At 46.1% G+C, this 57,671-nt stretch carries 45 protein-coding genes (1 of these 45 running past the window's edge); 19 read left to right on the forward strand and 26 right to left on the reverse strand.

The features are described from left to right. Positions 1 to 303: 303 nt before the first annotated feature. On the reverse strand, positions 304 to 924 hold the full coding sequence (locus MKHDV_RS05890; RefSeq protein WP_160713250.1) for a MarC family protein: 621 nt from the start codon (positions 922 to 924) through the stop codon (positions 304 to 306). A gap of 175 nt (positions 925 to 1,099) precedes the next feature. Here MKHDV_RS05890 and MKHDV_RS05895 point away from each other — a divergent pair, with 175 nt between their 5' ends. The 5 genes from MKHDV_RS05895 (at position 1,100) to MKHDV_RS05915 (ending at position 5,604) form a co-directional block, all read left to right on the forward strand. Next, positions 1,100 to 1,852, forward strand: a complete 753-nt coding sequence (locus tag MKHDV_RS05895) for a (Fe-S)-binding protein (RefSeq protein ID WP_160713252.1) — start codon at positions 1,100 to 1,102, stop codon at positions 1,850 to 1,852. Beyond that, positions 1,845 to 3,275 (forward strand): LutB/LldF family L-lactate oxidation iron-sulfur protein, encoded by a 1,431-nt coding sequence (locus MKHDV_RS05900; RefSeq protein WP_160713254.1) that lies wholly within the window; start codon positions 1,845 to 1,847, stop codon positions 3,273 to 3,275. Before MKHDV_RS05895 ends, MKHDV_RS05900 begins: the two co-directional genes overlap by 8 nt. Continuing rightward, positions 3,268 to 3,933: a lactate utilization protein gene (locus MKHDV_RS05905; protein WP_160713256.1), complete on the forward strand. Its 666-nt coding sequence runs from the start codon at positions 3,268 to 3,270 to the stop codon at positions 3,931 to 3,933. The genes MKHDV_RS05900 and MKHDV_RS05905 overlap by 8 nt, the downstream gene beginning before the upstream one ends. Positions 3,934 to 4,374: 441 nt before the next feature. Beyond that, positions 4,375 to 4,638, forward strand: a complete 264-nt coding sequence (locus tag MKHDV_RS05910) for a DUF1653 domain-containing protein (RefSeq protein WP_160713258.1) — start codon at positions 4,375 to 4,377, stop codon at positions 4,636 to 4,638. Positions 4,639 to 4,797: 159 nt separating this feature from the next. Beyond that, positions 4,798 to 5,604 (forward strand): hypothetical protein, encoded by an 807-nt coding sequence (locus tag MKHDV_RS05915; RefSeq protein ID WP_160713260.1) that lies wholly within the window; start codon positions 4,798 to 4,800, stop codon positions 5,602 to 5,604. A 298-nt stretch (positions 5,605 to 5,902) separates the two neighbouring features. Here MKHDV_RS05915 and MKHDV_RS05920 read toward each other — a convergent pair whose 3' ends face one another. Continuing rightward, on the reverse strand, positions 5,903 to 6,298 hold the full coding sequence (locus MKHDV_RS05920; protein WP_160713262.1) for a hypothetical protein: 396 nt from the start codon (positions 6,296 to 6,298) through the stop codon (positions 5,903 to 5,905). Between the two features lie 294 nt (positions 6,299 to 6,592). Between MKHDV_RS05920 and MKHDV_RS05925 the strand changes: the two genes are divergently transcribed. After that, positions 6,593 to 8,158: a catalase gene (locus MKHDV_RS05925; RefSeq protein ID WP_160713264.1), complete on the forward strand. Its 1,566-nt coding sequence runs from the start codon at positions 6,593 to 6,595 to the stop codon at positions 8,156 to 8,158. Between the two features lie 558 nt (positions 8,159 to 8,716). Further along, positions 8,717 to 9,304 (forward strand): GNAT family N-acetyltransferase, encoded by a 588-nt coding sequence (locus MKHDV_RS05930; RefSeq protein ID WP_160713266.1) that lies wholly within the window; start codon positions 8,717 to 8,719, stop codon positions 9,302 to 9,304. 422 nt (positions 9,305 to 9,726) lie between these two features. Here the strand turns inward: MKHDV_RS05930 and MKHDV_RS05935 are convergent, their stop codons facing one another. The 3 genes from MKHDV_RS05935 to MKHDV_RS05945 form a co-directional block, all read right to left on the reverse strand. Continuing rightward, the gene (locus MKHDV_RS05935) at positions 9,727 to 10,488 is read right to left on the reverse strand and encodes a DUF1835 domain-containing protein (RefSeq protein WP_160713268.1); all 762 of its coding nucleotides are present in this window, start codon (positions 10,486 to 10,488) and stop codon (positions 9,727 to 9,729) included. A gap of 180 nt (positions 10,489 to 10,668) precedes the next feature. Beyond that, complete coding sequence (locus MKHDV_RS05940; RefSeq protein ID WP_160713270.1) at positions 10,669 to 12,000, reverse strand: MATE family efflux transporter; 1,332 nt, start codon at positions 11,998 to 12,000, stop codon at positions 10,669 to 10,671. A gap of 358 nt (positions 12,001 to 12,358) precedes the next feature. Continuing rightward, positions 12,359 to 13,633: a radical SAM protein gene (locus MKHDV_RS05945; RefSeq protein WP_160713272.1), complete on the reverse strand. Its 1,275-nt coding sequence runs from the start codon at positions 13,631 to 13,633 to the stop codon at positions 12,359 to 12,361. A 414-nt stretch (positions 13,634 to 14,047) separates the two neighbouring features. Here MKHDV_RS05945 and MKHDV_RS05950 point away from each other — a divergent pair, with 414 nt between their 5' ends. Together MKHDV_RS05950 and thiC are read left to right on the forward strand one after the other, a co-directional pair. Further along, positions 14,048 to 14,518: a hypothetical protein gene (locus MKHDV_RS05950; protein ID WP_160713274.1), complete on the forward strand. Its 471-nt coding sequence runs from the start codon at positions 14,048 to 14,050 to the stop codon at positions 14,516 to 14,518. A gap of 151 nt (positions 14,519 to 14,669) precedes the next feature. Beyond that, positions 14,670 to 15,959 (forward strand): phosphomethylpyrimidine synthase ThiC, encoded by a 1,290-nt coding sequence (thiC, locus tag MKHDV_RS05955; RefSeq protein ID WP_160713276.1) that lies wholly within the window; start codon positions 14,670 to 14,672, stop codon positions 15,957 to 15,959. 490 nt (positions 15,960 to 16,449) lie between these two features. Here thiC and MKHDV_RS05960 read toward each other — a convergent pair whose 3' ends face one another. Next, positions 16,450 to 17,421, reverse strand: coding sequence for a D-2-hydroxyacid dehydrogenase (locus MKHDV_RS05960; protein WP_160713278.1), 972 nt, complete (start codon positions 17,419 to 17,421; stop codon positions 16,450 to 16,452). A 261-nt stretch (positions 17,422 to 17,682) separates the two neighbouring features. Here MKHDV_RS05960 and MKHDV_RS05965 point away from each other — a divergent pair, with 261 nt between their 5' ends. From MKHDV_RS05965 to MKHDV_RS05980, 4 genes are all read left to right on the forward strand, one after another. Further along, entirely contained in the window at positions 17,683 to 20,961 is a 3,279-nt protein-coding gene (locus tag MKHDV_RS05965; RefSeq protein WP_160713280.1) for an AsmA-like C-terminal region-containing protein, read from the forward strand. A 250-nt stretch (positions 20,962 to 21,211) separates the two neighbouring features. Beyond that, complete coding sequence (locus MKHDV_RS05970; RefSeq protein WP_160713282.1) at positions 21,212 to 22,912, forward strand: nitrogen regulation protein NR(II); 1,701 nt, start codon at positions 21,212 to 21,214, stop codon at positions 22,910 to 22,912. After that, positions 22,902 to 24,533: a sigma-54 dependent transcriptional regulator gene (locus MKHDV_RS05975; RefSeq protein WP_160713284.1), complete on the forward strand. Its 1,632-nt coding sequence runs from the start codon at positions 22,902 to 22,904 to the stop codon at positions 24,531 to 24,533. The genes MKHDV_RS05970 and MKHDV_RS05975 overlap by 11 nt, the downstream gene beginning before the upstream one ends. A gap of 294 nt (positions 24,534 to 24,827) precedes the next feature. Next, a complete protein-coding gene (locus tag MKHDV_RS05980) occupies positions 24,828 to 25,481 on the forward strand; it encodes a Vat family streptogramin A O-acetyltransferase (RefSeq protein WP_160713286.1) in 654 nt (217 codons plus the stop codon). A gap of 232 nt (positions 25,482 to 25,713) precedes the next feature. Here MKHDV_RS05980 and MKHDV_RS05985 read toward each other — a convergent pair whose 3' ends face one another. From MKHDV_RS05985 to ychF, 13 genes are all read right to left on the reverse strand, one after another. Beyond that, positions 25,714 to 26,124 (reverse strand): hypothetical protein, encoded by a 411-nt coding sequence (locus MKHDV_RS05985; protein WP_160713288.1) that lies wholly within the window; start codon positions 26,122 to 26,124, stop codon positions 25,714 to 25,716. Between the two features lie 310 nt (positions 26,125 to 26,434). Continuing rightward, positions 26,435 to 27,445, reverse strand: coding sequence for an OmpA family protein (locus MKHDV_RS05990; RefSeq protein ID WP_160713290.1), 1,011 nt, complete (start codon positions 27,443 to 27,445; stop codon positions 26,435 to 26,437). 336 nt (positions 27,446 to 27,781) lie between these two features. Next, positions 27,782 to 29,074: a MerR family transcriptional regulator gene (locus tag MKHDV_RS05995; protein ID WP_160713292.1), complete on the reverse strand. Its 1,293-nt coding sequence runs from the start codon at positions 29,072 to 29,074 to the stop codon at positions 27,782 to 27,784. Positions 29,075 to 29,092: 18 nt separating this feature from the next. Beyond that, positions 29,093 to 29,629: a GNAT family N-acetyltransferase gene (locus tag MKHDV_RS06000; protein ID WP_160713294.1), complete on the reverse strand. Its 537-nt coding sequence runs from the start codon at positions 29,627 to 29,629 to the stop codon at positions 29,093 to 29,095. A 570-nt stretch (positions 29,630 to 30,199) separates the two neighbouring features. After that, the gene (locus MKHDV_RS06005; protein ID WP_160713296.1) at positions 30,200 to 31,561 is read right to left on the reverse strand and encodes an NAD(P)/FAD-dependent oxidoreductase; all 1,362 of its coding nucleotides are present in this window, start codon (positions 31,559 to 31,561) and stop codon (positions 30,200 to 30,202) included. Next, the gene (gene gcvPB, locus MKHDV_RS06010) at positions 31,551 to 32,999 is read right to left on the reverse strand and encodes an aminomethyl-transferring glycine dehydrogenase subunit GcvPB (RefSeq protein WP_160713298.1); all 1,449 of its coding nucleotides are present in this window, start codon (positions 32,997 to 32,999) and stop codon (positions 31,551 to 31,553) included. The genes MKHDV_RS06005 and gcvPB overlap by 11 nt, the downstream gene beginning before the upstream one ends. After that, a complete protein-coding gene (gcvPA, locus tag MKHDV_RS06015; protein WP_160713300.1) occupies positions 32,999 to 34,333 on the reverse strand; it encodes an aminomethyl-transferring glycine dehydrogenase subunit GcvPA in 1,335 nt (444 codons plus the stop codon). Before gcvPA ends, gcvPB begins: the two co-directional genes overlap by 1 nt. A gap of 18 nt (positions 34,334 to 34,351) precedes the next feature. Beyond that, positions 34,352 to 34,735 (reverse strand): glycine cleavage system protein GcvH, encoded by a 384-nt coding sequence (gene gcvH / locus MKHDV_RS06020; RefSeq protein WP_160713302.1) that lies wholly within the window; start codon positions 34,733 to 34,735, stop codon positions 34,352 to 34,354. 187 nt (positions 34,736 to 34,922) lie between these two features. After that, positions 34,923 to 35,327: a response regulator gene (locus MKHDV_RS06025; protein WP_160713304.1), complete on the reverse strand. Its 405-nt coding sequence runs from the start codon at positions 35,325 to 35,327 to the stop codon at positions 34,923 to 34,925. A 148-nt stretch (positions 35,328 to 35,475) separates the two neighbouring features. Further along, the gene (gene pgm, locus MKHDV_RS06030) at positions 35,476 to 37,122 is read right to left on the reverse strand and encodes a phosphoglucomutase (alpha-D-glucose-1,6-bisphosphate-dependent) (RefSeq protein ID WP_160713306.1); all 1,647 of its coding nucleotides are present in this window, start codon (positions 37,120 to 37,122) and stop codon (positions 35,476 to 35,478) included. Positions 37,123 to 37,679: 557 nt separating this feature from the next. Then, positions 37,680 to 41,219, reverse strand: a complete 3,540-nt coding sequence (locus MKHDV_RS06035) for a PAS domain-containing hybrid sensor histidine kinase/response regulator (protein WP_160713308.1) — start codon at positions 41,217 to 41,219, stop codon at positions 37,680 to 37,682. Continuing rightward, positions 41,219 to 42,109: a transporter substrate-binding domain-containing protein gene (locus MKHDV_RS06040; RefSeq protein WP_160713310.1), complete on the reverse strand. Its 891-nt coding sequence runs from the start codon at positions 42,107 to 42,109 to the stop codon at positions 41,219 to 41,221. The genes MKHDV_RS06035 and MKHDV_RS06040 overlap by 1 nt, the downstream gene beginning before the upstream one ends. Positions 42,110 to 42,173: 64 nt before the next feature. Further along, entirely contained in the window at positions 42,174 to 43,274 is a 1,101-nt protein-coding gene (gene ychF, locus MKHDV_RS06045; RefSeq protein ID WP_160713312.1) for a redox-regulated ATPase YchF, read from the reverse strand. A 207-nt stretch (positions 43,275 to 43,481) separates the two neighbouring features. Here ychF and MKHDV_RS06050 point away from each other — a divergent pair, with 207 nt between their 5' ends. The 3 genes from MKHDV_RS06050 to MKHDV_RS06060 all read left to right on the forward strand — a co-directional run bounded on the left by MKHDV_RS06050 (position 43,482) and on the right by MKHDV_RS06060 (position 46,097). Beyond that, positions 43,482 to 44,042: a rhodanese-like domain-containing protein gene (locus MKHDV_RS06050; protein ID WP_160713314.1), complete on the forward strand. Its 561-nt coding sequence runs from the start codon at positions 43,482 to 43,484 to the stop codon at positions 44,040 to 44,042. 526 nt (positions 44,043 to 44,568) lie between these two features. Next, the gene (locus MKHDV_RS06055; RefSeq protein ID WP_160713316.1) at positions 44,569 to 44,898 is read left to right on the forward strand and encodes a hypothetical protein; all 330 of its coding nucleotides are present in this window, start codon (positions 44,569 to 44,571) and stop codon (positions 44,896 to 44,898) included. 596 nt (positions 44,899 to 45,494) lie between these two features. After that, entirely contained in the window at positions 45,495 to 46,097 is a 603-nt protein-coding gene (locus tag MKHDV_RS06060; RefSeq protein WP_160713318.1) for a hypothetical protein, read from the forward strand. 603 nt (positions 46,098 to 46,700) lie between these two features. Here MKHDV_RS06060 and MKHDV_RS06065 read toward each other — a convergent pair. After that, a complete protein-coding gene (locus MKHDV_RS06065; RefSeq protein ID WP_216846864.1) occupies positions 46,701 to 46,976 on the reverse strand; it encodes a hypothetical protein in 276 nt (91 codons plus the stop codon). 245 nt (positions 46,977 to 47,221) lie between these two features. On the opposite strand from MKHDV_RS06065, the gene MKHDV_RS06070 reads away from it, so the two are divergent. Beyond that, complete coding sequence (locus MKHDV_RS06070; RefSeq protein WP_160713322.1) at positions 47,222 to 47,611, forward strand: hypothetical protein; 390 nt, start codon at positions 47,222 to 47,224, stop codon at positions 47,609 to 47,611. Between the two features lie 328 nt (positions 47,612 to 47,939). On the opposite strand, the gene MKHDV_RS06075 is transcribed toward MKHDV_RS06070, so the two are convergent. Beyond that, the gene (locus tag MKHDV_RS06075; protein ID WP_160713324.1) at positions 47,940 to 49,391 is read right to left on the reverse strand and encodes a DUF438 domain-containing protein; all 1,452 of its coding nucleotides are present in this window, start codon (positions 49,389 to 49,391) and stop codon (positions 47,940 to 47,942) included. Between the two features lie 579 nt (positions 49,392 to 49,970). On the opposite strand from MKHDV_RS06075, the gene MKHDV_RS06080 reads away from it, so the two are divergent. Beyond that, positions 49,971 to 50,618 (forward strand): isoprenylcysteine carboxylmethyltransferase family protein, encoded by a 648-nt coding sequence (locus MKHDV_RS06080; RefSeq protein ID WP_216846865.1) that lies wholly within the window; start codon positions 49,971 to 49,973, stop codon positions 50,616 to 50,618. Between the two features lie 600 nt (positions 50,619 to 51,218). On the opposite strand, the gene MKHDV_RS06085 is transcribed toward MKHDV_RS06080, so the two are convergent. The 4 genes from MKHDV_RS06085 to MKHDV_RS06100 are packed head-to-tail and all read right to left on the reverse strand — an operon-like array spanning position 51,219 to position 56,068. After that, complete coding sequence (locus MKHDV_RS06085) at positions 51,219 to 52,496, reverse strand: CsgG/HfaB family protein (RefSeq protein WP_160713326.1); 1,278 nt, start codon at positions 52,494 to 52,496, stop codon at positions 51,219 to 51,221. Continuing rightward, entirely contained in the window at positions 52,480 to 53,916 is a 1,437-nt protein-coding gene (locus MKHDV_RS06090) for a DUF6844 domain-containing protein (protein WP_160713328.1), read from the reverse strand. Before MKHDV_RS06090 ends, MKHDV_RS06085 begins: the two co-directional genes overlap by 17 nt. A gap of 58 nt (positions 53,917 to 53,974) precedes the next feature. Further along, on the reverse strand, positions 53,975 to 54,589 hold the full coding sequence (lpoB, locus tag MKHDV_RS06095) for a penicillin-binding protein activator LpoB (protein WP_160713330.1): 615 nt from the start codon (positions 54,587 to 54,589) through the stop codon (positions 53,975 to 53,977). A gap of 51 nt (positions 54,590 to 54,640) precedes the next feature. Further along, positions 54,641 to 56,068 (reverse strand): COG3014 family protein, encoded by a 1,428-nt coding sequence (locus tag MKHDV_RS06100; RefSeq protein WP_160713332.1) that lies wholly within the window; start codon positions 56,066 to 56,068, stop codon positions 54,641 to 54,643. 327 nt (positions 56,069 to 56,395) lie between these two features. Here MKHDV_RS06100 and msrB point away from each other — a divergent pair, with 327 nt between their 5' ends. Beyond that, positions 56,396 to 56,935 carry a peptide-methionine (R)-S-oxide reductase MsrB gene (msrB, locus tag MKHDV_RS06105; RefSeq protein WP_254060424.1) on the forward strand — a complete coding sequence of 180 codons (540 nt, stop codon included), beginning with the start codon at positions 56,396 to 56,398 and terminating at the stop codon, positions 56,933 to 56,935. Between the two features lie 278 nt (positions 56,936 to 57,213). Here msrB and MKHDV_RS06110 read toward each other — a convergent pair whose 3' ends face one another. Beyond that, positions 57,214 to 57,671 carry the 3' portion of an outer membrane homotrimeric porin gene (locus tag MKHDV_RS06110; RefSeq protein ID WP_160713334.1) on the reverse strand. Its footprint extends 799 nt past the window's final position, so the window shows 458 of its 1,257 coding nt (coding positions 800-1,257); its start codon lies beyond the right edge, outside the window — the gene reads right to left on this strand; its stop codon occupies positions 57,214 to 57,216.

Genomic DNA, 57,671 nt, shown 5'->3' on the forward strand with positions numbered 1-57,671 from the left:
AAAGGTTAGAATGGAAAGCATTTTAACGTAAGAATAATTGGTTACCACATGGAATAACAACGAGTAACCGCGAATTTTGACTACGCAAATATGTCACCATGAATCCTCCCAAAGCACATACCCATAAAAGGGGTTAAGGGGCGAGCCCCTTGCGGGTGCAGGGCAGAGCCCTTGCCCGTCGGAGACCCGCCAGAGGCGTATTCGCCTACCCGTCGGAGATAAAAAAGCGCCGCAGGCCTAAGCAAACAAAAAAAGCCAGAACAAGTGTTCTGGCTTTTTGATTATTTTGTGATATGGAACAGGCTAGAATAAGAAATTTTTAATACCTGTGAACATAATCTGTGCAGAGAGCGCGGAGAGGATGAGCCCGCTGATTTTACTCATGATTGAGAGCCCGATGGTTCCGATAAGACGCTGAATCTGCGGAGCCACATAGAGCAGGCAACCTACGGAAAGGATAGCAGCGAGGAGCCCACAGCTACTTGCAATGCGCGTTGTGGTATCTGTGATCTGTGCACCCATAATGAGCAGGGTACCGATGGTTGCTGGGCCGATAACAACAGGGATAGCGAGCGGAACAACGCTGATGTCGCCGTCTTCGTCGATATCGTCAGGGTTTTTAATAGGCTTTTTGGTGCCTTGAATGAGGTGTACGGCAGAGATGAACAGGAGTGCGCCTGCACCAATTCGGAATGCGTCGAGCGTAATACCGAAGATCGCAAACAGGGTGTTCCCAAAATAGAACAGCGTGAACGCTGCGACGATAACAGCAAAAGTTGTGCGTATTGCTGTGTGGCGTTGTTTTTCTTTTGGCATATCAACAGTGAGTGCCAAGAACATACTGATCACGAAGAACGGGGTCAAAATGAAGAAAAAGCGTATGTAGGTTTCAGTAAAGGTATTGAAGATCATGGAAGTTGACATGGTTTTCCCTGCTATAAAAGACAATATCGTTGCTGGATGGTACGTTAAAAAATGTTTTGAAGTGCAAAGTGTGAGGACGCTTTTATGCCTGTTCGTGCAACTAATCAAGCGTTTTTTTTTAAGTGAAAAAATATAGCGTTTACAGTCAATTAAGCTCGTGAGCAAAGGGTGGAACATGAAGAAAGTTAACGCGGCGAAGACTCCGGTATATTTCTTTGGAACTTGTCTTGCGGATATGATGTACGCAGACTCTGCAATGGCAGCAATCCGGCTTATAGAACGGGAAGGCTATGAGGTTGTGTACCCCATGGAACAGAGTTGCTGTGGGCAGCCTGCATATAACTCGGGATTCCCGGAAGAAGCGAAAGATGTTGCGTGGAAGCAGGTGCAGATTTTTGCGAAACATGACTATCCGATTGTTGTGCCGTCCGGTTCCTGTGCGGGCATGATGAAGGTGCATTACCCGAAACTATTCAAAGATTCGCCCGATCTTTTCATAGTGAAGCGCTTTAGTGAAAGAGTGGTTGAGTTGACCACATTCTTACACCAGCACGCGAATGCACAATATGAGGACAAGGGCGCGCCGATTAAGGCAACGTGGCATTCTTCATGTCATGCAATGCGGGAAGCAAACTGTGTAGCCGATTCCAAGGCATTGCTGATGCAGCTGGGCAATGTTGAGCTGATTGAACTGGAACGCGAACGGGAATGTTGCGGCTTTGGCGGCACGTTCTCGATTAAACAACCGGAGATCTCCGGTGCCATGGTTTCGGACAAGGTTGCGGATGTTGTTGCAACTGGTGCTTCTGTGGTGCTGAGTGGTGACTGTGGATGTTTGCTGAATATTACAGGGCATATGGAAAAAGAAAAAATCGATGTAAAAGGCCAGCATATAGCGGAATTTATCTGGGAGCGTATCAATGGCTAGTAACGAGAAGTTCAATTTTGCGCAAAACGTGGCAGAGGCACTGGCGGACAGCCAGCTACGAGCGAACTTCCGTTTCGCTACGGATACACTTATCCAGCGGCGCGGCACTGTCTTCGCAACGCCGGAAGAGACGGAGTACTTGCGCGACGTAGGTAGCGCTATGAAAAAAGATGTGCTGGCGAACCTGCCGGATCTGCTGGAACGGTTCGAAGCACAGTGTATTAAGAACGGTATAATCGTGCATTGGGCAGAGACTGCTAAAGACGCCAACGAGCTTATTCTTTCTATTCTTGATGACCATTCGGCACAGAAGATCGTTAAGGGTAAATCCATGGCGTCGGAAGAAATTCACCTCAACTCTTATCTGGAAAAGCACGATAAGGAAGTTGTTGAAACAGATTTTGGTGAATTTATTATCCAGCTGTGCAACGAGCCTCCGTCACATATTATTGTGCCTGCTGTGCATAAGAACAGAAAGCAGATTGCAGAGGTGCTGGCTGAGCACGTGGAAGGCATGGAGTACACGGAAGACGTGGACGTGATGCTGGAAAATGTGCGCAGTACGTTGCGTGAGCATTTTAAAACAGCGGACGCTGGTATTTCCGGCGTTAACTTTGGCATTGTAGAGACAGGAACCCTGTGCCTTGTAGAAAACGAAGGCAACGGGCGTATGTGTACAACCGTACCGCCCCTGCATATTGCATTAATGGGTATTGAAAAGCTTATTGAGAACGTGGAAGATATTCCTGCAATCTACAGGCTGCTGTGTGGCTCCGCTACAGGGCAGCGCGTTACTACCTATTTTAATATGATCTCAGGTCCCCGTATGGAAGGTGAACGTGATGGTCCGAAGGAAGTGCATCTTGTATTGCTAGATAACGGTCGCTCAAGGATTATGAACGATCCGCAGCTTGGCGATGTGCTTAAATGCATCCGTTGCGGAACCTGTTTGAATCACTGTCCTGTGTTTACCCGTATTGGCGGCCATGCCTATGGTTCTACATATCCGGGGCCTATTGGTGAGATTCTTGTGCCGCAGCTTGAAGGATTGAATCCTAAAGGCGCTATTGCAACGGCATCCTCTCTTTGTGACGCTTGTTCCGAGGCGTGTCCGGTACGTATTCCGATTCCTGAAATTATCCGCCGTATGCGTGACGAAAGTTACGGTAACGGCGAACATGCAAGTGTTGCAGGGAACGGCTACAAAAAGAGTTGTATCGAAAGTATGGTTTGGCGCAGTTGGCGTATGTCGCAGACCTGCCCGACAATGAATAAAGTTATGCTGAAAGGGCTTGCGCTGTTCGGCAAGTGGATTCCGGCTGTTGGGCCGTTGAAGTCATGGATGAGTGTGCGCAGTAAGCCTACGTTCGGGAAGAATAGTCTGAAAGACTTAGTGAAGAAAGAGGGGGTGCGTCATGAGTAGTAGTACAGAAAGCAGAGAACGCATCTTGGGTCGCTTATACAACGCGCAGCAGTATGGACGCGATGCCTATATTCCGCAAAAAAAAGTGTGGAACATTAAGAATCGTTCCAAAGAAGAAAATATTGCAGAATTCACAGAACGCATGAGCGCTGTCCGGACAGAAGTTTTTCGCGCCAAAGGAGCAGCTTGGGTGGCTGAGCTGCAAAAGCTGGTGGAAGAACGCGGGCAAAAGACTTTGCTATATGCTCCGGCTACTCCTACAGGGAAGGCTTTGGCAGAGAACTGGAAAAAGAAGAGTTCTTGCAAGCTGGTAACGTGGGAAGGCTCTATTGAAGAGTACAAGGATGAGCTGTTTGCCTGTGATGGAGCTGTCACCGGATGCCTTGGCGGCATTGCGGAATCCGCAGCTGTTATCCTGTGGCCTACAATCGACGAACCGCGTCTTATGTCTATTGTTCCTCCGCTGCATGTTGTGGTGGTGGAAGCAAGCAAGATATATACGTCGTTTCAGGATGCCATTAAAAAATTAAAATGGAATGCGGCAATTCCTACGAACGCCTTACTTATTTCAGGTCCTTCCAAGACCGCAGATATTGAGTTGATTCTCCAGTTCGGTGTGCACGGGCCTACCGACTTGATGGTATTCATCACAGAATAGCAATACAGGTAATGGTTGCACTGAACAGTGCTACCTAATCTGGTAGAAAAACTTTGTAAGCAATCGTAAGTAATCAACACATTCCAGAATGAACCAAAAGCCAAACCCTCACAGCAAGTTACATTGCACAGGGTTTGGCTTTTTTTGTGTCATATTGGAGCAACCACACATGGAATTCTCGATAAAGGTACTGATCATCGTGTGTTGCAGGCGTCAGGAGGGTGTAAAGGGTATGTCAGTTAAGTTTCACTTGCAGGCTTTACAAGAAGTAGACTGCAAGGGTATTCTAACTCCACGGTTTGGTGTGATAGGGAAAAATTAACCGTCCCTGAACATCAACCGTGTTCTTTTTTTTCTCGTCAAAATTATGACAGTCTTATTAGATACTCAGTAATATCATTTTGTTAGAACTTTTTCGATATCGAACAGAGAGGGGAACCAGTGTACTACCGGCATTTCAAAGGAAAGTTCTATCAGACTGTTTCAGAAGCGCTCGATACCACAACAGAGGAAGTAGTTGTTATCTATCGAACGCTCTACGCAAGTGATTATGCATGGTTTACGCGACCAGCAGCGGAATTTTTTGGGGAAAAAGAGTTGGCAGACGGAACACGTGTGAAGCGGTTTGCACCAATAGAGAAAGATCAGTTGCCGAACGATGTGCAGGAATATTTGATGACACACCCTGTACAGAGCTTTCAATAACGCGTTGTAATCTTTGTTTCACCTATAAAAATCAGGGCATTGAACTGCGCAGAAAGTTTTTTTTTCTTTTTACATGCTTGAAAAAAACAGTTCAGTCCTGTAGCAAGTCCTAGACTGTATAGAAATCAGCACTTGTTGCTGCAGGAGGAAGATAGGATAATGAGCGAAACCGAAAACGATACCCAAAAAAAGAGCACGCCTTCTTTTGCGGCCGGCAGTTTGGGAGCCGTCCTCAATGAGAAAGAAAAAAAGTCTCTTCTTACATACATTGCACTCGGTATCATTATTGTTGAATGCGTAGTGACAGTAGTTGCTATTCTTCATGGTGTTACTAATCTGCACCCGACAGCTGAAGGGAATATGGAGTACCTTTTCCCTTGGAAAGCGTACCTTGTAGCTGTATTGCTCGCTCCAATTGCAGTTATGTTCATCATCCAGATTATCGGAATGGGATTCAACCGCTTTATCAACGGTGATCCTGTTATGAACGAAATCGACAATGAACATATTCCTGAAAAAATGCGAAACTGGATCCATCTTGTCAATGGCATGCCCACAACAATCCTCCTCGCAGGGTTCTTGTTCGTGGGTATGATCCTGTTTAATATGGATATTATTATCGATTTTGTTTTAAAGCTTGGACAAGCTGCGGCGGAACTCGCCATATGGATCAGTGTAGGGCTAGTCGTTGCATGGATCACAAGCTATGTCTGTAAAATGTACTTTATGTACCGCACCCGCCGAGTCGCTGAAGAATACGCGTTTAGACGCGAAGTTCTTGAACGTACCGGCATCGCAATCATTGATCAAAAAACTGCAATCACATCCGATGGCAGAATGCTGATCGCTGATGCAACTCTTGATGGTAAACGTCCTATCGATATCAGCCCCGAAAATGCTATCGAAGGTGGAACTGTCGTTGAGCCAAAATCTCTCCCGCCATCTCAGGCGGACAAGTTGTTATAGCAACACGAATGCAAAAAAAAGCCCCCGCATGCAGCGGGGGCTTTTTTTTTTGCTTTTTATTTTTTTGTTTTGCCTCCGGCGGCTTAAGAACCCTGTTACACTGTCGCTTTCTGTAATCTCTCGTACCTCGAGAACAGCTACCGCTTTGGAAAAGGGCTTCTTAAGAATCTCCTAAAACTTTTAGTTGCGAGGTAAGCACGTTTTTAATGTTGTTTTGCGGCTGAGGCTTTGGTTGTTGGAAAGATATATATTGTAATAAGAGCCTATTACAAATTGCTATGGACGAATGTAATGCCAACTAGCGCTTCCGATACTTTCTATACGCTTGCAGCGCTGCGGCGAGAGAGCCTACAAGCGCGCTGGAGCCTTGAATCAGGTCATTTCCTGTAAGTCCGCCTTGGCTTGGTGAGATTTCGATAACAGAGAGAAGGCCAAGCCCCACGAGCGGTATCCAAAAGCAACAAAGAACGAAAGCTGTAATGAGCTTTGCTCTGGGTATGAGCCGTGTAGCCACATATACGAGCACAAAGCCCCCGACGAGCGGGGCGAAGATTCTGTCATAGTAGAATGTTCCGGCTAGATGCACACTCATCATTCGGAAAATGAAGCCGAATGAGATCATGATTGCGAAGAAAAGGGGTACAAGTAGCAGCCAGCGAACCCATTCTGGAATTTTTTGATACGATTCAAACATATTTCTCTCGGCATTGCAGATGACTACAACGAAAGTTATAATAATAAAATCGAAATGTTGTGGCTGGTGTGAAGTGTATATGTTTTAAAAAAGTCCAGAGGCAGTGCGGAGAAAATACGCCACTCTAGGTAGAGAATATGCCTGTGGCAGCAGTTTCAGCAATTCTTATTTCCTTGCTCTTGTCGGTTTATCAATGGTGTCACAAAGTAGATGTAGTAGATTTATCTCAATCCGTGCGTAGGGCTTTTATGTAATCAAATAAAATAGCACAATAAGATAGAGAGGAATCTTGGTATGGCCAAAAAAGATACAATGAAAACAGCCTTTGGACGTCCTGTCGGGAACGATTTGAATTCATTGACTGCTGGCGAACGCGGGCCTGTATTGATGCAGGATGTGCATCTTTTGGAAAAACTTGGACATTTTGACCGTGAACGCATTCCAGAAAGGGTTGTGCACGCTAAAGGCGCTGGCGCGTATGGCTATTTTGAAGTGACAGCAGACGTTACCAAGTACACAAAGGCAGCTTTTTTGTCCTCTGTGGGTAAAAAGACAGATGTCTTTGCCCGTTTCTCCACCGTTGGTGGCGAGAAGGGTAGTGCTGATGCAGAACGCGATCCACGCGGTTTTGCGTTAAAATTCTACACGGAAGAAGGCAACTACGACATGACAGGCAACAACACGCCTGTGTTTTTTATCCGTGATCCACTAAAATTTCCTGACTTCATTCATACCCAAAAGCGCGATCCTGCAACAAACCTGAAAAGCGCAACCATGGCGTGGGATTTCTGGTCACTTACGCCGGAATCTATCCATCAGGTAACGATTCTGTTCTCAGACAGGGGAACACCAGCCACCTTCCGTAACATGAACGGTTACTCCAGCCACACATTCAAGTGGTACAACGATAAGGATGAATATTTCTGGGTGCAATACCATTTCAAAACTGACCAAGGCATTAAAAACTTTACCGGTGCCGAGGCTAAGGAAATGTGCGGGAAAGACCCCGACCATGCAACCCGTGATCTTTATGAATCTATCGCAAATGGCGATTTCCCGTCATGGACGCTAGAAATGCAGATTCTTACTCCTGAGCAAGCAGAGGTGTTTGAGTGGGATATTTTTGATATCACAAAAATTTGGCCGCACAGCCAAGTGCCGCCGATTACCGTCGGCAAGCTTGTGCTTAATCGCAATCCTGAGAACTATTTTGCAGAAGTTGAGCAGGCAGCCTTCAACCCAAGCAGTCTTGTGCCCGGAATCGGCGTATCTCCGGACAAAATGCTTCAAGGGCGTCTCTTCTCCTACCACGACACGCATCTGCATCGTCTAGGCACAAACTATCATCTTATCCCTGTGAACCAGCCTAAGCATTCACCGCAGTTGAATCAGCAGCGTGACGGTGCCATGCGGGTAGACGATAACGGACTGGGCAGACCGAATTATTGGCCGAATAGTTTTAGCCCAATCGCACCTGAAGGAAAAAATGAAGAGCCGGATATTCCATTGGAAGGTGCCGGTTCCCGATACGAATTTGCACACAAGAATGATGACTTCGTACAAGCCGGAAATCTCTATCGTGAAGTTATGACAGATGCAGACCGCAACAGTCTCATAACCAACCTAGTAGGGCATATGGCAGACGTACCGCTTCGCATTAAGCTACGCCAGTGTGCCATCTTCTATCTGGCAGACAAGGATTACGGCGAACGTGTCGCGAAAGGGCTTAAGCTTGATCTAGAGCATGTTCGCAAGCTCGCAGGCATGACGCAAGAACAGCGCGTGGCTGAGACTGCAACTTGTAGCAAACTTGTTTTTTGCCTCCGGCGGCTTAAGAACCCTTTAAAAAGGGCTTCTTAAGAATCTCCTAAACTTTTCATTTGCGAGGTCTTTCTTTATTTAAGCTTGCCTCGCGGCTTTCCACCCCATTACCTTTCCATTAAAAGGGCTGTCCTGACTATAGGGGCAGCCTTTTTTGATATCCTGACTCTACGGAGTAACATTTCTTTATTGTTCTTTAGAGTTAGTGATCGCATGACGGGGTTTTCTATCTGTTTGGTATAGTTGACATAGATTTAGTCGAGGTGTAGCACCTTTAATCTTACCAATAATAAGAGAGGTTTTTTTGAATAGAAGAATGGATCTTGTGAAACTGGTTGTTAGCGCGAGCCGCAATCAGTAATGTTTTTTAGGATGTGGTTCACATGATGTGAATTACGCGTCCTGTTTTTGATAGCGATTTGTTTCGCTCATTACTGACACTGTCCTTGTTTGGACAGTTTTGTCGTTCTCGTCTGGCAACCACTATTTTGCGTATAATATCGGGATAATATAGCAACCATGTTGCGCGTATTGTCTATTCATATTTGTAAGTCGTCGTACCGGCTATACAATGTTATTGCACACAGGAGTGGACCAATGCTGATTAGAAACGAACATAAAAACGACGTTGATCGTATTTCCGAGATACAATTTGCCGCATTCGACGGGCATCCTATTCATGCCGGAGCTGCGCCCACAGAGCATCTTATAGTTGAGCGGTTACGTGCCGCAGACGCGTTAACGCTTTCGCTTCTGGCGGAAGAAAACGGAGAAGTTCTTGGGCATATTGCCATATCGCTCGCAATCGTAGGTGAATGCAATCAGGGCTGGTATCTTCTTGGTCCTGTTGGGATTGTACCCAATAAACAGCGCCAAGGAATAGGGTCTGCATTGATCCGTGAAGTTTTAATGCAGCTACAGGGAAGCCGTGCAGAAGGTATTGTTCTGGTAGGTGATCCAGAATACTACAACCGTTTTGGTTTCAAGAGCTTTTCAGGGCTTTCATACTCAGGAGTCCCCGAACAGTTTATTCTGGGTTTTTCTTTTTCAAACAAAGATCCGGAAGGCGAAATCATAGCGCATGAGGCTTTTCGTACTCCCAAATTAGAGGTGAAAAGTCCCCCGAAGGAGAGTGAAACTCCACGTCGTTCACGTCATTACCTTTCCGTATCTCACCGTAAATAGCGCATTTGCCACGGGGCTAGGTATTTACCAACTCTTGTAGCAAGCACGTGTTGTTTCAATAAAGAAATACGAGTTGTGAGAAGCAATTTGTGTTCTCACCAAAGTCTAAAAATGCTGTGTAATCTGCATTTGCAGAGCTTGCCCATTGTTGATTGCAGTTACCGTGATTGCAGTTGTCAGGAAGTGTAGGCACACAGTGCATCGAAACATCAAAATAGTGTTTCAACATAAAATAAAAAGGCTGTCCTTCATTTGGAAGGACAGCCTTTTTTTGTAATTATCGGCAAGGAAACGTTGTTTTGAAACAAGAATTGTAGAGCTACTACGAGTTTTTTAACGCAGTCTGGCTGTTTCCGTTACTTGAAGACGTAATGGAGCGAGGTACTGCGGTAAAGAGGACAAAACAATGTGTCTCGTATTGCTTATTGAATTAAGCTGACCTCAAAACTTCTCAGCTGTTTCAAATTTCCTCTGGCTTGGATCTTCTGCATTTCTACCAACTGTAGAAGGCGGTAGTTTAGCCATGTGTCTGAAAGTAATTGATCGGTAATGCCAAGAGTTTCACCAACAATTCGGGCGGCATTTACGAATTCGTTTTTGCAGTTATGAAGGAGCAGAGCGTCGTAATATCTTTCATCAACGGTCACAACTGCTTCATTTTTCCAAATACGCAATGTGCCGTTTTGCTGAACAGTTTGATTCCAGTTTCTAATAAGCTCATGTTTTCTTTCGGGTGAAATCTTTGTTTCAGTTCCAATGAATGAGCCTAATTTTTCTGGAGTATACTCGCCTGTTCCTCTGGCTAATGAAATTTTATTATCTAAAGCAACTTCATAGAGTTCTTCAAAATCCTGAAGTTGCTTCACGACCATTTGAAGCATGAGTTGTTCTGGCGCATTTTCACAATGCCAAAGAATAACTTTGCAATCTGTAAAATTTTCAGGAGAAGGCCACGATTTTATTGCCAGCTCAACGTATTTTGCAAATTCTTCATCATCTGGATCAATGCTGTTAATCAGCTTTTTTCCGAATTCGATTCTGTCTTCTATAGTCTGCAAAGGGCCATTTGAAAGATCGTCATTGATTGAGATTACGTCTTGATTCAAGCGATACTCGTTTATGATGTATCGCAGGCTCCCCGCAGCTGACGGGCCAAAAATTATATGCTTTGTTTGCTTCATCATAATTCACCATAAGTAAGTTACAGCAGGAAACAATGTATAACATTGGGAACAGACCTTTCTTCATGAGGTCTCATAATTTCATATGATCCATATTGCACTCGTCTAACCTTCCTTTTTACGAAAGATTCAGTTGGCAAGAGAAGCACTGTGAAGCCGCTAGAGCTTTTTAATCCCTTTTCGTTACGCTTTGGTCAACTGCCAGCAACGGTAGCAGCCGAGGGCGGAGCGGATAAGCGTCATGGCGCCGGTTGCGAGCCAAATCCACATAACTGGCTGTGGTGGCTGAAACATTGTGATGAGCATAATGAATCCGATACCGATGATGCAGGAGATGCACATGGCGTTTCGGGTAAATGCAAAATCACCGATACCCCATAGAATACCGTCTGTTGCGTAGGATAGCGAGTTTGTTGGCTGAAAAAGAGCTACAATCGTCCATGCGGAATAGAACACAGCATATGATGCTGGCGGGATAAGCAATTCTGCAAAAAGGTCGGCTCCTGCGATCATAAGACCGCCGATTATGATGCCGGTTATGAAGCTGTATCCGAATGTTTGACGGATAACTTGCTTGATCATGAGGGTGTCGTTTTTGCCTTTGAAAAATCCTGTGAGACTTTGTCCTGTGATGGCGAATGTATCGAGCAGCATGGTGCTGAACATAACAAATTGGCGAATACCTTGATGCGCTGCACCTTCGATTGCGCCAGCTTGTGTGGCGGTGCGTGTGCAGTAGAGCAGGAAGGCAATGACAAGCCCTGTACGGACAGTCATGTCCCAGCCGATGGAGAGTAGACGTCTGCAACGTGGAGCATCAAATATTGGTTTGATGCCGAGCTTTTTGTGTAATGCGTAGAGCGTGATTGCCATGCCGACATACTGACTGAAGGTTGTAGCCAGTGCTGCGCCTGTGACGCCAAGCTCTGGAAACGGGCCGATACCGAAAATGAGTACCCAGTCGAGCACTACGTTGAGTGCGTTCACAACGGTGGTGACGATGAGCGGCGTACGCATGTCTTGTAATCCACGAAAAATACCGAAGGAAGCCATGGTAAAGAGCACGGCGGGGCCACCTGCGAGTCTGCATGTCATGTAGTCGATGGATAGATTTTGCATGACGCCTTCAGCGCCCATGAATTTTGAAATTTGTGGCAGGAAGAATATGGGTAACAGGGCTGCTATAAAACCGATGGCGAGCGAAAGAATGAGTGCTGTGCTGGCGGTGGTTGCAGTTTCTTTTTTGTTTTGTGCTCCGACACAGTGCGCGATTTCTGTCTGTGTTCCGATACCGAGGAAGTTGAAAATCCAGAACGCGGAAGAAAGCACCATGGTGCCGATACCGAGAGCTGCTAACGGCTCTGTACCAAGCTTGGCAACGAATGCGGTGTCTACCAGACCGGTAAGCGGCTCCGCGATGAGGGATAAGAGCACTGGAACAGACATGCTTGCAAAGGTTTTTGCAGGCGATTTTCTGTATGCATGTTCGTTCAAGGACTCTGTAGAGGTACTCATTAATCGTTACTCCAAAAAAAATTGATCAACACAGAAAGATAATTCCTTGCGGCTTCCAACGACGTAATTAACGGATGGCTCTCGCATAATAAAAGTTTTAGGAGAGTCCAGAGAAGCCCTTTTCCAAAAGGGTTCTCTGGCCGCCGGAGGCTCGTCGAAGACCCGCCAGAGGCAAAGATCTCGTCGAAGACCTACCAGAGGCACAAGTATTATCGAAGATCCACCAGAGGCAAAAAAGCCATCAGAGACACAGGCTCGCTAACCACATAGCCGCCTCACGGATACCCGCAACCAGAGGCAAAAAAAATCTGCACCCAATAACTTGGATGCAGATTTGTTGATAGCTGTCGTAGCGATGCTACTCTTCGTCAACAAACGGGTTGAAGTACCCGAAGTTAATCCAAGGACATGCCTTTTTGAGTCTTTTTCTAAAGAAGGTAAAGCCCATACTTGCACCAAAGTCGATACCGTCCAGTAACTCCAAGTACATTTCCGGATCAATATTAAGGTTACGAAGCTGAACGAAATCGAGCTTTGTATCCGTAATAAGGTTCACTAACGCTTCAAATTCCGGTTCGGAATCTGTTACGCCAGGGAAGTAGAGCAAGTTGAGTGAAACCCACTTGTTGCGTGCTTTTGCTTCCAAGATGGACTGTTTTACATCCGCAAAACAGTAGCCGTTTGGACGATAGTAGCGGGTGTAGACTTCTTCTCGGGCAGAGTTAAGGCTTACACGGATGGATGACAAGCCTGCGTCTGCAAGTTCTGCCACTTTGTCCGGTAAGGAAGCGTTTGTGTTCATGTTGATGGTACCGCGTCCGCCTTCTGCACGGAACATGGTAATCGCTTCGGTGATCATTTTTGCTTCAGTCAGCGGTTCGCCTTCGCAGCCCTGACCGAATGAGAAAATTGGTTTTTCTTTTTCGTTCGTTGCATGGTGACGCATTACGCCGCAAACTTCTTCCGCTGTCGGGGTAAAGTCCAGACGATCCTGCGGGGAGGCACAAATTTGGGAAGTGTTTTCCTGAAAAGAAATACAGCCGATACAGCGGGCGTTGCAGGTACGGGACGTAGGCAGTGGTGCCTCGTAACGACCGATTGCAAGGTTTTTTGCTGCCGGACAGGAGTACTTGAGCACACATTTGTTCATAATGTGCTGCATGAGACGGTTTTCTTTGTATTTCTCTAAAATTACGTTGGCAAAACGGTTAATTTTTTTACCGGAGAAGCCTTTGAAAACCTGACGTACGTCCTGATCTACTCTTTTTGCTGCTACATAAAATTTGCCGTTGGCAAAGCCTACAGCGCCGTATGCAAACAGCGGCAGGGTAGGTGCGTCATCATCGCTTTTGTAGGCGGCGTGGGCAGTAAGAGTATGTGCAGGCGCAACAAATGCTGCCACTGCAAATTCTTCCATCTGCTCAACTTCGCCGTCTTCTCCGTCCAGACCAAGTGCACGGCGACCCGGCAGCATGAAAATGTCACTGCCTTCAGGAAGCGGCATGAGCTCATCCGGACGCGGCTGAGCGAGGTCGTTACCACGGCGGCACAGCATAAGCAGTTCTGGATGATCGTAAATGTTACCGTCTTTGTCTGCCACAAGAAGCTTTGGGCGAATATTTGAAGAAGCCATTATCTCTCTCTATAAAATAACAGGCGTAGCCGCCTGTGTAGTGAATTTGTTTGAGTTGGTTGTGTCATACATAAAAGTGTACATGCTGGCAAAAAGTACTTTTCTGGTCGGGTTCCATTTTTCGCAGAGAAAATAAAAAATATATATGGCCTTAAGATAGTTGAAAAAGATCCGATAGGTGTTTCAGGTAGATTTTGTCTGTTACAAATGATGCACATAAAAACATTAATATCTATTGATGGTTACAGTTCTTTTTTTACCGGAAAACCCCTGAAGGTCATTGCCGGAGAACATAAGCCAACATATAAATCGGTTCGCTGCATCTTCGTACACATTTGCGGAAGTTCATGGCTCTATTCGAGTCGTGTTGCGTTAAGCATATAAGATTTGTTTTTTTGAATGGAGCCACTTGGTATGGAATCTATGTTTTTTATTGTTCTCGCGTGCGGTGTCACCCTGATTCTTATTCTTTTGTCATTGCTGAAGAAGTATAATGATCTGCGCGATACGCTTGCAACGCTTGAGACAGAAAACAATAGTATGGAAATGAAAAAGGACGCTTACGAAGCTGAAATTGGCTCGTTAAGTGAGCGTATAGCAGAATATACAAAAGAATACATGCTGCTGGAACGGTCTCTTGCGGAGTCCCGACAGGCAGAAAATGAGCGTGTTTTAGAAAAAGAACGCTACAAATATATGTCGTTTGTTGAATACCTGCTGTCTAAAGGACATATCGATAATGAAGATGTCGCAAAGGCTGAAGCGTATAAAAAGAGAAATATCAGTTCGATGGGAGTGGCAGAAGTGCTTGTGCTCTTTAACCGCATCTCCGGCGAGAGTATGAAGCAATATCGCGAAGAATTTCGCACTGCTACCGGACAGTAGTACTATCATTCCATAGAATATTCTGCGGCGCAGACGATTTTTTACATAAAAATTGTCTGCGCCGCTTGCATATTATACAACATTCGTTTGTAATGCCGCCGTTGTTGTTTGTTCCATAGCTCTTTCTACGCACACAATAGGAAGTGATAACATGTCTATTTTGACAAAAAACGCGGCACTTGCCGGTTTGTTAGAAACACATATTGATGAGTTAGTAAAAAAAGAGCGTTTGGAAGCTGATGTTATCAGACAGGCTATCGAAAAAGGTACCATGGTACTGCTCGGTAACCCTGAACACCCCGATGTAATTCCGACGCTGGTTGGTCAACCGGCGTCTGTTAAAGTTAACGCCAACATCGGTACCTCACCGTTGAAAAACGATGTACGCTGTGAAATGGTTAAGCTGCAAACTGCCATTAACGCAGGTGCTGATACCGTGATGGATTTATCCATCGGTGGTGATCTCGATAAAATCAGAAGGGAAATGGTTTCTTCAACCAAGCTTCCATTGGGCACCGTTCCAATGTACGCAGTTGCTCAGGTTTACCTTGATAGCGACCGCGATCCTGCTGATATTCAGCCGGATGAGCTTTTTGCAGAAATCGAAAAGCAAGCAAAGCAGGGCGTAGACTACATGACCGTTCATTGCGGTCTTACTATGCGCGGTGCTAAGTTTGCTACAGACGGTAGCCGTACCATGGGTATTGTTTCCCGTGGCGGTTCCATCCTCGCTCGTTGGATGTTGAAAAACGACAAGGAAAACCCGCTTCTCACCGGATACGATCGTATTCTTGAGATTGCACGCAAGTACAACGTTACTCTTTCCCTCGGCGATGGTCTTCGCCCTGGTGCTGGCACCGATGCCGGTGACGCAGCACAGTGGGAAGAAGTTATGGTACTCGGTCAGCTGGCTAAACGTGGCCTCGAAGCTGGCGTTCAGTGCATGATCGAAGGACCGGGACACGTTCCTTTGAGTGAAGTAGAAGCTCAGATTATCAGCATTAAAAAGCTTACCAACGGCGCACCTCTGTACGTACTCGGACCGCTCGTTATCGACAGCAGCCCGGGCTACGACCACATTGCAGGCGCAATCGGTGGAGCAATCGCTGTTAAAGCTGGCGTTGACTTCCTCTGCTACCTGACTCCGGCGGAACACCTTACACTGCCAAGCATCGAAGATGTTCACGCAGGCGTAATCGCGTCCCGTATTGCTGCGCAAGCCGCTGAAGCCTGCATGGGCAGACCAGCAGCTGTAGAACGCGAAATCGGCATCTCCCGTGCGCGTAAAGCTCTCGATTGGGAAGGCATGAAAACCCTCGCTCTCGATCCGGAAATGGTTGATAAGCGTAGAGAAGAACACAAAGACCATCGCGAATGCGCCATGTGTGGCAAATTCTGCGCTTACAAGATGATCGAAGAAGATCCTCAGTGTTCTAACTAATCTCGCACTCTAAAAGACCTGATACATTTTATGTATCAGGTCTTTTTTTGCGTCTTCTATTCTATTTTTTTTATGTTGTTGCCTCTGGCGGGTCTTCGACGAGCCATCGGCAACGCTTGCCAGCGGGGCTTTAAGAACCTTTCTAAGGAGAAAGGTTCTTAAAAATCTCCAAAGACTTTTATTATGCGAGGGCAGCACGTTTTTTGCCTACTCTCGCGGCTTAACTCTCACTACCTTTCCAAAAAGAAAAAGGCTGCCCCTATTATCTTGGGACAGCCTTTTTTATTAATTCAGTCAGTGGGATTAAGCCGCGTGAAATATCAAGTGACGGGCTTTTTTCGCATAATAAAAGTCTTTGGAAAGGGGTCTGGGGAAGAACCTTTCTACAGAAAGGTTTTCCCCAGCCGTCGGAGACAAAAAAAGCGTCGCAGACTCACCGGAGGCTCGTCGAAGACCCCCCAGAGGCAAACGTTAGGCAAAAATAAAATTGTTATTTGGCTGTTACCCCGTTCACAACGTTTTGAGGTGTACCGTTGATGAACGCTGCTATGTTGTCGGCAGCGATTTGCATAAGCGCCATGCGTGCTTCGATGGTTGCCCATGCGAGGTGTGGGGTAACGAAGGTGTTGGGCGTAGAAAGGAACGGATGATTCTTTGCGATTGGCTCTTCGCTTACAACGTCTACGGCTAGTCCGCCGAGGGTGCCTGCGTTGAGCGCGTTTGCCACTGCTGGCTCGTCAATAAGTGGCCCACGGGCTGTGTTGATGAGGATGGCATCGTTTTTCATGAGCTTGAGAGACTGCTCGTTAATTATGTGCTTTGTGTCTGGAGTAAGCGGGCAGTGCAGAGTTATTATGTCTGATTTTGTGAGCACTTCGTTCAGTTCTGCGTAGGCAAAATTGTCGTAATTTGGCAGCGGCTTGGGGCGCGGTGCGTAGGCAAGGATGTTCATACCGAAACCGTTGGCGATGCGCGCTACGTTGTTGCCGGTGTTGCCAAATCCAATAATACCGAGAGTTTTACCACCAATTTCGCGTTGAGGCGTGTTCCAGAAACAGAACTGACCGTTTTGTCCCCATTCTCCTTGCTTTACTTGCTGGGAATGTAAGCTTATTTGTCTGTAACATTCGAAGATAAGCGCAAAGACGTGTTCTGGTACTGCGTTGTTAGCATAGCCGGGGGTATTGGTTACCGGAATCCCGAGATCGGCAGCGGCTTTGATGTCTACGACATCGTAGCCTGTGGCTAGCACCCCAATATATTTAAGATTCGGCAGCTGCTGGAGCGTTTCTTTTGTGAGCGGTGTTTTGTTGGTAAGCAAAATTTCTGCATCTTTACTGCGCTGAATAATGTCTTCTTCTTGAGTTTTTTCGTAAAGGGTAACGGGATGGATGTTTTCTATAGGAGTCCACGGGTTATCGCCGGGATTAAGCGTTTGGCCATCAAGAATTACCGTCTTCATTGTTCGTTACTCCAGTATTGTTAGTATCCCTTGCTTTTGCAGAGATATTTGTATTTTAGGCAGTTTGTTAAGAAGTGTTTTTCTGCGTTCAATTTTGTTAATGCAACAGCAAAGTTAGCCGTTTTACTGTATGCAAGCCTTAGAGTTCGGTAAAGTGTATTTCTTTTACCATTCGTTCGGCACTTATTTGCTTTATGCCCTGTGTATAGTACAGTGTCACAGTCAAAAGCGTTAAAACATATTTTTTGTATGAGGTTAGTAGTGCGTGTAGCAATACGTATAGTTTTTTATTTCTTCCTTACGGTAGCCGTTTGTCTCGGTGGTCTTTTGGCGTATGCGGGATGGTATATCCAATCTTCCAATTTTCCAGAACTGATTGAACGTAACCTCACAGAGGCGACGGGGTATCAGTGGAATATTAATGGTGAGTTGGATCTTTCTATTGTCCCGTTGGCCATTGAAGCCTCGGACGTGAAGGTTGTTGATCCTGACACAGGCACAGCTATTGTGAGCGTAGGCGGCGTACAATCCAGCGTAGACATTCCAACACTCCTTGAGGGCAAGATCTTCATTGATCATTTGAGCTTGCAGGACTTGGAAGTTGTTCTTTCTGATGAACTGCTGACGAGAGATAAAGACGACATGGCCGATGTTGATGTGAAGTTCTCCATGGGTGATATCGCCGGTGGTTTTGACTTGCAGGGCATCGATATTCAACGTGGCCGTGTGGTATGGGAACGCAAAACTGACAACGGAAAAGATTTTGTTGCTGCAACAGATATGAACTTGCAGGTTAATTTTAGTACAAAAACATTATTCGATATATCGTGCGCCATTGAAAGCAATATTGTGCCTACACAGGGGCAGTTGCAGCTGGTTGGCGAGACTGACTTTACGTCCAAAACCCTTACTATCGAAAACGTTATCGGTACGCTGGACTGGACTGGCAGTGTAGAACTGGAAGGGCGTGTTGTTCCTACAGCTATTAACGTCGTGTATGATGTAAACTGGCCTTCGGGTGAAGTTAAACTTACTGATGTTAAGGCAGAAGTTGCCAAGGGCAGACTGGCCTTTAATGGTAAGCTTACAGATAGTACCAACGAGAACTGGAAGCTTGCCGGTGATGCTGTTGTGCAGGACTTGAGCTTGTCATATTGGTTTGGTTTTACTGAGAACTTGCCGACTAGCTTGAATCACGCACTTGATAGCATTGACGGTACACTTACTGTTGTGATGACAAAGGATCGCGTGTGGTCTGACAACTTGAAAGCTGATGTGCTGGGCATGAAGCTTACTGGTGTCGGCGGCGTTAAAGATTTTTCTGCCCCGGTGATCTATATTGATGCTAAGGGCAATGACATTGATGTAAACAAAATTTTTCCAGAAATAGGCCTGAACCCGCCGAAGGTGTTACCTAAGCCGACGGATGATTCTCCGCCAATTTTCCGCTACACGCCTGATGAGCCAGCAGATGCTAAACCGGCTGCAAAGAAAGTTGCTAAATCTGCATCAAAGACTGATCCGAAAGCAGTATCAAAGGCGTCGCCTAAAAAGGGTACTGAAAAAGCGGCTGCGGATAAGAAGTCAAAAGCCAAAGCTAAAACCAATGCCAAGGCTAAAGCTAAAGACGACCCGCTTGACGATTTTTCTGTGGGCTACGATATCCGCGTAGGTGCAAAACGCGCCACGGCGTATGGCTTTGTTGTGAACGATCTTGCGTTCCGTTGCTGGCCAGCGCCGAACAATGACACGCTCACTTCCTATAAGATTGGTAACGCATACGGCGGCAGTCTGGATTCCGTGCTGACTATTACCGATGATCTTCATTTGAAAGCCACATTCAAAAAAGTGAAAACAGCAGAAATTGCCCGTATCCTTACAGGCGATGCACTTATTGCAGGTGTTGCGGGCGGCACAATCGATGTGCGTGCAAAAGCACGTACCGTGTTTGGTCTGGTCGCAGGGCTTGGCGGCAAGATTAATGCTGTTTTTAGAGATGGGTATGTGAAGTCTCTGGGTAAACAGCGGGCTGACGGTAAAATCGCATCCAGCAAAAACTTTTTTAAAGAACTGAAAATTGATTTGTCCGGTAAAAGCCTGACAAAAGTGCCTGATAAAGCTGGTAATGACCTTCCATATTTTTGGGATCTGTCTGTGTTTTTCGACAGAAAAGATTCCGCTGTTTCGTACCTTACCAAAGTTAAAGGTCCGATCACTATGAGCGCAAAACGGGTGTTGCCTGTGCGCGGTGATAATGTCGATCTGGATATGACCTGGAACGGAACTATGGCTGTAAACGAAACACGGGTTCCGCTCACAGCACGTCTGGTAAGCAAGTGCACATACAATATGGAGACAGAAGATCTGTCTATCCGTGACGGTATGTTTACCTTTGACAACCAGAGCTTCAGAGTTGAGGGCAACGGTAAGCAGTTTATTACTGCGCCTGAAATTAAGGGTACTTTTGCGGGACAGGAATTTGATCTGCGACCGCTTTTAACTACGCTTGACCTGTTGCGCTGGCAGCCGCGTGATGCAGCTGCATTCAGACGTGCAAGTCTGCGTGGTGAATTTGATATACGTAAAGGACGCTACGCTCTCTATAATGTAGTAGGTTACGTGGATGATTCCGCATTGAAAGGTTCTGTGCTGGTTAACCTTAACGGTACAATTCCAACCATACGTGCAGACGCAGCTCTTGGTGATATTATGCTGACGCGCTATTTCCCACCGGAAGATGTGGATGTGCGTGCTGAAGTTTTCAATGAAAAACCGTGGGATCTGGATTGGTTGAACAAAATTGATATGAAGGGCAGTTTGAAAGTAAGTTCCCTGCGCTTTGATCCTATTGATGCACAAGATTTGGTAACGCCTATTAGCATAGGTGATGGCAAGGTGCAGATAGGGCCGTTGGAAGCAACCATGTATAATGGTACGTTCTCCGGTGAATTCGGGGGTGTTCTCAACGGCAAGCTGGATAGTAAAATTGTGGCTAATGCCAACAGCGTAGACTTGGCGCTGGCATCAAAGGGTGCTGCGGGCGAAGATTACCTTGGTGGAATGGGCACAGGCTATGTGGAAGCCCATGGGCAACTAGGTTCCAGCTACGACATACTTGCAAACCTTGATGGCATCTGGGGTATTTCAGTAAAAGACGGCTTCTTCGGATTCAGCAAAGATAAAAAAGGCAAGATCCAAAAAACAACATTCACCTCCGCGGTGAGTGATGGTGATATTAAACAGGGCGTTTTGAGTAGTAACAATACAGCTGTTGTTTCACCTTTTGTTGATATGCGCGGTGGCGGTAAAATCGACCTGCCGAAGAGGCATATTGATTACAAGGTAAACGTAACATACGCCCGTATCCCAACGGTTCCTGTAACCATTGTGGGCGACTGGAATGATCCTAAAGTTACGGTGGACGGCTTAAGCGTTGTTCCGCGTACTGTCGGTAAAATTGGCGGTGGTGTTTTCTCCATTCTTAAGGATGCCGTACTCATTCCATTTAGAGCCTTGGATTTACTCCCGTCCAGTAAATAAGTGCAACTTGTGCAGTGCAATTTGTTGCACAAACGACTTGTGCAAATGTGAAAAAAAATGCACCTTGGTCTTCAATCCTTGTGATTGGAGACCTTTTTTTATGCGCAGTATGTGTAACAACTTGCAGTAATGACTACGGTTGTGCAGAAAAGTTCACTTTGGCACGACTTTTTCATATATCGGCATAGAAAACGTCTACATATAAATAGATTACACTACGTCCCATCAATTTGATGAGATTAGGATATACATGGAAATTGCAGATTTAAGTAAAGAGCGAAGTACGATCATCATCGCAATTGTAACACTGATTACAATTGGGCTTTCGCTTATTGTTTCGACAGGACAAACCTTACGTCAGCAGGAAGAAGCGCGCTTGCAGCATCTCAAATTAACTGCACGCTCTGTACTTCAGTCTGTTGATATTTCTTTGCGCACCGGTATTCTTACTCAGAATGATAAGGTGGCGGGACTACCGAGTACCGCAAAATTTTTCCGCGAGCTACAGCGAAGCGGCGAAGTAATGTTTGTTGGTCTGCTTGATGAAAAGGGCGGCCAAATTCTTTCTTCCCTCGAGGGTGGCGCTTCTAATACCATTCTGTTCCCGCAGCAGGCTATTCCTACAATGGTGCAGACTGGCACATGGGACGGCATCGCCAAGTTCGGTGACCGTCGTGTATACGTGTATGCCAAGCATAGTCAGGGGCTGGAGACACAGTCGCTGGAACCGGATGCACCGAAGAGAAACACCTTCCTTGTTGTTGGTCTGGACATGACCAAGCACTTTGCCATCTACAAAGGGTTCAAACAGAACGCACTGTTTCAGGCTGCATATATTCTCATAGCCGCAATTTTTACATGGGCGCTTGCTATGGCGTTACTCAAACGACGAGAGCTTGCAGGCAAAGCCTTACAGCTTGAACGTTTTCAGGCGCGTTTGCTTGATAACCTGCCGGATGGGCTTCTTATTGTAAGTCCGGATAATGTGATCCGAGCCGCAAACCCCGCCGCGCATGATGTCTTTCAAGCAAAGGGCAGTGGGCTTGCCGGACTCTCGGTATCAGATCTTCCTGAAGATCTAGCAAATTGCCTTAAAAATTTACCGCTGGATTCCAACGCAAACTGGGAACAGGTAACGGTTCAGGGTTCGCATCTGGAAATTCTTTCCGTGCCGCTTAAAGAGCACAAAGAAGCCGGTTCCCGACTCGTTTTGATTCGTGACAGAACGCGTTTCCGTGAGCTGGAAAAAAGTTTGCAGGATGCTGAAAAGATGGCTGCCCTCGGCACAATTGCCGCAGGTATGGCGCACGAAATCAGAAACCCGCTCAGCGCATTACGTGGTTTTGCACAATATTTCGCCAAAAAATTTAAAGGCAAAGAACCGGACGAAACATACGCTCAAACTATGATTACCGAAGCCGACAGGCTGAACCGCGTAATTACAGACTTGCTGTATCTTTCCCGTCCGCGTGCTGTTCAAAAAGAAAAAGTAGATCTTCTGGAGCTTTCAGAGGGCATCAGCAACTTGCTGCGTCTTGATCTGGAAGGAAAAGATGTTCAGTTGGAAGTCAGCCTCGAGTCATCATACGTGCAGGCAGATGCTGATTTATTGAAGCAGACAGTTATTAACCTGATGCTCAACAGCCTTGATGCGATGGAAGCAGCCGGAACCGAGAAAAAGCAGATTCATATTGCGTCTGCTCACGGTGAAGATGGTGTTTGGATTTTTGTTCGGGATAACGGCCCCGGCATGGACAAGCAGCAGATAGATCAAGCATTCGAACCATTTTATACTACAAAATCAAAAGGCACTGGCCTCGGGCTTGCCTTAATCAACAAAACCATGATGGAACACGAAGGAAAGGCATTGATTGAATCCAGTGCCGGACGCGGATGCACCATCGCACTCTTTTTCCCCGACGTGGAAGATGAGGAAAATTATGTCTTATAATAAACAGCTGTTAGTTATAGATGATGAACCGGCACTGCGCATGATGGTGCGTGCGGTTGTAGAAGATGCAGGCTGGAGTGTTGCCGAGGCAAGTTCTGGTGAAGCCGGTATCGACCATCTTGCATCGCACAATGTGAACGTAGTTCTCCTTGATATGCGGATGACAGGCATAGACGGCAGTGAAACGCTTGCCATTATTCAGGAAAAATATCCAAACTTACCTGTAATTATGCTTACAGCGTTCGGTACAGTCGGCTCAGCCGTTGAAGCAATGAAACGCGGTGCCTTTGATTATCTAAGCAAGCCCGCAGACAACGATGAGCTTATAGCCGTGCTTGAAAAAGCGTACACCCACGGCAGGCTGCTGGCGGAAAACGATAATCTGCGCAAAAAATTTATTGGCAACGATCCGTCCGAAAAAATCATCGGTGGATGTGCAGCCATGCAGGATATGCTTGAGCTTATCCGCCAAGTCGGGCCAACCGAGGCAACCGTACTTGTCATGGGTGAATCCGGTACCGGTAAAGAGCTTATTGCAGAAGCACTGCATGAGCGCAGCAACCGTGCCGCTTTTCCGATGGTTAAAATTAACTGCGCAGCCTTACCGGGTAACTTGCTCGAAAGTGAGCTGTTCGGTTACGTCCGCGGTGCCTTTACCGGTGCAGTTAAAGACAAGCCCGGTCGGTTCCAGCTCGCAAAGGGTGGAACAATCTTTCTTGATGAGATCGGTGAAATGCCGATTGAGCTGCAAGCCAAACTTCTCCGTGCCCTGCAAGAGCGCGTGGTAGAGCCGCTTGGGGCAGTCAAACCAGTTGAGATTGACGTGCGAATTATCGCGGCAACAAACCGTAACCTCCGAGAAGCCGTTGCAAAAGGCGAGTTCCGCGAAGACCTCTATTTCCGACTCAACGTATTGGAGCTTATTTCTCCGCCGCTTCGTGATCGTCTTGATGACTTGCCGTTGCTCGTCAGCCGTCTACTCGACAAGCTCGGGCGCAAAAACCGTAAAAGTGTACGTGGTGTCAGTCCTGATTTTATGCAGAAGCTTACCACCCACGCATGGCCCGGTAACGTCCGTGAGCTTGAGAATGTGCTCGAACGAGCGCTCATTCTTTCGCGTTCAGAGCTTCTCAACGTTGAGTCTTTGCCGCCAGTGTTTATCGATCCGCCAAAGGTTGCACCGACTATGCAGACACAGTTTGTACAGCAGGATGGTATGGCTTCAGGGCAGCAGAATTATGGTCAGCCGAATCTCAATGCGCCATCCGGTGCAGAGTTTTCCGGTCAAGGAGCGGCACAAAACGGGTTCGGGCAGCCAGAGTTTACCCCTACAGATTTCCATCGTACCGACTTCAGCAGTCAAGGTGGCTACAATAATCAAGCAGCTTATAACGGGCAGCAGGGGTACAACGGGCAAGCAGAGCAAATGCCGCCTCAAAATGGCAACGGTTCACGGACTATTTCTAGACCCAAGACACTTGATGATGCAGAGCGGCAAGCGCTCATAGAGGCGCTCAACGCTAACGGTGGGCACCGTGAACGCACTGCAGATGCGCTTGGCATTAGCAGGCGTACGCTCCAGTACAAGTTACGCAAATATGGTTTGACCAAGAGAAGTTAGGTTGGCTTTAGGGGCTTGCCTCTAGTGCGCTTGCCAGCTGGCCTTTTGCCTCCGGCGGCTGGGCTGAAACTTTTTAGGAAAAGTTTCCCCCAGACCCCCATCAAAAACTTTTTATTTGCGATGGCAGCTTGTTTCTTGAGTTGGGCTGCGGCTTATGCGCCACTACCTTGTGTGTTGAGACATATTTGATGGTGTTATTTATGGGTACTGTGCTGTTTAGCCTTGCTGCATTTAGTTACTGAGGTTTTGTTTGTAACTGATTGGTATTTTTATTTATCGTTTCTTCACATCAACATGTTATCAAAGAGAAATACCTTGTTTGGTCCAAATCCCAATGACAAAGAGCCTATGAAAGGATTTCCGCAAGTCGGATATCTTAAAAATTTCATCACATCTGAAAATATTATCGTTGGTGACTACACCTATTATGATGATCCAGATGGTGTAGAGAACTTTGAAAAGAATGTTCTCTATCACTTTCCCTTCATCGGGGACAAATTAATCATCGGTAAATTTTGCGCAATTGCCCGCGCGACAACATTTATCATGAATGGGGCAAACCATAAGGTCTCTGGATTCTCGACATATCCTTTTCAGATTTTTGGTAACGGCTGGGAAAAAGTAATGCCCGAAAGCGGTGATCTGCCATTTAAGGGAGACACTGTCATAGGCAATGATGTGTGGATAGGATACGACGCAACCATCATGCCCGGTGTTACCATCGGAAACGGTGCTATTATTGCCAGCAAGGCTGTTGTAACAAAAGATGTTCCGCCATACGCAGTTGTGGGCGGGAATCCAGCAACAGTGCTTAAATATCGTTTTGATGAAACCACCATTAGTGAGCTTACCAAAATTGCATGGTGGGATTGGTCAAAAGAAAAAATCACCCGAAATCTTGAAGCTGTTGTAGGAAATAACATAGAAGCACTACGTAGCGCTCAATAAATTTCTGGAATAGACTGTAAATAGAAAAGACCTGTGTTCACGACATCAGGTCTTTTTTTGTGTCATATGAGGGACTAGGTAAAATAAAAGAAGAGACCTGACGTGTAATGCGTCAGGTCTCTTTTAAATCTTATCGTGGTGTTTAGTTAAGTGCATCAACAGGCGGTGGTGCTGGTTACGGATGAGCGGAGGGCTAGTTCTGTGTAGATTGCGCCTGGATGCGTGTTTCAAACTATTGCCAGTGGCCGTTTTTATATTGGCGGATTTTAGTAACGCGGTTCTTTTCAGCAACACGGAATTGCTGCTGCATAACCTCTTGCTTTGAGCGTCCCATCGCTTCGTACGTTACTTTTACATATTTGATGGTGCCAACATAAGCTCCTGAGTTTTTAACCTCATGGACGGCTACTTTAATACTGTCTTTCTTTAACTCGCAATAGGAACGAGTCCATGTACCGTCTGGGCGTTTTTCAGTTTTCACTTTTCCGCCGCAATCAGGCATCTGTCTGCACATCAAGTCAAGATGTTCTGTTGCATGTAGGCGCAGAGAATTTTGTAGTTCCTGTTGAGTAATAGCACTAGAAGGTGTGGTGAGCAGGCAAGTCGCGCAAGCCATAATGAACAGAACCAAAACCTTTTTCATGAGAATCTCCTGAAGATTGGATGACAATACCAGAGGTCGCTGCTGCGAAAATACCTGCAGGGGCTAACTGCTAAGGGTGTTGCCATGGTCAGTTGTAATTTCTCTTGTTAGGATAATGTGGTGCAGTGCCATTGATTGTGAGCAGAAAGTATGGCTGAATAAGAATAGGAGTGCGAGATTTCAAGAAGAGGGCAAGATGAGAAGTATGAGCTTAGTATGTGTCGTATGTTCGTTTTAGTAAGGCACAATGCGAATTTTAACAATCAGAAATGCCCGACAGGGGCTTCCTGCCGGGCACTTGTTGTATGGACTATTGAAGCACGATGTTTACTCGACGGTTAAGTCGACGACCATCAGCTGTTTCGTTTGTGAACTCAGGTTCGAATTCACCTTTGCCAACTACTTCGATTGAGTCGCCCGGTACGCCTTTTTTCATAAGGTAGTTACGGACAGACATTGCACGACGAAGTGACAGTCCCATGTTGTATTTGGCTGTACCGATGGAATCGGTGTGACCAATAACAGTTGTGCAATTTCCGCTAGCTAAGATCATAGCTGCTGCTTCATCTAAGATGCAACGAACTTCAGGGCGGAGTGCAGATGAATCAAACTTGAAGAGTACGTTATCAATTACGATAACTTCGTCAGCAACTTCGATTGGTGTGTAGAATACGTCAACCATAAACTCGTTGAATGCAATCGGATCATTAAGCAAAGTTTTTCCGTCTGCCATTACTGAACAAGAATTAAGGTTAAACATTTCCATCAAGGTTTCGCTGCCTTCTGCTGTGTCTGCAAAAGAGATGAAGTGTACACAAGTCTGTGGGTTAGCATTGTAGAAGCCCATAAGGGAATCTACTGGGTCTGGACCCATATTGCTTACGCCATCAGTAACAAGGATCACTGCATTACTACATGCCATTTTGGTTGCCATTGGTGTAAGCAGATCAAATGCTTCACCAATTTTGGTCCAACGTGCACGGATTTCTTTGTCTGTAGTGATGGAGTTAACAGCTCTTGCCATTACACCAACATCATGCGGTCCGTAGCCAACGATAGGTTGGAAAGGTGTGAAGGTCTGAGCTGCTGCCATGTAAGGTAGCGGCGGCATCGCTTCGTTGATCATCAGAACAATGTTCTTTGCAAGGACGATCTTTTTCTTTCCTGTTTGCGCTTCGTGCATCATCATGGAGCCAGAGTCATCAATAAGGAAGTTGAAACTGGCAACTTTAGGTTGAAGGATGTACTCTTGCGCCTGGACTACGGATGTAGCAAACAACACAAGAGAAAGCGCGATAAGCAATGTTCTCTTAATCGTCATACTGGTCCCCTCCGGCTAGTATTGTTTTTCTGGTTTAGGTCAAATTATGCGTGGTCAAGATGTAATATATGGCAACCAGAGGAGTGCGACAAGGATGTTTATGAAACTATGTGCTTATTTTCAAAAGAATAATTAGAGTAATGAAATTAAAGCCTTACGAAAAACGATGATTCCGTGCAGATTTTTTCCTGTAGGCACAGTATAAGGCTACAAATATTACTAGGTTGGAGGATGTTAGATTTACGTAAGTTTTTTTTCTGTTTTTCAGCTCCGTTAGAATGGGTAGTAGAGGTAGCCTTGTGGGCGCGAATGCGGCGCATTGAACTACGTGTGCTATTAGGTCGTTTGTATCACATAGAATTCGTACCCATAGTGTCCTCTGAACCGCCTGTAGAGCCGGATTTCTCGGTTTATGAGCGCCAAAATGTCCTCTGCGTATGGCTCGTTGGACAATGCAAGGGGTAAATTTTGTATATGCAACTCAAGTGCATCGTAGAAGATGTCCCAGTCTGACTCGGGTATGACGAAATTACCCACTACCGTGTAACCCTCTTCTTTTATTGCGTTAATGTTCTTTTCAGAATTACGCATTGCAGGGTACGCTTCTTTCCAAAAACTCTGCAATTCTTCAGGGTTATCGTCACGCAACCATACTGCTTCACTTATTACAAGGTATCCCTGCGGGTTGATAAATTGCTTCCAATATGCAAGTGCAGCGTCAAACCCCATTATGTATGAAGCACCTTCCGACCAGATAATATCGAACTCTCCAGCTTTGAATGGCAGTTTTGCCATATCTTCTTTCTGCGTGACAATTCGGTCGCCCACACCGGCAGCACGCGCGTTATCCCGTGCTTCTTTCAAAAATGGCTCATAAATGTCTATTGCCGTAATGGTGCCAGCGGACATTTTTGCAAGGTCAACAGCATTGTTTCCGCTGCCGCAACCAATATCTAAAATATTTGGTTCTTTTGGACTATCGGTACAAAGTTGCAGCGCTCGGTACGTTTCCGCGTAGTTGCCCGGCCCTTTTCTATCAAGCCCTTCATAGAAACGAAAAAAAGTTGTCATAAATTCTTCTGACTCTTGCTGTAACTTTAAGATGGACTGTGGTGCGCCCGCCCATGAGCGGATCATAGAAATTTCTTTTTCCGGCATATGCAGTCCTTTCAAAAATTGAACATGCTCGTCAGGGCTCATACGTTCAAAGTCTGCATGCCAGCGGCGCATGTCTTCTGTGCTTAAGCCTGCATCTTTAAACATGGTTGTCCATGTGTCTGTGTTTATAGAGGCAGCCGGCAGGGCAGATTTTTGGAGTAAATCTGCCACAATCCTTTGCTGATTCTGTAGCATTGCCATTTCTTTACTCAGCGCTTGCAACCGCTCTTCGAGTACAGCGGCTGTTTCAGATGTTGTTTCTGAAGCGAGAATCTGAGTAATGTTTTTGAGGCTTACACCTGTCTCCCGATACATACAGATACGACGTAATCTTTCTGCATCATCTTCTGAGTACTGGCGATAAGCGCCTTTTGTATGATGAATAGGGGAAAGCAATCCTATGGAATCGTAATAGAGGAGAGTGCTTCTGGATAAGCCAAACTTTTTGGCAAGCCTGCCGACTGTATACATGAACTTCACCTTGTCTAATTATTCTCGCCAGTGCTCCGGCTTGCCCAGCTGGTCAGAAACAACAACTGTTCCGCTAATGGTCTCCGGCGCGGTATCATCCAGAATCTGCATCATCCAGGCATCGCGACACTCTTCTGGAATTGGGTATGGAGCATTAATAGCATGAGGATGAACAGGAGCAAAACCGTACTTAGGATAATATGTAGGGTGCCCAAGCACGAACACGATGCTGACTCCTGCCTCGCGCAATAAATCCAATCCTGCATTAATAAGCTTGCCGCCTACGCCCTTTTTTTGAGATTTAGGAACAACCGCAAGGGGTGCTAAAATAGAGGCCACAATATCATTACCCCCAATTTTGACAGCCGTGAACATAATATGCCCAATGGCTTCATCGCCATCAAAAGCCAGTAACGATAATCCCGGTTCCGCAGTCTGATCATTTAGTAGAGCGCGTACCAGATTCGCCTCTTTTGGGTATCCGAATGCCTCTTCTTCAACACGCATGATTTCCGAAAGGTCGCTGGCGCTTGTTTTTCTAATACTGATATTCATCGTTGTATCCTCTTTACATATTATATGAATGTTTCAGCCCAATGGGATGGATTCAGCACACATATACAGTATGAAGCTATAGACAGGTCAACGGCTGAATTTTTTAGGTGGCTATGGTGTGCCTTCGGCGACGCTTGCCAGCGGAAAGTGTGCCACGCTTTTTTTGTCTCCGACGGCTGGGGGAAACCTTTCTGTAGAAAGGTTCTCCCCCAGACCCCCTTCCAAAGACTTTTTATTTGCAAGGTAAGCCCGTAAGAAACCTTCTCACGCGGCTTATGCCCCACCGACTTAAATAGCGAAAAGGCTGTTCCAGATACATGGGGACAGCCCTTTTTATTTCACGAAAGGCAGTGATGATAAGCCGCGAGACTACGCAAAAAACGTGATAACCTCGCAAATAAAAGTTTTAGGAGAGTCCAGAGAAGCCCTTTTACAAAAGGGTTCTCTGGCCGCCGGAGGCTCGTCGAAGACAACAAAAAAGAAAAACAAAAAAGAAGAAAAGAAAAGAAAAATGAATAGGCATAAAAAAAAGACCGCCTCAACGAGACGGTCTTTTTTGTATGTAGTAGCTTATGCAGGCTTACGCGGAGCGAGCAGCGCCATTTCCAGCGCTTCATCGAGCGTTGGGTGTGCCCAGATGATGGAGTGTACATCTTCTGGAGCCCATTGTTGTTTAACAATGATGGTTGCTGCGGCGACGAGGTGAGATACCCCGTGGCCTACTGCTACGATGCCGTGCACTTTGTTATCTACCCAGAGAGCTTTTACGAACCCTTGCGTTGACCCGTAGGACTGCGCGATTGGGTTTGCTACGAGCATTGAGGTAGATGTTTCCACGGTGTGGCCTGCCTTCTGCAGTTCAGCAGTGTTAGGGCCGACGCGCATAACTTCAGTATGCCCGTAGATACATGCTGGCATTGGGCCGGAGTCGTACGCTGCGGTAGTGCTACCGGCGGCGTGGGCTACGGCGTAGCAAGCCTGATGATCAGCTGCGTGTGCAAGCAGGGTGCGACCATTTACGTCACCAATGGCGTAAATGTTCTCTGCTGCAAGCAAGTGGTCGTCTGTGACAATCCATCCTGCGCCGATACAATCAATTCCTGCCGCGGCAGGGGTGAGTGATTCGGATGCAGGTTTTCTGCCGGCGGCCATGAGTGCTTTGTCCGCAGTGAGTGTTTCGCCGGATTCGAATGTGAGAACCGCTTTACCGTCAACGGTTTTGAGGCTCTGCACTTTTTCACCGGTACGAATTCCCCATTTCTCACGCTTGAGGATCTTACGGAAGGTTTCCCCAACGTCTGGATCTTCTGTAGGAGCAAGCCCTGGCAGAGCTTCGACGATGGTGATCTTTGTGCCGAGTCGGCTAAAGAAGTCACCCATTTCGAGCCCGATAGCGCCAGCACCTACGATGATGAGAGACTCTGGAGTCTCTGTAAGCGTAAGTACATGGGAAGAGTTGAGGACACAATCCCCGTCTGGTTCCAGCCCCGGAAATGCGGTTGGCATGGAACCTGTGGCAATGATCAACTTATCGAATGCAACGTCGCTTGAACCTTCATCGTTAGTAACGGTGAGGGTAGTCGGGTTGCTGAAAGAAGCAGTGCCTTTGAGTATGTCTACACCGAGGCTTGCCAGTTGCTTTTCTGTTGCATTGCGAGTGCCTTTAATGAAGCGGTCTTTTTTCTGCACGAGAGTCGGCAGATCAAAACCAAGGCTTCCTGTGGCAGTTTTCGCTTTTGCTTGTGTATGCAGGAGCGGGCTGGCAGCCGTTGCACCAAGGAACATCTTGGTAGGAATACAACCCCAGTTGAGGCAGGTTCCACCAATGTCGGCTTTTTCAACAAGCGCGGTTTTCAGTCCAGAGGACGCAGCACGTGTGGCTGCTTTAAGTCCGCCGGGACCGGAACCCACTACAACAATATTATACTTCATCGACTAACACCATTTCACGTGCTGCCTTAGTTTCGTCGAGACGGCGAACAGGAGTATTGTGAGGTGCAGAGAAAAGAGCTTCAGGATCTTTTTTAGCTGTCTCGATGAGGTCAATAAGGTCGTCGAGGAAACCGTCGAGGGTTTCTTTGCTTTCTGTTTCAGTAGGCTCAAACATGAGGCATTCTTTTACGATGAGCGGGAAGTAGATAGTTGGAGCATGGTGCCCTTTTTCTAACAGACCCTTCGCAAGATCGAGTGCACGCACGCCACATTCATCCTGCAACTTGCTGGCTGATGCAACGAATTCGTGCATGCAGATGCGGTTGTAAGGAATGTGGAGATGGTTTTCTAAACGCTTACGCATGTAGTTAGCGTTAAGAACTGCACGTTCTGTTGCCTGAGTAAGACCTTCACCACCGAGGCGAACCATGTAGGCAAACGCTTTGAGCATTACTGCAAAGCTGCCGTAGAATGGAGAGATGTGCCCGATGGATTCAGGAATATCGGTATCAAGGTAGTAGGTGCCATCGGCAGCTTTCGCAGGACGATGTGTCGGGAGGAACGGCACAAGGCGTTCACTTACACCAACCGGACCGGCACCAGGGCCACCGCCGCCGTGCGGGGTAGCAAGAGTTTTGTGCACGTTCAGGTGAACTACATCAAAACCAACGTCGCCGATACGCATTTTACCCATAATAGCGTTAAAGTTAGCACCATCGTAGTAGAGGAGTGCATCAACTTTACGCAGTTTTTCTACAATAACAGGGAGGTGACTTTCAAAAAGACCAAGAGTGTTCGGGCAAGTCATCATAACTGCTGCAACACTGTCATCGAGAACGGCTTCGAGAGCTTCAGGGTCTACGATGCCGTCTTTGGATTCGATGTTAACAACTTCGTATCCTGCAAGTACAGCAGAGGCAGGGTTGGTGCCGTGTGCTGCATCCGGACAAATGATCTTGGTTTTTTTGTTACCCTTGTGCTTGTGGTACGCAGCAATAAGCAGCGCGCCGGTAAGTTCGCCGTTAGCACCTGCCATAGGCTGGGAGGTGAAAGCTTCCATACCGGTAAGTTCGCACAGCATCTCTTCTGCTTCGTACATTGTCTGCAAAGAGCCCTGAGTATACTGGGCGCCTTTAGGCAACTGTGCGAGAGCTGGATGCGGGGTAGTGTAACCTGGTAATGCAGCAATGAATTCCGTAAATTTCGGATTGTATTTCATTGTGCAAGAGCCAAGCGGGTAGAAGTTGGAATCTACACCGTAGTTGAAAGTGCTTAATTTGGTGAAGTGACGTACAACATCAAGTTCGCTAACTTCTGGCAGTGCAGGACGTTTTGCACGCATGAGCTCTTTAGGAAGAAAACGCTCTGCGCGTTCTTCCGGCATTGGAGGCAGGCAAGCGGTACGACCCGGAACGGATTGGGAAAAAATGGTTTTCATTAGAGAATACCTCCCAACAGTTCGGTGAATACACCAATCTGTTCAAATGATTGCAGCTCAGTACAAGCAACGAGGAGAACATCGTCCATGCCCTCGTAGAAACGGCCAACAGGGAAGCCGGTAACAAAACCTTTGTCCATAAGTGCTTCAATAGCTTCTTCAGCATTGATAGGCAGGCGGATGGCAAATTCGTTACCGAACGGTGCGTCGTTAATAAGCTCAACGCCTTCGATCATAGAGAGGCGGTCTGCAAGGTAGTGAGCGCGTTCCATGCTTAATTCAGCGGTGCGGATAAGACCTTCAGGTCCGAGCAGGGACATGTGGATAAGAGCGCGCAGCGCACACAATGCCTGGTTGGAACAAATGTTGGAGGTAGCTTTTGCACGGCGAATATGCTGTTCACGAGCCTGCAAGGTAAGTACGTACCCTGTTTTGCCGTCAATATCTTCTGTACGGCCAACGATACGACCAGGAATCTGGCGGATCATTTTTTTAGTACAGGACATAACGCCAAGGTATGGTCCACCGAATGAGAGAGGCTGACCAAGGCTCTGAGCTTCAGCAACTGCGATGTCTGCTCCCATTTCACCAGGAGTTTTCATAACAGCCTGCATAACAGGATATACGGAGATAATACCCGCAGCTTTGTTAGCGTGAGCGTGTTCGAACAGTTCGGTAAAGTCTTGAACGTTACCGAAGAAGTTAGGGTTCTGAACCACAACGGCGGCGCAATCTGAATCAATAGCAGCTTTAAGAGCTTCTAAATTAGATAAGCCTTCGGTGTGCGGCACTACAACGATATCGATATCAATATTATCGGTGTAGGTGTCGACCATTTCGCGGTAGAACGGGTTAACGCTTTCATCGATAACGATTTTTTTGCGTTTGCGTCCTGCGCGTACTGCCATCATGATCGCTTCAAAGATAGCGGTTCCACCATCGTAAACAGAAGCGTTTGCAGCGTCCATTTCGAGGAGGTTACAGACAGCAGTCTGGAATTCAAAAATAGCCTGAAGAGTACCCTGAGAGGATTCAGGCTGGTACGGAGTGTACGCAGTGTAAAATTCACCACGGCCAACGAGGTTGTCGATGGCTTTAGGAATATAGTGGTTATAGAAACCAGCACCAAGGAAGCTTACGAGGTCGGTATTGTTTTTACCGGCAAGCTTTTCAAAGTAGGCACAGGATTCCATTTCGCTAAGACCCTGAGGCAGGTCAAAGCTTTTAGGACGCATCTCTGCAGGGATATCTGCAAAGAGGTCGTCAATGGTTCTAACACCGATAACATCAAGCATTGCTTGAGTTTCTTCAGCAGTATGCGGAGTAAACGGCATAACGTCTCCTTTTTTGGACTAGTGTGCTTCGTTAGCTACCAGTTCTGCATATTCAGTGGCAGAAAGGAGACCTTTAGGCTCTTCAGTAAGCTTAATCTTAACAAGCCAGCCACCTTCAAAAGGAGCTTCGTTTACTTTTTCCGGGGTATCTTCGAGCTCTTCGTTAATAGCAATTACTTCGCCGCCTGCTGGCATGTAAAGTTCGCTTGCAGCTTTAACGGATTCGATGGAACCCAACTCGTCACCGATGGCGAGGTTATCGCCAACTTCAGGGAGTTCAACAAAAGTGATGTCGCCAAGCTGCTCCTGAGCAAAGCTTGTAATACCGATGGTAGCTTCGTCACCTTCAATTTTTGTCCACTCGTGGCTTTTGCTGTAGAGAAGATTATCTGGGTAGGCCATGGAGTCCTCCTGAAAAGGTTTGTGTTGTTGTGTAGATATGGTTTGTTTTATCGTTATGACATAAATATATTTCGTCTAACAGATACTTGGGTCATAAGTCTAATTTGAAGGAAAAACAATGGCCAGATCACATAAAATGTAGGATCTGGCCATTTTTTTATCAAAAATTGATGGATTGTGCGCTCTATCAGGACTCCAAACATACCCCGAGGTTTTGGATTTCTTCGAGTAGCGCTCGTTTTCTGATTGGTTTAACTATGAAACTCGTTGCATTGCCTAAGAAAAATGCGTCGTGCACTTCCTGGCTGTCATCGAGTCCGGATATCATGATCACTTTTGCACCTTGCTCCGGAAGAATCCCATGTTCCTTCTCTAGATCACGGATTTCGCGCAGGGCTTCTTGCCCGTCGACGTTCGGCATCATAATATCGAGTGTAACAACATCATATGGTTCACCTGCTTTCAGTGCTTGCTGGAACGCTTCAACGCCCTCTTCGCCGTCTGCAGCTAGGTCGGAATAACCATATGGATGAAGGATTTTTTGCACGAGTCGACGACTGTCGAAATCGTCATCAACAATTAGAAACTTCATTTGGGAGACCTCCATATAGGACTATCGCTATACCATCACACCCTCTTTTTGCATAGAGCCAGCGGGTTATAACCTGAGGCAAACGACATAGTTACAGTTCAGGCTCGATAACGCAAGACGCCCAAAAGGGGGTAATGGAGTGAAGTGACTATACACCAGCTGCCTTAAATGCTTCAGAAACCATGTTCTGCGCTTCTTTTTGTAGGAGTGCTAAGTGATCCTTGCCCTTAAAACTTTCTGTATAAATTTTATAAATATCTTCAGTTCCAGAAGGGCGGGCGGCAAACCAGCCTGATTTTGTCACGACTTTCAAGCCTTCGATGGACGCGCCATTCGCCGGTGCCTGTGTCAGCTTTATAAGGATAGGCTCACCCGCAAGTGTGTCAGATTTTACCATATCAGGGGAAAGCTTTTTGAGTGCGGCTTTCTGCTCCGGTGAAGCTGGAGCCTGCAAGCGTTCGTAAATTGGAGTACCGAATTTTTCAGTCATGGCATCGTAATGCTGCTGCGGATCTTTGCCGGTTACAGCCAGAATTTCCGCTGCAAGCAGGTTCATGATGATCCCGTCTTTGTCCGTAGTCCACACGGAACCGTCTTTACGCAGGAAGCTCGCGCCAGCGCTTTCTTCGCCGCCAAAGCCGTAGCTGCCGTCAATAAGACCCGGCACAAACCACTTAAAGCCCACAGGTACTTCTGCAACCTTTCTGCCCAGCGATTCAACCACCAGATCAATCATCTGGCTGGAAACCAGCGTCTTACCCACAACTGCATCTTTTTTCCACTGAGGGCGGTGTGTAAACAAGTATTCAATGGAAGCAGCAAGGTAGTGGTTCGGGTTCATAAGTCCCTTACTGCATACAATGCCGTGCCTGTCAGTATCGGGATCGTTTCCGCACGCAATATCAAAATGCGGCTGTAATTTGATCATATCCGTCATTGCCCACGGTGAAGAACAGTCCATGCGAATTACGCCGTCTCTGTCCATAGGCATGAAGCTGAATGTAGGATCAATTGTCTTGTTCACCACTTCAATATTCAGCCCGTACCGTTTTGCAATCGGTTCCCAATACGCTTCACCAGCGCCGCCAAGAGGGTCTACGCCAATATGAACGCCAGCCTTCTTGATTGCTTCTACGTCGATAATATTTTCAAGATCGTTAACATACGGAGTAAGGTAATCGTAGCGTTGTGTGGTCGGGGCAGCTAAAGCATCAGCCCGCAGCACACGCTTAACATCAACGTTGCCCTGACGGATAAGTTCATTAGCGCGGTCTTCAACCCACTTGGTAGTGCCCGTATCAGCAGGCCCTCCGTTAGGTGGGTTGTATTTAAAGCCGCCATCCTGCGGTGGGTTATGCGAAGGGGTGACAACGATGCCGTCAGCAATATCATCATGGTCACGGTTGTACGTAAGGATAGCATGGGAGATAACAGGCGTCGGAACATACGCGTCGTCTTTTTCAATCTTCACAGTCACGCCATTCGCTGCAAGCACCTCAAGTGCTGTCTGGTGCGCCGGTTCTGAAAGTGCATGGGTGTCTTTACCCATAAACAACGGGCCGGTGTAGCCTTGCATTTTACGGTATTCGCAAATTGCCTGCGTAACCGCAGCGATGTGCGGCTCGTTGAAACTGCCGCCAAAAGCTGAACCACGATGACCGGATGTGCCGAAAGCAACACGCTGCTGTGGGTCATCAATATTTGGGATAACAGTGTAGTACGCTGTTATCAGCTTCTGTATATTTACCAAGTCGGATGGAAGTGCCTTTTTACCGGCCTTTGGACTGATCGCCATTATATGCTTCCTTATGTTTTGTTCTTTGTATTCAAAAATCTGCTAGGTGAGGTTCTCTTTGGGCGGAATTCTACCACGGCTAGTGCCGCACCTGAAGGATAACTGATGTGCTGGTAGCTTCTTTTAGCTGGTAGTGCTCTTGTGTCTTCGACGAGCCTCCGGCGGCTTAAGAACCCTGTTACACTGTCGCTATCTGTAATCTCTCGTGCCTCGAGAACAGCTACCGCTTTGGAGAAAGGGCTTCTTAAGAATCTCCTAAAACTTTTATTAGCGTGTGATATCCGTTTATTATTTTGTTGGAGAGCTTAACGGTAACTACCAGTTTGAAACGGGTGAAAAAGATGATGCTGTTAGTTTTCTTGAACTACAGAAAGGTAGTCCCCTCGCGGCTACCAACGTCATAACTTACGGGCGTAACTCGCCCCTAAAAGTTTCTGGAGATTTTTAAGAACCTCTTGCAAGAGGTTCTTAAAGTCCCGCTGACAAGCGCCGTCGGAGACCCTCCCAAAAGCAGAGACCTTTCCCAAAACCTAGCTTATCTCAAAACGATGAAAGCGTTACGACACGCGTTGTTCAGCCTGCTGCTGAGCAAGGTATTCGGTAACTTCTTCAAGCGACTGTTCTGCTTTGGTGACAAACTGTTGTAGCAGCGGTAGCGCGTCGAAGAGCTGCTGATCACGGGCGTGGCGTTCTATTTGTTGCGCTGTTTCCGCAAGTGGCATTGCGCCTACGGAACCCATAGTTGCTTTGAGCGTGTGGGTAAGGCGCGCTACTTCGTTCGCGTCGTTTTCATCAAATGCATTTTTCAGTAGCTCTAGAGACGCTGGCAACGACGTTAAGTAAGTGCTTAGAACCGTCTGAATTATGTTCTGTCTGCCATTCACCATTTCAGAAATAGTCTCAAAATTTATGACCCTTGGAGTAGAGTAATCTGGAATGTTTGGCAATGCACAATTGTTTTTAACGTGTACTTTGCGGGTGCTTGAACCGTTGCTAAATATAGAACGCAGTACTCGTTGCAGCGCATAAAGAGTGATTGGTTTTTGCAGCCATTCGGTGACTTCACCATCGTGGAAGTTGTCTTTTGATGTAATAGAATCGTGAGCGCTGATGGTCACGATCGGGATGGTGATATCGAGGTTGGGCACATTGCCCGCACGGATGCGTCTAATGGTCTCTAAGCCGTCGAGAACAGGCATCTGAACATCCATAAGAATGATATCGACGGTGATGCGTGAGAGCATGTCGAGTACTTGCTCGCCGTTTTCAGCTAGGTATACGGTGTGCCCGTCTTCTTTGAGCATCTGGGTCAGAACTTCCTGACTAAACTCGTTGTCTTCTGCTACGAGCACGTTGAGAGGTGACATTGGCGCAACATCTTGTTGTGATTCAGAAAAGAGCTGGTGCGCTAGTTCGGCATTTATTGCAGAGATGTGACACGGAATCTGCACGGTGAATGTGGAGCCTTCGTTGATATTGCTTTCTACGGTGATGCTGCCGCCCATGCGCACTGCAAGCCGTTGAGAGATGGCAAGTCCGAGTCCAACGCCACCATGTGGTGCGACGTTGAATGCTTGCAACTGTGCGAAGCTTTCAAAAATTTCTTCAAGATTGGCGGAAGGAATGCCAATACCTGTGTCCGACACGGCGCAGGTGAGCATTATCTTTTCTTGCGGTTTGTGGCGGCTTGCTGGCTGACTGTCTTTTGGCAGAGTACTTCCGTTAGTCGGTACCATTGCACCTGGTTTCTGAGGGCTTGAAGCAATACTTGTATCACTATGTATGGGTTGTGCGGTGCAGGTCACACAAACGTTGCCGTTGTTGGTGAATTTGAGTGCGTTCCAGATAAGGTTGACGAGAATTTGTTTAACTCGCTCTTTATCGCCGGTGAGCAGCGGTGGAATCGCTTTATCTGTCGTTACAGTAAAATCGAGTTTTCTTTTTGATGCTTCTCCGCGCATGAGATCGCGGATATTTCGCATCATGTCTATTACGGAAAACGGCGCGAGTTTGAGTGAAAGAGCGTTGGATTCAATGGCGGAAAAATCGAGCAAATCATTCAGCAGTGTGAGCAGCGAACTTGATGCCTTGTAGAGTACTTCCATATTGCGCTTTCGCTCGGGATCATGTTCGGACCGGAGGCTGAGTTCGGAAATGCCGATGATGGCATTCATAGGCGTCCGTAGCTCGTGGCTGATATTAGCGAGGAAGTTGTTTTTTGCTACGTTTGCGGCTTCTGCTGCCTCTTTGGCGGCGATGAGGTTGTGCTCTGCTTCTTTTTGCAGAGTGATGTCTCGCACAAACCCTTCAAAACGAATGGAGCCGTCCGGCGCTGTGCGAAGGCGGGCGCTTTCCATTACCCATAAATGCCGTCCGCGGTTGGTGCGTATTTGTGATTCAAAGTTGGATACAAACCGCTTTTTGAGCATGGTGTTGACGAACTCAGCACGTCGCGTTTTGTTTATATAAAAATGGTTTTCAAAACCGCGGAACGTGCTGCGCATTTCTTCTACAGACGAGAATTCAAAAATATTGAGGAATGCAGGATTGGCGTTGAGGATTTCGCCTGAAAGTGTGCTCTGGAAAATTCCGTCCTGTGCGTTCTGGATAATGTCGCGGTAGTTTGCTTCGGTCTTAGCAAGTGCAGCGAGTGTTTTCTGCTGGTCTGTGATGTCTTCGAAACATTCAATCAGGCCGATAAGCTGCCCGAAACCGTCCAGCATGGGTTCTGTATTTTTGATAATGGTGCGTAGCTCACCGTTTTTCTGGCGTAGAGAGTGCTGATTACCGCATGTGGCGTGCTGCGAGTGCGGATACAGTGCGCATTCGTCTTTACAGGTATCCAGAAAAATAGCGGAGCAGGTTCGGCCTACCATTTCTATCGCGTTGTAGCCTGTAAGTTCTTCCGCGCGCTTATTCCAGCTGTCTATCTTTCTATCCATAGTGATGGTGAATACAGCACTCGGCACCACGTGCGTGAGCTGCTCTGCCTTTTGTCGTGCTGTCAGTGCGCGAATTTCTGCATTACGTCGAACCACAATCTCTGATTGCAGTTTGCTCAAGTGTTTGGCCGTAGCTTTTTTGCTGTCTGCTGCTTCCTTGAGGCTTTTTGCAAGCGAGGTGTTTTTTATGATCACATGCGCAGCAACGGCGATACTGGAAGCAGCCGAGAGAAATACGACGTAGAAAATGAGAAGAATACTATCGGAGAACTGTCCGCGCTTGAGCTTGGCGACTTCAATAAATGAGACCGCCGTAATTTTTCTGTTCAGCACTGGCATAAGCCGGACTTTCATGGGGACAGGGAGATCGTTAAGATAAGCGGCCTCATTTAGTTGAAACGAGGTGTTTGTTGGAACTGACGCGAGTTTCTGTACGTCATACGTAAGGTTTGGTGTTGTGACGATGCGTGTAAACGGAGTGTTATTGTATAGCAGGATGATGTTGAATTTTTCAGAATTTTGAAGCAGGAGCAAATATTTTTTAATGGCAGAGGACGAGATTGTTGCCGTGAGTTCGCCAACATGTTTACCCATGATGAAATAAGGAATGGCAACTTGCAGCTCGCGGCGATCTTCATTCTGTTGCAGATCGAGCGGGGCACTTGGAACAACGGAAAAATCCTCCGTTGTCGTTGTAATGGAAATAGCTTCACCGGGGTTAGGGTTTGCGGTTGCCCGAATACGCATTTTGTATTTGTAATCTGTGAAAGCTACTTCGGAAAAAATATATTCGCCCTGAACTCTATATTCCAATATGGATCGTTGCAGCACCTGCTTGATGTCGGAGATGATGCCAAGCATACCGTAGTCGAGCGATATCCCCAGTGCTTTGTTGTGGAAGTAGCTGGAAAATGCTTGAGCTGAGGCGAGGGTGCGTAAATCTCTATTACGTTCAGCAAAATAACCTTTGAATGCGCTGGAAACTTTTTGCGAGTCATTAATAAATTGTTCTTGTTTAATCTGTTGCAGCGAATATTGGGAACGGTGCAACAGAATGCCCAGCACTAAAAATGCACATACAATGATGGCACAGAGCATCAATATTAAATTGAACGATTTTTTACCCGAAAAAAGTTGTTCAAGCGGCTTGTTCATTATGGTGAACTCTTCGTAAAGAATTTTTTAAAGTACTGGAATGAATTAGGGTAATAGCTATTTACCAGCTTTTGATATTCACCGCTTTTCCATAACGCAGTGAAAAAGCGGTTAAACTCATCTCTTAGCTCCAAGGAATCCGGAGCAAAAGCAACACCCATATTTTTTTGCTTTGCTACTGGGCCGATTATCTTAAAAGAATAAGGCCACATCCCTAATGCCATTAAAGCACTGGGAGATTCCATGAGAAATATGTCATATGATGATTTTAAAAAAGAAACTGGCTGCGGAATCGTCTGGAGCGGGACATTTATAGCCATATGTGCCGTATCAAGTAGCTTTGGAAAAAGTTTTACGTCGATACAAAGGTCTTCGATGCCAAAGACTGTTTTTCCCACAGTCTTTTCAATCGTCATCTCAATATCTTTTTCCACGGTTCCGGTCGGTTGAATAGGTACTATTTCAGCGTCGGGTTTCGCCAGCAACCATACCTGCGCGGTGAACGTAGGCTTGGAAAAGAGTACATACTCTGTGCGTTCCGGAATCATGCTGAGACCGTTCGCGAGTATGTCACCACGGATTGTTGTGACAGGCTGACCAATGCCGGACGGAGTGGGACGCATTCCTATAAGATCAGGAATGGCGTTTCTCCAAGTCGTGGGGATGAATTTGTATCGGACACCAAGATATTCAGCAAAACGACGTACTAGACTGCAATCGAGGCCGGCAGCGTCGTTGTTTGCAAAGCGGGCGTAGGGAACGCCTAGATGGTGTAGCTCTCCGCGGGCGCGGATCTCTGTAAGAGATATGCTGTAGCTTGTTGAGTAGAAAAGAAAAATCGATAAAAAACAGAAAACTGTAGCAATGGTTTTTGCGTATAGTTTGTTCACAAGTTCCTCCCAAACAGGTTACCCTGCTTGCACAGGGTAACCATATCAGCTTGGAAACTTTGTACTATACATTAAAGAGGAAGTGAACAACATCCCCGTCTTTAACAATATATTCTTTACCTTCAGAGCGCAGAGCACCAATGGCGCGACAGGCTGCTTCGGTTTTGTTTGTTACAAAAGCATCATATGCGATAACTTCTGCACGAATGAATCCGCGTTCGAAATCGGTATGAATAACACCCGCTGACTGCGGTGCGGTGAAGCCGTCTTCGATAGTCCATGCGCGAACTTCTTTAACGCCTACGGTGAAGTAACAGATAAGACCAAGAGTGTTAAAGCTGGTCTGAATTACCTGTACAAGTCCGCTTTCGCTGATGCCGTAAGATTCAAGGAGTTCCAGTGCTTCGTCATCTTCCAGACCCTGCAACTCTTCTTCAACCTTGGCGCAGATTTTTACCAACTGGCAGTTACGACTCGTTGCGAATTCACGCAGAGTGTTCACATGCTCATTGTCTTCTGCAAGGCCGTCTTCATCAACGTTTGCGCAGTAAATAATCGTTTTGTCTGTAAGCAGGGAAAGCTCGTTGAGCTGTTCTGCCAAAACATCGCTGTCGCGTTTTGCAAAAGTAGATGCAGGGTTACCTTCGTTAAGGTGATCCAGCAGCTCTTTAATACCGTTTACAACAGGGATCATTGCTTTGTTACCACGAGTGGAACGAACCAATTTGTCGTGACGTTTTTCTACAGACTGTACGTCTGCAAGCAGCAATTCAGTTTCAATGGTCTCAACGTCGCGAATCGGGTTAATAGTACCGTCAACGTGTGTGATGTTTTCGTCTTCAAAACAACGGACAACCTGCAAAATTGCCGCTGCTTCACGAATGTTACCAAGGAACTGGTTACCAAGGCCTTCGCCCTGGCTTGCGCCGCGTACAAGACCGGCAATATCAATAAAATCTACAGTCGCGTGCAGTGTGCGCTGCGGATTTGCAATTTCTGTAAGGATGTCAATGCGCTTGTCCGGCACAGGAACAGTCGCTTTGTTGGGTTCAATTGTGCAGAAAGGATAGTTCGCAGACTCTGCGTTCTGTGCCTTTGTGAGGGCGTTGAAAAGGGTAGACTTACCCACGTTGGGAAGCCCAACGATACCGATGCTCAGTGCCATAACTTTTTTCTCCAGAATAATTTCTAATTCTTTGGCTCCGCGCGGCTATAATTCTTTTTAGCCCGAAACACAAATTCTTTCTCTCTTCAGCCATTATTTTAAACGGCGTTTTTGAGGCAATTCTTCATGGAATGTGAGTTGACAAAAGTAGCTTATTAGGTATTATTCCTAATAATAGAACTTGTTATACGAACAAGGAGTTTTTATATGACCACAGTACAAAAAATGGATGCAACATCAGTAGCGAAGTTGCTCCAAGAAGATAAAGCGGTGTTGCTGGATGTGCGAACCCCTACAGAAATTTTGGAACAGGAGATTCCTGACTCCATTGTGATGCCGTTCGATTTGGTATCTGCGGAGCGCATAAAAGAGACTATCGGTACAGACAAAAAAGTTGTTTTTGTTTGTCGCTCCGGCGGTAGGGCAAAGCAGGCCGCGGAAGCGGTGGCTGGATCTATAGATACTGCCGTTCTGGATGGCGGGATAGTGGCATGGAACAGTATAGGGCTGCCGGTAAAAGATGGTGTAAAGCGCATTCCGCTGGATCGTCAGGTTTTAATCGCGGTTGGTACTTTGTTGCTTATTACATTGTTACTCGTGCTGACTGTTTCCACAAAATTTGTCGCACTTGTCGGATTTTTCGGTGCAGCAATGATCTATGCTGGAGTCAGCGGTAACTGCGGCATGGCGCGTGTTCTTTTATTGATGCCGTGGAATAAATCTCCGCTCTGTAGCAAAGCAGCGTGCGGCGCTGTTTATAAAAAATAGCGAGATAACTTTTTAGGTAGTTCCTTTTTGTTGATCTGGTGAGAAATGCTCATCAAGAGGGCGGATAGTACTAGACCCTACTCGAAATCCTTGCATTGAATCGCCACAAAAGTACTAGGCTCCCCGGCATTACTAACAAATATGCTCTCTTACTCTGTGTTATGTCTGCCCATTGTGTAAGTAACGGGGAAATAGGCAAGTAGTCAGAAAACGTCACAAAAAAGTGTTTTAACTACAACACATTTCTGGGTGCATATTTTGCGTCATCTCTCTGTTACTTTTGCATATCTTTTTATTTAGAAAGGTATAGCCATGAGGTACAGAGTCTACTCTTGCAAATTGTTTTATACATGTGGATAGTCTTTTACCTGTAAAATAAGATAAATTTTCAATACTGTATGCTTTTTGTATAACTCTTTCATGTCTCTACAGTGTCAATATATAAAAACAATAACCCTATATTGTTGAAAATTGTGATATATACATTGCGGAAGACACACGATTCAATGAAAGGGAGTTATTTATTATGAAGAAAGAAATTATCGCACTTACTACAGCAGTGCTTTTGGTACTTACTGGATCTATTGCTTTTGCTACTAATAGTATACAGAAAGGAGATGGCTACACGGTTGCTTCTTCTCATGATCAGATGAAGCAAAAAGGTGATGACATGATGAAAGATCATGACCAGATGAAGCAAAAGGGTGATGATATGAAGAAAGATCATGACCAGATGAAGCAGAAAGGTGATGATATGATGAAAAAGGGTGATGACCAGATGAAGCAGAAAGGTGATGACATGATGAAAAAGGGTGATGATATGATGCATGACCATAGTACCCCAGGTAAGTCATGACAGAGAGGCAAGGTCGAAGGACACTTCGCCCCACCAGATAAGAAGTTGAAATAAAATATAGCCTATTGAGGCACGAACTATATAGGATGGCCGGATTTGCAGTTAAGCAAATCCGGCCTTTTTTTATATGTTGTGGTGCAGACTTGAGTTGAAAGATTTAATTGCTGCAAGTTTGTAGGTGCTTTTGAGTTAAAAAAAAATCGTAACTTCTGAAGGATACGATGAGTGATAAGCGCGATGCAAAATAATTCAAAATTGAGGCGTGAAACGAATCTCTGATCTGTAGTTTTTTCCATTTTTTCTGAACCTGAGGATTAGGTATTTGTCTGGTGTGCGGGCACTTGGTGCAGATTTTCGTGTTTTGTATTCTCGATAGTAACCTCCTGAAAAACCAAAGAAATATCTTTTAAGCATGTGAGCTTTTATCCCTTCATTTATCCCTAAACAGGCTTATGTTATCCGTTCTGACTGTAAAGATCTTTTAGGATAAAATGCTGTTTTATAAGGAGAATGATGTGAAGGTGACAGAGCTCATGTCTACAATTTTTTATTTGTAAAAAGATTCTGTATAAGTTTTACGTAAAGAAATCTTCAGGGTGTTCGATAAATATATAGACAGTATAAAACAAGTTAAATTTCGATGTTACGATATATGGTTAGGAGAATGTATGTCTATATCTGTGAACTCTATGAGGCGTGATGAACTGGAGCCTCTTGCTAAACAACTCCTCACAAAAGAAATTGAAAATAAAATTTCTGAAAATACAGCAAGTGTAAAAGCTGATGTGAAGGGAGATACAGTTACTATTTCTGAAGAAGGCCGTGCGCTTTCTCAGGATAAAGAGAAATCTGGTGCGGGGTTCAAACAGGGTTCTGAAAAAGCAGAAGAATCAAAGACAACCGACCAGACCGACCAGACCGATAAAACTGGCAAAGCAGACAAATCTGAAAAGGGTGGCAAAGCAGAGGGCGGAGCTGGGGCTGAAGAGACAGCAGGCAGCCAAAGTGAAGTTGATAAGCTGATTGAAAAGTTGAAAAAGAAAATCAAAATAGTTGAGCAGAGTATCCAAGAACTTAGCAGCTCAAACATGCCGGATGATGTTAAGCAAGCTTTGCTTGGTGCAAAAAATGAGCAGCTTTCGCTTTTGAACAATCAATTGCAGCAAATGATGGAACAAAAGACAAAAGCAACGAAGTAAAGTCAGTGGCTAATTCTGGGTCAAACTTTTTTGTGAAAGTTAAATTGTATGTAATGTTAGCTTTTTTCAGTCGTTTTTAACTGATTTAATAAATACTTTTTGCCGAAATAATATGACATTACGTACTCACAATATTTTTTCCGAAACGCCCGCAAGTCTCGTAGATCTGGCAACTCCCGCTGGTTTACGAGATTTGTGTGATTTATAAGACTTGTACGATTTGCAAGGGTTGTGTGGTCTTAAGTTTTTTTTGGTATACAAATCCGCGGAGTTTCTAAAAAACTGCTGGTTTTTAGGCGGTACGAATCTGTGGGGACTATCTAGTTTACAGGGATTTGCAGGAACTTGCAGGAAATTCGAGGAAATTACAGAAATCTACAGAGAACTATAAAGATCGAAGAGCAACTAGATCGACGACGTGTACGGCTCGCGACTTCTGTATGGTTTGCCAAATTTACGACGTATACGGCGTCTACGAACATTTTTTATTACTCTGTTGTGTAGTTTTTCATACACCAAAGTAAAAGCCCCTGACGTTTTGCATCAGGGGCTTTTGCGCTCATAACAACACTACACAGCGTAGTGCAGTTAAGAAGAAAATTGTTAAGCTTTGTGGCGTTTCCACAGATCCAATTCAATTGGGATCAGTGCAAGAACCTCGGAATCAACACCGCTGGCGGTCATAATTTCGTTGCCAACGAGTTCTTCTAAACAAGATTCTGCTTTTTTAAATTTAGCATCAGATGTGATGTCGTTAATAGTCATGCGCCATCTTCTTCTTTCGTCAAAAAAGAGTACGCAATCAATGCCTTCGCGAGAGTATGTGTATTTACCAAACGGCGGTTTTTTAGCCGTTTTTTGCTGATGAACTTGTTCCATGCGGGGTATATACGCCATAAAAACATTGGAGTCTACGGTTGGATAGCTCTGATGAAATGTTAACTTATGTTGTTCGAGGAAAAAAACTTTTTTGCTATAAAAAATAGGAGTGTCGATGCTATGCGCAGTTTGGCTCCGTACTCCCGTGAAGAAACGTTAAAATCTAATAAGATAGTTGATGTGCCACTTTGCAACTTGCATATGATGTGATAGGTTGGCGCATCTTTTTTACTGATGGAGGGAGTATGCTTCGAGTTCAATACATACTAATGAGCTTTCTTTGTTGTTTTTTAATTGTAGGATGTGGACCCGCTGCACCGGAAGGTAACTATAGTAAACTTGTTTACTCTGCTTTGTTGCCGACTGAAAAAGATACAATAGACGTATGGTCTGAAGATGTTTTGGCCAACGGTGTACTTGTAAAGGCTGATAAGGCCATTTTTTGGGTTGATACTAGCAGCCGTGTTTTCGCGCTCAATAAGCAAGGGATTGCAATTACAGATTCCCAGAGCGGAGTAACAGGTGCAACTCCACAGCTACTGAAAAACATTAACCGTGCTCTTGCCGCCGCAGGTAAAAGCAGACTTAATGCACAGGGTGGCTGGAAGTTGTTTAAGTGGAATGACAAGAAATAAAGACTGCTTGTTTGCTGGAGATACAGAAGCTTCGGCGTGTTGATTGAAAAAATATTGTGCCTCAAACGCGTTAGCTGCCAAGTTGCCCACGGTTTCGCTATGGTCTTATTGTTGTAGCTTATCTACTGCGTGCATACTTACTGTGCAGACTGGTCATCAGCTTGTTACTGCAATGTGATGATGTTTGTTACTGTCGTTTGAGGATCTCATAATTTAGGGTGGAGTTTTAACTCCACCCTTTTTTTGTCTAAATTTTATTAATCAGAAGATACGTTTTTGAATTTCAATGAACGCATCGTCATTTCTAGTTCATAGTTACGCCGTAAACTTATTCCCAGTTAAGCAGACGTTGTTCGCCCGTGAGAGCACGAATGCCGGTTACATCCTGTGAGGCTTCCAGACAACCGAGGTAGGTACCATCTTTGTCGCGTACTGCGTAGTAGCGGATATGGATGAATACGCCGCTGAGCTCCAACCAGAACTCGGCAACATCGCGTTCTCCTGCCTTGAATGCTTTGAGGATATTTTCCACCATGTAGACACTTTTCGGCGGGTGGCATTTGGATACGTCACGCCCGATGATTCCGGCGCTGCGCGGGAAGACTCGCTCTTCTGTCTGGGAGAAGTATGCGACTTTATTGTTGGCATTTACGAATGACAAATCAACCGGGAGCGATTTGAGAATTGCGTTAATGACGTGCGGCTCCAGCTCGCCTCTGTCCAAAGATATTTCGCCGAGTTGCGGTGTCTGGATGGCGGCACCTTCCACTGGCTTCCAGTCTGTGCCGGGGGTAATCCATGCGTAGCCTATCTCTATTTCCCCTTCATATACCTGAGCCCAATCTTCATCAGAGAATATTTCGAAGACCATCGGGAAGAGAATATTTTCTTCTTTATGAATCATGTCACAAATAGCAACTGCGAGATTGTGCACTGTGTCGAGCGTACTGTTTAAATCATCCTGAGCAAGTTCTGTACGTGCTTTTTTGAATAGGGCGCGTATGTCGTCATGTAGTTCCCACATAACCTGTGGAGGCGCTGTGAGGCCGTGGTTTTCCATGATCGGGAATAGCTGATTTTCCTTGCGTTCGTAATGTCTGATGATTTCTGCAAGGCTTTCAATTTCTGCAATTATGCCGCTTTTGGCTGCAAAAAATTCCAGCGGGTCTTTTGCGCCTTTGATTGCTTCAAGGAGCGCCTTGCCTTTTTCATCTGCAACCTTGTTTTCTTCTTGGAAACTATGCAGTGGGTGTCCTGCTGGAAGCTCCGGCAATGCGCTTTGCGCTACCGAGTTTTCAAATAATTCTACATGCAGATCGCATAATTTTTTGATTTCCGTTTCCGGTATGCCTTCAGCTACGAGCTTTTGTTCCATCTGCCCGATTTCAGCAGGGGAAACATTGTGCAGGAGCGTGAGAAATTCTTTACGAACTTCGTCAATAGAGGCTCCGTTATGCAGACGCATAACGATATTTTTGAGTACCTCCACACGGTCTTCACCGGAAGAGGATGCAACCTGCGGACTTTCGTTGGGGTTGATTATGGTGATGTCGTCGCTTGTGTGGTGATAAATTTGCGTGGCGACTTCTAATAACAGCTCGCCAAGATCAACGTTGCCCATGCCTGATGCTTGTTCCAACGTGGCAATGCTGCCGATGGTTTTACGCATGATCGGATTTTTGAGCTTAGAAAATTTTGGGGATTTATCTACAAAGTAATCTAGTAGGAATGGGTATTCTTTAATCAAACCACCGATTTTAGTCTTTTTCGAAAGTTCCATAACGCTGCTCCATGAATAACAGTTGCAAGGCGAAATCATCGTATCACAGAGCAGTCAGGTTTGGGTGGAAATACTTTGAGTTTTTTGAAAAAGGAGTTGATGAACAAAGAAAATAGCTAGCGTGTCCTTTCGAGATAGTTCGTTGATATGGTAATCAAAAATAATAAGATTGAAAGAGTATTGAGCGTCCTTCTGCAACCATGCATAGCAGCTTGAAAACATGATGTACTCTTGAACTAAACCTACTGATAGTTGCCTGAATGAGGCTCCCAAAATTTCGAAGGGGATGGGTATCCATACTCTTGATCTCGATTTAATAGCTAATAAATAATCAATCTGTCCGCGTATATTACTCATGCTTAATTAATTGTGTTCGCGTGCAGAAGTTGGTTGTTGAGAGTGGAGCAACGCGTTTTGGATTGTAGATATCCTATGAGAGACGGCGTTATGAGGAGTACCCTAAAGTTAGTCTTTATAGGTAGCATGAACGATACGGTGTCACCATATTAACGGGGCGAGCCGTACTATCGAGTCAGCGTTTGTCTGTAGCAGAGAGAAATAGGGAATGGAGGAGAGGTCATGGAGATGAGCAATATGCCTTTGGGAGGACATTGGGTGCTGGTGATCATTATGATCATCTTAGCAACATGGGTTATCTATAGATATCTTGCTCCACAAAACGCTAAGGAGTGGCGAAACGCTGGTTTAATCCAAGGCTTTATTATTGCTTTATATGCAGAGATGTACGGGTTTCCATTAACCATTTATTTGCTAACTGGCTTTTTTGGGTTGGAAATTCCGTGGCTGCATATGCGCGGGCACCTTTGGTCTACTCTTTTAGGGCTGGGTGATGTGGGTGCGATGATTGAAATGATCATTGGCCTCGGGTTGGTAATACTCGGGCTGCTTCTTCTGGCGAGGGGGTGGTCACAAGTCTATAAGGCGCAAAAAGAAAATCGACTTGTAACCGACGGTCTTTATACATACGTACGACATCCGCAATATACTGGTATATTTTTGATCCTTTTCGGTCAGCTGGTCCATTGGCCGACGATTCTGACGTTACTTCTTTTCCCTGTAATCGTTGTTGCTTATATATATCTTGCCCGTCAGGAAGAAAGCGCTATGCGCAAAGCTTTTGGACAGAAATATGTTGAGTATATGAAGCGCACTAGAATGTTTTTTCCTGAGATTAAAAACTGGAAATTGCTATTTAAAAAGGGCTGATATTACCTTTTGATTCTTGTTTAATGTTGTTCTCACGCATCACTTTGTCCACCAACTGGCGAACATCGGAGAGGCATCAGCGACCCTTTTGGGTTTTTAACTGCGCATTGACAGTTACCGTCCTTTTTCTCGTTCATGATACGCATGAAAATAGTGGATTTTTTGTTAGTAAGAATATCCTTTTCTATGTCTTCGGCAGTGTACCCAAAGCAGTAACAAATAAGCTCTGACATTATTTAGCTCCCCAAAAAATATTTACTTTTAAAACCTTATTCTTAAATTGATCTATTGCCTAAATATCCAACCGCTACGTTGCACATAAAGTATCTGCAAATGTCCCACAATGTTTTTCCCTTATATAGAAAAAGGGCGGAGCTAAAAAACTCCACCCTTATATTGTCTGCTTGCCTTGTCTGAACCTTCCAGCAAATAAGCCGTGAACAATTTTTTATAAAAAGGTGTTCTCGCTAATTCGCAGTCAAGAGGGCGTCCCTCTTGCGGGGATGCAAGGGGCTGGCCCCTTGCCTCTCAGGGAGCCGTCGGAGACTCGCCGAAGGCATACCCACAAAAAGCGCCGCAGGCTAAAAGGCAAAAGAAGTGCTAATCAAATGGCAACTTCACACCGCCCCCGTCTATGTATTTGAAGGAGGATTTTTTTTGCGGCGCTGGCTGCTTTTTCTTGCTGCTGTATACGCGCTTTGCAGGACGACAGATGTTGCCCTTGATGATGGCGGCTGATCTTTGCAGCACGGTTGCAACGGCATACTTCGTTTTGACTTCAGTAACCTTGATGGTCGCGATCTTTGATTCCGCACGTCCGAGGGATTCTTTTGTGTAAGGATCAATGAGTCGCTCGCCAAGGTGGTATACATTGTAACGTTGGCCTTCTTTGAGGTTTCCGCCACCCATGTTCAAGTAAATCTGCTTGCCTGTAACCTTGATCACCTTGAGGGGATATATGGCCTGCAACAACTGTGTGCTGATCTTTTGTGAGACCATTTTGGACAGGCGCGCGGAAAGCGTAGCGATGGAGGTTGGAATCTCCCCTTCGTAGGTTTTGTCTACGGTGACAGTGGATGACCATTTAACCTGCATGGTGGCGGGCACGATTACTTTGTAGGAAACTTGCGCCGCGATACGCTCTCTGTAGTAGTTTTCACCAGTGATTGTGATGCCCATGCGGGTGCTTTTTGTGACATAGGAGAGAATTCTGCCTGTCACAATGTAATCAGCACCAAGGCGCATTCCAAGCTTTGCTTTCTCTTCCACTGCAAAATCGTCACTCTTCCACTTTTTCTTTTCACGCTGGTAGAGGGCTTCCTCTTCACGATCAAGAACGGTGAAACGCCTGCTCTGTACAATGCTGTCAGTAAGCTTTTGCTGGAAGATCTGCGGCACGCCGCGTTTGCGGTTTGTCGAGGATGCTTTAAATCCTACGATGGCAAGTTTGCGTCGAGTGGTCGGTGGCAAGCCGGGGGTCTCGTAGACGTTTACTTTCGCCTTTAAGGTTACGTTCCACAGACCGTTTGTCTTATTCTCGTTTATAATTTTGTAGCCTGCGATGACGCCGGAGCTTTTTGTGTCGTTTACGGAGGTGCTTTTTGCCGTGAAGTTGGTGTTCCGCTTGCCATTTACCGTTTTTGTCTTGCTGGAGCGCACAGCGGTTGTGGCTGATTTCAGACTGACGCCTTTGATCTGGCGTACTGCCTGAATCAATGCATCTTCAATGGCTGCTTCGCGTGACGCTGCGGTGCCTGTGGCGGTAGCGCTTACGATGTCTGCATGGCTTTCTACAGAAAAAATGAGAAGCATCATGCAGGCGATGGTAAGAACGCGCAGAATAGTTTTAGGTGGTGTTTTTTTAGAAATCGTCAACATCCATCATCTCCTGACCCATAACCGCGTTGGACGAAGTGTGCTTTTTCGCCTTGCGGGTTGTGGTTTTCTTTGTAGTAATAACAGCCTTCTTCAAGTCTTTTGCAAGCTTGTTTGACTGTGGTGACCATGTGTAAATTACGCCTACAATTTCCTGATTGTACTCAGGGTGCTTGTATATCCATGTGGTGAGCTTGCGCACACCCGGAAGATTATTGATGCGGCCTTTGGCGTTGATGGTCTGGTTGAGCGTGCTGATGAACTGCTTGGAGCGTTCTTTACTGCTGAAGGTGCTGCCATCCGCTTGCTGCTCTATGATTCCGATGGTTTTTTCAATCTCTTTACGTCCGGCTTCCTGACTGAACATGCCGTGGGATTTGAACAGGAACGCAAAGTTTGCGTACGCCTGTGCATCCGCATGACGCAGAGCCATTTCGCGGCCTTCTGCGCGTTCATCGTAGTCGGTGCCGGTGTAGGCATTGCCTGCCTGACCGTAGGATATGAGCACAGGGTAGCCAGCTTCATTGTAGATACGGCGGATGCCGAATTGCTGGAAAAGGGCGGCAGGATTGCTGCCGATGATGTTACGAACGGACTCACCGCCAGCTTTGCGTGGATTAGGACGCAGTTCGCCTTTGTTTGCGATGAGGGCGTTTACCCAGCTTTTGAATTTTGGAGATGCAACAACAGCAACGGCAACTTCGTGTCTGCCCTCGGAATTGTTGGCTTCAAATGTCTGTACGGGAATCATACCGCTGAGCTCTGCACTGGCTGTTGTGATGGTGCGCTTTTCAATGGCACTGCGGAGAAGATCTTTCCTCTTTTCCATCGGTAGTGCTTTGAATTTTTCTGGATCAACACCATTTTCATTCAGCATGGTGTCGAGTTTGCCGCCCATAACGGCTACAGCTTTGTCTAAAATTTCTTCAAACTTGTTAGTGCTGCCAAGTTCCTCGCGGGTGAACTCCGGCATTGTGGGGTCTTGTTTGATGCTTTGCAGGGCTTGTGCTCGTACAGTAACACCAAGGTATTTCATGTACTCGGCCTGCGCCTTTAAGTACGCTTCTTCAAACGCCATGGTGCGGAAGTTTGCCCAGTCCGGATGGTCTGCGGCAACTTTTACGCGCGCTGTGCTGACGGTGTAGAAGAGCTGGCCTTTGTTCTGTCTGCGCAGGAAGAGAGCACCTTTACCAGAGTCGTTGTACATGGAGATGAGGTCATTAAGCTCTACCTTTGGGTCAAGAACCTGCGGTACTGCGGCTTCTGCAACTGCTTCTTCGATGGCAATGGCCTCTTGCAGTGTTGCCGGAGCAGGTGCTTCAAGGGTTGTTACGCCCTGTGCAAAGGATAGAGTCGGCAGAATGAGTAAAGCAACAAGTGCTGCAATGCAGCGCTGTGCGGAGCGTGAAAAAAGTATCTGCATAGTTAGATTCTCCTAATGAAAAGGGGCTGAACGACTTCAGCCCCAAGAAAGCAGTATGTTACCAGGACACTGTGCCGGAATCACCGCGTTTGATGATCGGAGTTTCGCCTTCCCAGAAAGCAAGGCCGGTGTTGATGTCTGTAAGCGTGAGCATGAAGTAGTATTCAATCTGGTCTGTGCCAGAATCAATACGGTGGTTACGCTGGATGATCTTGCCGGATAAGCTTAAGTCCGGAGCAACAATCTGGCCTTTGCGTGCCACATTTGTCTGGTTCACTTCCTGAGATTTTCTCAGCTTGCGAGCTTCTGCAACCATTGGATCTTCAGCGCCGTCGATGCCGATGGCGGTGGTTGTTACAACTTTGCCGCTGCGAAGCAGATCGATGCGGATTTTTTTAATGAGCTGGTCAGTGTCAATGTTCTGCATTGTGTCGTTGATTACACGGGACACAACCATGACGTAACGACCGCCACCCGGTTTGGATACTGCGCCGGAGGAGAGCATTTCGTTAACAGCAGTGGAAGCTGCCTGTTCGAAGTCTCTGTAACCGAGACCCATAATGCGTGCGTTGGTGTCGTTATTTGGATCAATCATGGTAGCAGCGTTGCGTTTACCACAACCGGTGGTAGCTGCCATAAGAGCAACCAGAAGGAGGAGTAAAAGTTTTTTCATTATAAGCTCCGTTGTAAGGAATGAATAAATATATACAGAGTTCTGTATGAGCTAATTTCCAAGAGGAATAGTCTGCACGTACGGTACGCTGCCAGTCTGCGGCATACGGACGTACACAATAGAATATTTAGTGTCCGGCAATGTTGCTGATGCCAGCAAGCTGCCGTTTGGTGCCTGAATGCGTAGTGTTTTGTTTTTCGGTTTCGGTACGCGCATCAGCTGGACATTTTTAGGTAATGAAAGCCACGAGCGGGTGTCCGCCTGTGTCATTATTGATGTAAATATGCCGGTGGCAAGTCCCACAAGCTGTCCGCCTCTGCGTTGTGCCAGATACTGTCCGAAGGTTTTCGTCGCGGTGGAAGCCACAGCTTTTGTGATTGTTGACGTTAGATGCGCTTTATATTCTGCCTGCATTACCCTGTCAAAGTTGCACAGCATCTTCGAAGTGTATTGTGTAGAGCCAGATGTGGTCTGAATAAATGGCAGGGCTGCGTTGCGTGTTTGTAGTTTCGGCATGGCAAAAGAAACCATGGAGACTCCCGCACGTTCGCCAGCAATAAATAGCGGAATATCAACCCGTAACTCGTCTACTTCCGGCGCAAGGCCGTTTTCAAAAATAACCCAGACGGTGGGTTCGCGATATTTGCTGTTTTTTCTTCCGCGCGCAAAGTCGCTGGACATGGCGGTATCCAGCTCTACATACGAGTTATTTGGAACCATGCCCTTTACGCGCTTCAACATAGTATTACACTTGTTGTAGTCGCTTTTTACTTCGCCGTTTACACAAAAGAATAAACCGGAAAGATATGTTGCGTACGGGTTTACAAAATCACCGTAGCCTGTCCAGTGGTTAACTTCCGGCATGGATTGATCCACAGACTCTTTTGCAAAATCTTGAATGCGGAGCAAGTCGAGTACTGGATCATCACCTCTTCTTCGGGATGAAATTTGTCTGTTCTGCTTTGCACGCTGTTCTTTTGCGTCGTTCTGCAGCTCGTTAATTTCTTCCTTATATTCTTCCACAGCTCGGCGCTGTCGATCCAGTGTGCGGTTAAATTCTACACGTGCTTTGCTGCCTTTATTAAGCGCAAGCAAAGAAACACCTTTGTACATGTTGATGAGAACTGTGTCGCTTGTCTTAGGCTCGTAGTCCATGAATTCCCTGTTAAAGAGAATTTCCCCCATAACTTTGGATGCCGCGTAAACATCGCTTTCAGTCTCATCACTTTTTACTTCGGCTTCAGACTCATTCAGGAGTGTGTATGCATCCTCAAAGCGTCCCTGATTGAAGCGAACCATACTTGCGTCGAGCAAGAAAGGCAGCGCCTTGTCGTATTCTGTATCAAGGATTGTGGAAGCAGTTGTGGTGTCGCCTAAATAGTACGGTTGAAGCAAAGCTTTTTGCTCTTCCTGCTGCATTGCAGCACAACCGCCTAATAGTGCTACTGATATCAGTAACACGCACAATAATCGTTTCATTTCCCACCCCGTTACCAGTTATAATAGGCTCTGTGTCTCTACAGGATAGGACGGATGAACTCAAGTTGACGGCATTTCTCTGGTTTATATCAATTTTTATATGCAATAATATCAAGTTATCTATGTTGTTGCGTACCAGTTGATCGCGTGTACCATAAGGAAGGTAAGGTTTGCACAGGGTTAAGGAGTCATCATAGATTGAGAATAAATACTGGAAGAGCGGCTCGAGAATGCGATACAACGAGCAGTAGCCGCGAATACTTGTAACTGAAGTAGTTCGAACATCATTATATATGACAGACGTTATGGATACGTTTTGGAGGAATAATGAAGAAGAATATGGTAATGTTTATTTTGACTATGTGTACTGTTTTTTGTTTCGCAGCCGGTGCCGCCATGGCAGACGCCGCACCGTGGGATTCGTATAAAAAGCCAAGTGACGCAGAAGTTAAAAAGCTTCTTACTCCGTTGCAGTATAAGATTACGCAGGAAGACGGTACGGAACGATCGTTTGAAAATCCGTATTACAAGTTCTACACAAAGCAGGGTATCTATGTGGATCTGTTATCCGGTGCGCCTTTGTTCAGCACAACCACACAGTTTGATTCCGGCTCCGGCTGGCCTGCATTCACCGAGCCTATAGACCCTAAATATATTACGCTGCATAAAAAGTTCTCCTTCTTTGGAGAAGTGTTTGAAGTACGCAGCAAAACTTCTGATTCTCATTTGGGTGACAGATTTAAAGACGGCCCGCCGCCTACCCATTTGCGATACTGCATTAACTCTGCAGCACTTCGCTTTATCCCTAAAGACGATATGGAAAAAGAAGGGTACGGCGAGTTTATGTATCTGTTTAAGGATAAATAACCTTACAAGAAATAGACGCCCGATAGAAATAGGCGGCTGACAAAACCAGATGACTTGTAAGAACCAGATGACTTGTAAGAAACAGATAATTTACAAGAAATAGATGACGGTACGAAACAGACGACTGGTACGAAAAAGGCTCCAAACTTGGAGCCTTTTTTTATGCGCAGTAGAAACAATAAAGCCCCGACCACAGAAGTGACAGGGCGTAAAAAAAGGGAGTTGCTGTAACAGCAACTCCCTTAATTAGGCTTTTCGTTTTTGAGATGGGGGTGATGCTAGAAGCTGTAAACGGCGAGGATACCAGCTTTGAATACGTTGTCTACGTTGCTTGCAGCGTTGTCGCTGTCAAAGTCGGTAGCTACGTATGCGAGGTCAGCAACGAAGTCGAGGTTGTCGTACATGCTGTATGTAGTAACAAAGTCGATTTCGAGAGCGGAGTCGTCTTCGCCCCAGTTTTCGATGTCGAGGTTTGTGTTGGAATCATCGTTAGTGCCACGAATGTATGTAAGACGTGCAATGTGGGAAACTTTTTCGATGAAGGTAATTTCTTCAGCCTGAAGTGCGATACCCCATTTGCCGAGTGCGTTACCGAATACAGCATCAGATGTAGGACCAACAGCGCCTTCACCTACGAGAGTAGTAGCTGTAAAGTCGCCACCGTTATCGAGGGTAGGCATGAGGCCTTCGCCGTCGCTGTCGTCGCCAGAACCGTACCATGCCATGAATGCAGGGA

The sequence above is a fragment of the Halodesulfovibrio sp. MK-HDV genome, assembly GCF_009914765.1.
In the GTDB taxonomy this organism is placed as follows: Bacteria; Desulfobacterota; Desulfovibrionia; order Desulfovibrionales; family Desulfovibrionaceae; genus Halodesulfovibrio.

What these genes read in the sequence shown, in the direction of transcription:
- MKHDV_RS05890 (WP_160713250.1), bottom strand. Translation starts at nt 924, where the DNA reads ATGTCAACTTCCATGATCTTCAATACCTTTACTGAAACCTACATACGC.
- MKHDV_RS05895 (WP_160713252.1), top strand. Translation starts at nt 1,100, where the DNA reads ATGAAGAAAGTTAACGCGGCGAAGACTCCGGTATATTTCTTTGGAACT.
- MKHDV_RS05900 (WP_160713254.1), top strand. Translation starts at nt 1,845, where the DNA reads ATGGCTAGTAACGAGAAGTTCAATTTTGCGCAAAACGTGGCAGAGGCA.
- MKHDV_RS05905 (WP_160713256.1), top strand. Translation starts at nt 3,268, where the DNA reads ATGAGTAGTAGTACAGAAAGCAGAGAACGCATCTTGGGTCGCTTATAC.
- MKHDV_RS05915 (WP_160713260.1), top strand. Translation starts at nt 4,798, where the DNA reads ATGAGCGAAACCGAAAACGATACCCAAAAAAAGAGCACGCCTTCTTTT.
- MKHDV_RS05920 (WP_160713262.1), bottom strand. Translation starts at nt 6,298, where the DNA reads ATGTTTGAATCGTATCAAAAAATTCCAGAATGGGTTCGCTGGCTGCTA.
- MKHDV_RS05925 (WP_160713264.1), top strand. Translation starts at nt 6,593, where the DNA reads ATGGCCAAAAAAGATACAATGAAAACAGCCTTTGGACGTCCTGTCGGG.
- MKHDV_RS05930 (WP_160713266.1), top strand. Translation starts at nt 8,717, where the DNA reads ATGCTGATTAGAAACGAACATAAAAACGACGTTGATCGTATTTCCGAG.
- MKHDV_RS05935 (WP_160713268.1), bottom strand. Translation starts at nt 10,488, where the DNA reads ATGATGAAGCAAACAAAGCATATAATTTTTGGCCCGTCAGCTGCGGGG.
- MKHDV_RS05940 (WP_160713270.1), bottom strand. Translation starts at nt 12,000, where the DNA reads ATGAGTACCTCTACAGAGTCCTTGAACGAACATGCATACAGAAAATCG.
- MKHDV_RS05945 (WP_160713272.1), bottom strand. Translation starts at nt 13,633, where the DNA reads ATGGCTTCTTCAAATATTCGCCCAAAGCTTCTTGTGGCAGACAAAGAC.
- MKHDV_RS05950 (WP_160713274.1), top strand. Translation starts at nt 14,048, where the DNA reads ATGGAATCTATGTTTTTTATTGTTCTCGCGTGCGGTGTCACCCTGATT.
- thiC (WP_160713276.1), top strand. Translation starts at nt 14,670, where the DNA reads ATGTCTATTTTGACAAAAAACGCGGCACTTGCCGGTTTGTTAGAAACA.
- MKHDV_RS05960 (WP_160713278.1), bottom strand. Translation starts at nt 17,421, where the DNA reads ATGAAGACGGTAATTCTTGATGGCCAAACGCTTAATCCCGGCGATAAC.
- MKHDV_RS05970 (WP_160713282.1), top strand. Translation starts at nt 21,212, where the DNA reads ATGGAAATTGCAGATTTAAGTAAAGAGCGAAGTACGATCATCATCGCA.
- MKHDV_RS05975 (WP_160713284.1), top strand. Translation starts at nt 22,902, where the DNA reads ATGTCTTATAATAAACAGCTGTTAGTTATAGATGATGAACCGGCACTG.
- MKHDV_RS05980 (WP_160713286.1), top strand. Translation starts at nt 24,828, where the DNA reads ATGTTATCAAAGAGAAATACCTTGTTTGGTCCAAATCCCAATGACAAA.
- MKHDV_RS05985 (WP_160713288.1), bottom strand. Translation starts at nt 26,124, where the DNA reads ATGAAAAAGGTTTTGGTTCTGTTCATTATGGCTTGCGCGACTTGCCTG.
- MKHDV_RS05990 (WP_160713290.1), bottom strand. Translation starts at nt 27,445, where the DNA reads ATGACGATTAAGAGAACATTGCTTATCGCGCTTTCTCTTGTGTTGTTT.
- MKHDV_RS05995 (WP_160713292.1), bottom strand. Translation starts at nt 29,074, where the DNA reads ATGTATACAGTCGGCAGGCTTGCCAAAAAGTTTGGCTTATCCAGAAGC.
- MKHDV_RS06000 (WP_160713294.1), bottom strand. Translation starts at nt 29,629, where the DNA reads ATGAATATCAGTATTAGAAAAACAAGCGCCAGCGACCTTTCGGAAATC.
- MKHDV_RS06005 (WP_160713296.1), bottom strand. Translation starts at nt 31,561, where the DNA reads ATGAAGTATAATATTGTTGTAGTGGGTTCCGGTCCCGGCGGACTTAAA.
- gcvPB (WP_160713298.1), bottom strand. Translation starts at nt 32,999, where the DNA reads ATGAAAACCATTTTTTCCCAATCCGTTCCGGGTCGTACCGCTTGCCTG.
- gcvPA (WP_160713300.1), bottom strand. Translation starts at nt 34,333, where the DNA reads ATGCCGTTTACTCCGCATACTGCTGAAGAAACTCAAGCAATGCTTGAT.
- gcvH (WP_160713302.1), bottom strand. Translation starts at nt 34,735, where the DNA reads ATGGCCTACCCAGATAATCTTCTCTACAGCAAAAGCCACGAGTGGACA.
- MKHDV_RS06025 (WP_160713304.1), bottom strand. Translation starts at nt 35,327, where the DNA reads ATGAAGTTTCTAATTGTTGATGACGATTTCGACAGTCGTCGACTCGTG.
- pgm (WP_160713306.1), bottom strand. Translation starts at nt 37,122, where the DNA reads ATGGCGATCAGTCCAAAGGCCGGTAAAAAGGCACTTCCATCCGACTTG.
- MKHDV_RS06035 (WP_160713308.1), bottom strand. Translation starts at nt 41,219, where the DNA reads ATGAACAAGCCGCTTGAACAACTTTTTTCGGGTAAAAAATCGTTCAAT.
- ychF (WP_160713312.1), bottom strand. Translation starts at nt 43,274, where the DNA reads ATGGCACTGAGCATCGGTATCGTTGGGCTTCCCAACGTGGGTAAGTCT.
- MKHDV_RS06050 (WP_160713314.1), top strand. Translation starts at nt 43,482, where the DNA reads ATGACCACAGTACAAAAAATGGATGCAACATCAGTAGCGAAGTTGCTC.
- MKHDV_RS06055 (WP_160713316.1), top strand. Translation starts at nt 44,569, where the DNA reads ATGAAGAAAGAAATTATCGCACTTACTACAGCAGTGCTTTTGGTACTT.
- MKHDV_RS06065 (WP_216846864.1), bottom strand. Translation starts at nt 46,976, where the DNA reads ATGGAACAAGTTCATCAGCAAAAAACGGCTAAAAAACCGCCGTTTGGT.
- MKHDV_RS06070 (WP_160713322.1), top strand. Translation starts at nt 47,222, where the DNA reads ATGCTTCGAGTTCAATACATACTAATGAGCTTTCTTTGTTGTTTTTTA.
- MKHDV_RS06075 (WP_160713324.1), bottom strand. Translation starts at nt 49,391, where the DNA reads ATGGAACTTTCGAAAAAGACTAAAATCGGTGGTTTGATTAAAGAATAC.
- MKHDV_RS06080 (WP_216846865.1), top strand. Translation starts at nt 49,971, where the DNA reads ATGGAGATGAGCAATATGCCTTTGGGAGGACATTGGGTGCTGGTGATC.
- MKHDV_RS06085 (WP_160713326.1), bottom strand. Translation starts at nt 52,496, where the DNA reads ATGTTGACGATTTCTAAAAAAACACCACCTAAAACTATTCTGCGCGTT.
- MKHDV_RS06090 (WP_160713328.1), bottom strand. Translation starts at nt 53,916, where the DNA reads ATGCAGATACTTTTTTCACGCTCCGCACAGCGCTGCATTGCAGCACTT.
- lpoB (WP_160713330.1), bottom strand. Translation starts at nt 54,589, where the DNA reads ATGAAAAAACTTTTACTCCTCCTTCTGGTTGCTCTTATGGCAGCTACC.
- MKHDV_RS06100 (WP_160713332.1), bottom strand. Translation starts at nt 56,068, where the DNA reads ATGAAACGATTATTGTGCGTGTTACTGATATCAGTAGCACTATTAGGC.
- msrB (WP_254060424.1), top strand. Translation starts at nt 56,396, where the DNA reads ATGAAGAAGAATATGGTAATGTTTATTTTGACTATGTGTACTGTTTTT.